The sequence below is a fragment of the Streptomyces sp. UG1 genome (genome assembly GCF_049974585.1).
In the GTDB taxonomy this organism is placed as follows: Bacteria; Actinomycetota; Actinomycetes; order Streptomycetales; family Streptomycetaceae; genus Streptomyces.
Genome location: NZ_JBNGGG010000031.1, coordinates 1 through 57,671, shown reverse-complemented (window position 1 = coordinate 57,671; position 57,671 = coordinate 1). Strand labels below are relative to the sequence as shown.

48 protein-coding genes, 1 tRNA gene and 2 pseudogenes (1 of these 51 running past the window's edge) are annotated in these 57,671 nt (G+C 69.3%); 23 read left to right on the top strand and 28 right to left on the bottom strand.

The annotated features are described in order from the left end of the window. Both cobF and ACP4J3_RS31215 read right to left on the bottom strand, forming a co-directional pair. A protein-coding gene (cobF, locus tag ACP4J3_RS31220) for a precorrin-6A synthase (deacetylating) (RefSeq protein ID WP_426539433.1) crosses the window boundary here: on the bottom strand, positions 1-60 show its 5' portion. It extends 714 nt beyond the left edge of the window; the window shows 60 of its 774 coding nt (coding positions 1-60); its start codon is at positions 58-60; its stop codon lies beyond the left edge, outside the window. A gap of 69 nt (positions 61-129) precedes the next feature. After that, positions 130-654: a DUF309 domain-containing protein gene (locus ACP4J3_RS31215; protein WP_426539432.1), complete on the bottom strand. Its 525-nt coding sequence runs from the start codon at positions 652-654 to the stop codon at positions 130-132. Between the two features lie 116 nt (positions 655-770). Here ACP4J3_RS31215 and ACP4J3_RS31210 point away from each other — a divergent pair. Then, positions 771-844: transfer RNA gene (locus ACP4J3_RS31210), tRNA-Pro, on the top strand. 167 nt (positions 845-1,011) lie between these two features. Further along, a complete protein-coding gene (locus tag ACP4J3_RS31205) occupies positions 1,012-1,737 on the top strand; it encodes a tyrosine-type recombinase/integrase (RefSeq protein WP_426539431.1) in 726 nt (241 codons plus the stop codon). Between the two features lie 227 nt (positions 1,738-1,964). Here the strand turns inward: ACP4J3_RS31205 and ACP4J3_RS31200 are convergent, their stop codons facing one another. The 6 genes from ACP4J3_RS31200 to ACP4J3_RS31175 form a co-directional block, all read right to left on the bottom strand. Then, positions 1,965-3,455: a family 43 glycosylhydrolase gene (locus ACP4J3_RS31200; protein ID WP_426539430.1), complete on the bottom strand. Its 1,491-nt coding sequence runs from the start codon at positions 3,453-3,455 to the stop codon at positions 1,965-1,967. Positions 3,456-3,525: 70 nt separating this feature from the next. Then, positions 3,526-4,269, bottom strand: a complete 744-nt coding sequence (locus ACP4J3_RS31195) for a cupin domain-containing protein (RefSeq protein ID WP_426539429.1) — start codon at positions 4,267-4,269, stop codon at positions 3,526-3,528. Next, a complete protein-coding gene (locus ACP4J3_RS31190) occupies positions 4,266-5,189 on the bottom strand; it encodes a PmoA family protein (protein WP_426539428.1) in 924 nt (307 codons plus the stop codon). Before ACP4J3_RS31190 ends, ACP4J3_RS31195 begins: the two co-directional genes overlap by 4 nt. Then, positions 5,182-6,309, bottom strand: a complete 1,128-nt coding sequence (locus tag ACP4J3_RS31185; protein ID WP_426539427.1) for a Gfo/Idh/MocA family protein — start codon at positions 6,307-6,309, stop codon at positions 5,182-5,184. The genes ACP4J3_RS31190 and ACP4J3_RS31185 overlap by 8 nt, the downstream gene beginning before the upstream one ends. A 271-nt stretch (positions 6,310-6,580) precedes the next feature. Beyond that, entirely contained in the window at positions 6,581-8,296 is a 1,716-nt protein-coding gene (locus ACP4J3_RS31180) for a substrate-binding domain-containing protein (RefSeq protein ID WP_426539426.1), read from the bottom strand. Between the two features lie 89 nt (positions 8,297-8,385). Continuing rightward, complete coding sequence (locus ACP4J3_RS31175; RefSeq protein ID WP_426539425.1) at positions 8,386-10,386, bottom strand: DUF4978 domain-containing protein; 2,001 nt, start codon at positions 10,384-10,386, stop codon at positions 8,386-8,388. Between the two features lie 467 nt (positions 10,387-10,853). Between ACP4J3_RS31175 and ACP4J3_RS31170 the strand changes: the two genes are divergently transcribed. From ACP4J3_RS31170 to ACP4J3_RS31135, 8 genes and pseudogenes are all read left to right on the top strand, one after another. Then, positions 10,854-12,653 (top strand): RICIN domain-containing protein, encoded by a 1,800-nt coding sequence (locus ACP4J3_RS31170; RefSeq protein WP_426539424.1) that lies wholly within the window; start codon positions 10,854-10,856, stop codon positions 12,651-12,653. A gap of 273 nt (positions 12,654-12,926) precedes the next feature. Continuing rightward, positions 12,927-13,955 (top strand): LacI family DNA-binding transcriptional regulator, encoded by a 1,029-nt coding sequence (locus tag ACP4J3_RS31165; protein WP_426539423.1) that lies wholly within the window; start codon positions 12,927-12,929, stop codon positions 13,953-13,955. A 550-nt stretch (positions 13,956-14,505) separates the two neighbouring features. Next, complete coding sequence (locus ACP4J3_RS31160) at positions 14,506-15,822, top strand: ABC transporter substrate-binding protein (protein ID WP_426539422.1); 1,317 nt, start codon at positions 14,506-14,508, stop codon at positions 15,820-15,822. A 70-nt stretch (positions 15,823-15,892) separates the two neighbouring features. Next, positions 15,893-17,953, top strand: coding sequence for a beta-galactosidase (locus ACP4J3_RS31155; RefSeq protein WP_426539421.1), 2,061 nt, complete (start codon positions 15,893-15,895; stop codon positions 17,951-17,953). 31 nt (positions 17,954-17,984) lie between these two features. Further along, positions 17,985-18,896 (top strand): carbohydrate ABC transporter permease, encoded by a 912-nt coding sequence (locus tag ACP4J3_RS31150; RefSeq protein WP_426539420.1) that lies wholly within the window; start codon positions 17,985-17,987, stop codon positions 18,894-18,896. Positions 18,897-18,978: 82 nt separating this feature from the next. Continuing rightward, entirely contained in the window at positions 18,979-19,806 is an 828-nt protein-coding gene (locus ACP4J3_RS31145) for a carbohydrate ABC transporter permease (RefSeq protein WP_426539419.1), read from the top strand. A gap of 285 nt (positions 19,807-20,091) precedes the next feature. After that, positions 20,092-20,277 (top strand): annotated as a pseudogene (locus ACP4J3_RS31140) (transposase family protein); the annotation flags it as partial. Between the two features lie 115 nt (positions 20,278-20,392). After that, positions 20,393-21,160: an ISAs1 family transposase gene (locus ACP4J3_RS31135; RefSeq protein ID WP_426539418.1), complete on the top strand. Its 768-nt coding sequence runs from the start codon at positions 20,393-20,395 to the stop codon at positions 21,158-21,160. Positions 21,161-21,172: 12 nt separating this feature from the next. On the opposite strand, the gene ACP4J3_RS31130 is transcribed toward ACP4J3_RS31135, so the two are convergent. Together ACP4J3_RS31130 and ACP4J3_RS31125 are read right to left on the bottom strand one after the other, a co-directional pair. After that, positions 21,173-22,414 carry an MFS transporter gene (locus ACP4J3_RS31130; RefSeq protein ID WP_426539541.1) on the bottom strand — a complete coding sequence of 414 codons (1,242 nt, stop codon included), beginning with the start codon at positions 22,412-22,414 and terminating at the stop codon, positions 21,173-21,175. A 436-nt stretch (positions 22,415-22,850) separates the two neighbouring features. Further along, positions 22,851-22,976 (bottom strand): hypothetical protein, encoded by a 126-nt coding sequence (locus ACP4J3_RS31125; RefSeq protein WP_426539417.1) that lies wholly within the window; start codon positions 22,974-22,976, stop codon positions 22,851-22,853. Between the two features lie 16 nt (positions 22,977-22,992). Here ACP4J3_RS31125 and ACP4J3_RS31120 point away from each other — a divergent pair, with 16 nt between their 5' ends. Continuing rightward, complete coding sequence (locus ACP4J3_RS31120) at positions 22,993-23,628, top strand: ISL3 family transposase (protein WP_426539540.1); 636 nt, start codon at positions 22,993-22,995, stop codon at positions 23,626-23,628. A gap of 171 nt (positions 23,629-23,799) precedes the next feature. Here the strand turns inward: ACP4J3_RS31120 and ACP4J3_RS31115 are convergent, their stop codons facing one another. The 9 genes from ACP4J3_RS31115 to ACP4J3_RS31075 all read right to left on the bottom strand — a co-directional run bounded on the left by ACP4J3_RS31115 (position 23,800) and on the right by ACP4J3_RS31075 (position 33,515). After that, a complete protein-coding gene (locus tag ACP4J3_RS31115; RefSeq protein WP_426539416.1) occupies positions 23,800-25,059 on the bottom strand; it encodes an FAD-dependent oxidoreductase in 1,260 nt (419 codons plus the stop codon). Between the two features lie 346 nt (positions 25,060-25,405). After that, on the bottom strand, positions 25,406-26,041 hold the full coding sequence (locus ACP4J3_RS31110) for a CoA transferase subunit B (protein ID WP_426539415.1): 636 nt from the start codon (positions 26,039-26,041) through the stop codon (positions 25,406-25,408). Continuing rightward, positions 26,041-26,823, bottom strand: a complete 783-nt coding sequence (locus tag ACP4J3_RS31105) for a CoA transferase subunit A (protein ID WP_426539413.1) — start codon at positions 26,821-26,823, stop codon at positions 26,041-26,043. The genes ACP4J3_RS31110 and ACP4J3_RS31105 overlap by 1 nt, the downstream gene beginning before the upstream one ends. A 399-nt stretch (positions 26,824-27,222) precedes the next feature. Beyond that, complete coding sequence (locus ACP4J3_RS31100) at positions 27,223-28,188, bottom strand: fumarylacetoacetate hydrolase family protein (RefSeq protein ID WP_426539412.1); 966 nt, start codon at positions 28,186-28,188, stop codon at positions 27,223-27,225. A 94-nt stretch (positions 28,189-28,282) separates the two neighbouring features. Beyond that, positions 28,283-29,221 carry a VOC family protein gene (locus tag ACP4J3_RS31095; protein WP_426539410.1) on the bottom strand — a complete coding sequence of 313 codons (939 nt, stop codon included), beginning with the start codon at positions 29,219-29,221 and terminating at the stop codon, positions 28,283-28,285. A 33-nt stretch (positions 29,222-29,254) separates the two neighbouring features. Further along, on the bottom strand, positions 29,255-30,292 hold the full coding sequence (locus ACP4J3_RS31090; protein ID WP_426539409.1) for an amidohydrolase family protein: 1,038 nt from the start codon (positions 30,290-30,292) through the stop codon (positions 29,255-29,257). Further along, a complete protein-coding gene (locus tag ACP4J3_RS31085) occupies positions 30,289-31,428 on the bottom strand; it encodes an FAD-dependent oxidoreductase (RefSeq protein ID WP_426539407.1) in 1,140 nt (379 codons plus the stop codon). The genes ACP4J3_RS31090 and ACP4J3_RS31085 overlap by 4 nt, the downstream gene beginning before the upstream one ends. A 114-nt stretch (positions 31,429-31,542) precedes the next feature. Beyond that, the gene (locus ACP4J3_RS31080) at positions 31,543-32,514 is read right to left on the bottom strand and encodes a cyclase family protein (protein ID WP_426539406.1); all 972 of its coding nucleotides are present in this window, start codon (positions 32,512-32,514) and stop codon (positions 31,543-31,545) included. Beyond that, the gene (locus ACP4J3_RS31075) at positions 32,511-33,515 is read right to left on the bottom strand and encodes a fumarylacetoacetate hydrolase family protein (protein WP_426539404.1); all 1,005 of its coding nucleotides are present in this window, start codon (positions 33,513-33,515) and stop codon (positions 32,511-32,513) included. Before ACP4J3_RS31075 ends, ACP4J3_RS31080 begins: the two co-directional genes overlap by 4 nt. 130 nt (positions 33,516-33,645) lie before the next feature. On the opposite strand from ACP4J3_RS31075, the gene ACP4J3_RS31070 reads away from it, so the two are divergent. After that, complete coding sequence (locus ACP4J3_RS31070) at positions 33,646-34,581, top strand: LysR family transcriptional regulator (RefSeq protein WP_426539403.1); 936 nt, start codon at positions 33,646-33,648, stop codon at positions 34,579-34,581. 232 nt (positions 34,582-34,813) lie between these two features. Here the strand turns inward: ACP4J3_RS31070 and ACP4J3_RS31065 are convergent, their stop codons facing one another. From ACP4J3_RS31065 to ACP4J3_RS31055, 3 genes and pseudogenes are all read right to left on the bottom strand, one after another. Next, positions 34,814-35,059 (bottom strand): substrate-binding domain-containing protein, encoded by a 246-nt coding sequence (locus ACP4J3_RS31065; protein ID WP_426539538.1) that lies wholly within the window; start codon positions 35,057-35,059, stop codon positions 34,814-34,816. Positions 35,060-35,225: 166 nt separating this feature from the next. Then, positions 35,226-35,563 (bottom strand): annotated as a pseudogene (locus tag ACP4J3_RS31060) (ISL3 family transposase); the annotation flags it as partial. Between the two features lie 255 nt (positions 35,564-35,818). Then, entirely contained in the window at positions 35,819-35,998 is a 180-nt protein-coding gene (locus tag ACP4J3_RS31055; RefSeq protein ID WP_426539402.1) for a QsdR family transcriptional regulator, read from the bottom strand. On the opposite strand from ACP4J3_RS31055, the gene ACP4J3_RS31050 reads away from it, so the two are divergent. Beyond that, positions 35,976-36,194 carry a hypothetical protein gene (locus ACP4J3_RS31050; RefSeq protein ID WP_426539401.1) on the top strand — a complete coding sequence of 73 codons (219 nt, stop codon included), beginning with the start codon at positions 35,976-35,978 and terminating at the stop codon, positions 36,192-36,194. The genes ACP4J3_RS31055 and ACP4J3_RS31050 overlap by 23 nt on opposite strands. A gap of 229 nt (positions 36,195-36,423) precedes the next feature. Here the strand turns inward: ACP4J3_RS31050 and amaB are convergent, their stop codons facing one another. The 3 genes from amaB to ACP4J3_RS31035 are packed head-to-tail and all read right to left on the bottom strand — an operon-like array spanning position 36,424 to position 40,580. Next, entirely contained in the window at positions 36,424-37,953 is a 1,530-nt protein-coding gene (gene amaB, locus ACP4J3_RS31045; RefSeq protein ID WP_426539400.1) for an L-piperidine-6-carboxylate dehydrogenase, read from the bottom strand. 35 nt (positions 37,954-37,988) lie between these two features. Beyond that, positions 37,989-39,386 (bottom strand): 2-oxoadipate dioxygenase/decarboxylase, encoded by a 1,398-nt coding sequence (hglS, locus tag ACP4J3_RS31040; RefSeq protein WP_426539399.1) that lies wholly within the window; start codon positions 39,384-39,386, stop codon positions 37,989-37,991. A 21-nt stretch (positions 39,387-39,407) separates the two neighbouring features. Then, positions 39,408-40,580, bottom strand: a complete 1,173-nt coding sequence (locus ACP4J3_RS31035) for an NAD(P)/FAD-dependent oxidoreductase (RefSeq protein WP_426539398.1) — start codon at positions 40,578-40,580, stop codon at positions 39,408-39,410. Positions 40,581-40,705: 125 nt separating this feature from the next. On the opposite strand from ACP4J3_RS31035, the gene ACP4J3_RS31030 reads away from it, so the two are divergent. Next, entirely contained in the window at positions 40,706-41,620 is a 915-nt protein-coding gene (locus ACP4J3_RS31030) for a LysR substrate-binding domain-containing protein (protein WP_426539397.1), read from the top strand. 48 nt (positions 41,621-41,668) lie between these two features. Here the strand turns inward: ACP4J3_RS31030 and ACP4J3_RS31025 are convergent, their stop codons facing one another. Next, complete coding sequence (locus ACP4J3_RS31025; protein ID WP_426539396.1) at positions 41,669-42,592, bottom strand: LysR family transcriptional regulator; 924 nt, start codon at positions 42,590-42,592, stop codon at positions 41,669-41,671. A 178-nt stretch (positions 42,593-42,770) separates the two neighbouring features. Between ACP4J3_RS31025 and ACP4J3_RS31020 the strand changes: the two genes are divergently transcribed. After that, complete coding sequence (locus ACP4J3_RS31020) at positions 42,771-45,716, top strand: FAD-binding and (Fe-S)-binding domain-containing protein (RefSeq protein WP_426539395.1); 2,946 nt, start codon at positions 42,771-42,773, stop codon at positions 45,714-45,716. Next, positions 45,713-46,858 (top strand): Glu/Leu/Phe/Val family dehydrogenase, encoded by a 1,146-nt coding sequence (locus ACP4J3_RS31015; RefSeq protein WP_426539394.1) that lies wholly within the window; start codon positions 45,713-45,715, stop codon positions 46,856-46,858. Before ACP4J3_RS31020 ends, ACP4J3_RS31015 begins: the two co-directional genes overlap by 4 nt. A 49-nt stretch (positions 46,859-46,907) precedes the next feature. Here the strand turns inward: ACP4J3_RS31015 and ACP4J3_RS31010 are convergent, their stop codons facing one another. After that, the gene (locus tag ACP4J3_RS31010; RefSeq protein ID WP_426539393.1) at positions 46,908-47,696 is read right to left on the bottom strand and encodes a helix-turn-helix domain-containing protein; all 789 of its coding nucleotides are present in this window, start codon (positions 47,694-47,696) and stop codon (positions 46,908-46,910) included. An 82-nt stretch (positions 47,697-47,778) separates the two neighbouring features. On the opposite strand from ACP4J3_RS31010, the gene ACP4J3_RS31005 reads away from it, so the two are divergent. The 3 genes from ACP4J3_RS31005 (at position 47,779) to ACP4J3_RS30995 (ending at position 50,613) form a co-directional block, all read left to right on the top strand. After that, positions 47,779-48,597, top strand: coding sequence for a phytanoyl-CoA dioxygenase family protein (locus ACP4J3_RS31005; RefSeq protein WP_426539391.1), 819 nt, complete (start codon positions 47,779-47,781; stop codon positions 48,595-48,597). Then, positions 48,594-48,869, top strand: coding sequence for a hypothetical protein (locus tag ACP4J3_RS31000; RefSeq protein ID WP_426539390.1), 276 nt, complete (start codon positions 48,594-48,596; stop codon positions 48,867-48,869). Before ACP4J3_RS31005 ends, ACP4J3_RS31000 begins: the two co-directional genes overlap by 4 nt. A gap of 172 nt (positions 48,870-49,041) precedes the next feature. After that, complete coding sequence (locus ACP4J3_RS30995; protein WP_426539537.1) at positions 49,042-50,613, top strand: RICIN domain-containing protein; 1,572 nt, start codon at positions 49,042-49,044, stop codon at positions 50,611-50,613. A gap of 196 nt (positions 50,614-50,809) precedes the next feature. Here ACP4J3_RS30995 and ACP4J3_RS30990 read toward each other — a convergent pair whose 3' ends face one another. Next, the gene (locus tag ACP4J3_RS30990; RefSeq protein WP_426539536.1) at positions 50,810-53,272 is read right to left on the bottom strand and encodes a SpoIIE family protein phosphatase; all 2,463 of its coding nucleotides are present in this window, start codon (positions 53,270-53,272) and stop codon (positions 50,810-50,812) included. A gap of 483 nt (positions 53,273-53,755) precedes the next feature. On the opposite strand from ACP4J3_RS30990, the gene ACP4J3_RS30985 reads away from it, so the two are divergent. From ACP4J3_RS30985 to ACP4J3_RS30970, 4 genes are all read left to right on the top strand, one after another. Then, positions 53,756-55,435 carry a twin-arginine translocation signal domain-containing protein gene (locus tag ACP4J3_RS30985; protein WP_426539389.1) on the top strand — a complete coding sequence of 560 codons (1,680 nt, stop codon included), beginning with the start codon at positions 53,756-53,758 and terminating at the stop codon, positions 55,433-55,435. Beyond that, positions 55,435-56,463: an ABC transporter permease gene (locus tag ACP4J3_RS30980; RefSeq protein WP_426539388.1), complete on the top strand. Its 1,029-nt coding sequence runs from the start codon at positions 55,435-55,437 to the stop codon at positions 56,461-56,463. The genes ACP4J3_RS30985 and ACP4J3_RS30980 overlap by 1 nt, the downstream gene beginning before the upstream one ends. Further along, positions 56,460-57,386 carry a carbohydrate ABC transporter permease gene (locus ACP4J3_RS30975; protein ID WP_426539387.1) on the top strand — a complete coding sequence of 309 codons (927 nt, stop codon included), beginning with the start codon at positions 56,460-56,462 and terminating at the stop codon, positions 57,384-57,386. Before ACP4J3_RS30980 ends, ACP4J3_RS30975 begins: the two co-directional genes overlap by 4 nt. A gap of 85 nt (positions 57,387-57,471) precedes the next feature. Further along, a partial coding sequence (locus ACP4J3_RS30970) for a hypothetical protein (RefSeq protein WP_426539385.1) occupies positions 57,472-57,671 on the top strand: 200 nt, incomplete at its 3' end.

Below are 57,671 nucleotides of genomic sequence, written 5' to 3'. Positions count from 1 at the left end.
CTGAAGCGTGAGCTGCTCGGGGTCGCCCGCCCCGATCCCGATGACATGAATCTTTCGCACGCCCCGAGTCTGCCCCACGCCACCGACAACGCGGCCACCGCGTCCCCGCAGGCCGCGCCCGGGACCCTGCTACGCCCGTCCCCGCAGCCTCGGTGCCCGCTCCCGCGCGTCCACGGCCGCCCCGCCACCGTCCTCCACGACCTCGGCCAGCTCCCGCGCCCACGCCACGAGCCCCGCGAGATCGATCCCGTACGGCCGCTCCCCGCCACCGCCGGCCGCCCACTCCTCCACGGCCCCGGCCCCCCGCCGCAGCAGCCTCGCCCCACCCGTCGCATTCCCCCGCGCCGCGTGCGTGAGCCCCACCGCGAGCTGCGCCAGCCCCCGCCACAGCGTTCGCTCCTGCTCCGGCCCCGACTTCCAGGCGTCCTCGAAGACCTCGTGCGCATGGAACGGCTTCCCCGCGTCCAGCAGTTCCTGCGCCTCGGCGACGGTCTCCTCCGGCGCGCGCACGACGCCCTCGGGCTGGCGGGCGACACCGTCCGCCCCGTACGGCAAGGGACGCCCGAGGCCGTCCCGGGGCCGTGCGCTGCGTGCCCGCCCCTCGCTGTCCCGGTCCCGCGCGACCGCCTGCTCTCCCGACGATGTGCTGCCCATACCCCCGATTGTCCATCGGCCCCGGCCCACGCCGGACGGCGCCCGCTTCGGCGCGGTCGGCCGCGTGAGGTAAAGTGCTGTTGGCGCGATCACGCGGATCTCCGCGGGACGCGCATCGGGACGTGGCGCAGCTTGGTAGCGCACTTGACTGGGGGTCAAGGGGTCGCAGGTTCAAATCCTGTCGTCCCGACGGTGCGAAGGGTCTTCGCAGGCGAGAGCCTGTGAGGGCCCTTCTTCTGTGTGGGCCGTTTCCGGCTTCGAGGTTGAGCATGCCGCTCATCGGCACCCTTACTCGGAGGACGGCGAAGATGCCGCTCTTGGACTTGAACAAGATCACTGCGGGGCTGGGACCGCTCGTTGCGGTCGGGGAACTACGCGGAGACCACGCGCTACAACTATCTGCTGGCGGCCGCGCAGCTGGCGCGGTATCTGGGGGAGTACTCGCCGGATCCGGACGCCGATGTGGCGGCCGAGGATCCGGTCGAGGTCGCGCGAGCGCATGTGGAGGCGTTCCAGGCGTGGATGATCGAGACGCGGTCGGCGTCGACGGCGCTGAACAAGCACAAGGGGCTGCAGCAGTTCTTCGAGTGGCTGACGCTGGACGAGGGGGAGATCGACCGGTCGCCGATGGAGCGGGTGCGCCAGCCGAAGCTGCCGCAGAAGCTGATCCCGGTCATGCGCGACGAGGAGACCTCGAAGGTGCTGGGCATCTGCAAGGGCCGGGAGTTTGCCCAGCTGCGCGATGAGGCGATCATCCGGCTGTACTGCAACACCGGGGCACGTCTGTCTGAGGTCGGCAACCTGCTGCTCGATGACATCGACCTGACCACCGAGTCAGTGCACTTTCACGGCAAGGGCAGCCGGGACCGGCGGGTGCGGTTCGGGCCGAAGACCGCGCGGGCAGTCAGTCGCTATCTGCGGGCCCGGGCCAAGCACAAGGCGGCCGATTTCTGCGGAGACCCTCCGCAAGCGCCTCTATATCGGGGCTGCGAGATCTCGGTCGCTGGTCGCCGTGCTGCGTACCACGAGCGTGCCGTCGACGCACAGAACGAGCACCCCAGCGCCCGCCGCGACGTCGACTGAACAGTCCATCGGACACTGGACCGGGACGGTCGGCTCCCCAGGAGTCGTTCTGGTGGAAGCCGTGCGAGGAGGCACCCGCCGTCGGCTGAACGCCATGCCCGCGGGGACTGCGCGACGTCCTCGACGCCATGGGTACCTGGGTCCTGTCGGTGTTCCGGATGCCAAGCCGGAAAGCGCCTCGTGAGGCAGAGCCTGGGGGATAGGAGTGAGTCCGTCACGGGACGGTGTCACACGAGCTGTTCGGCGTACCGGACCCGGCGGACAAGGACCTCCCGAGACTCGGTCCACAGGCCGACCAAGCGCCCGGTGAACCCGCCCGCCACTTCGGTGGAGAGATAGCGTCCGTCCAGGCGGGCGAGGACATCCGTGCCGGTTCTGTCACCGATGCCCAGTTCGATGTCGTCCGGTCCGTTCCAGGTCGGCGGCGTGGATCGGATGCGGAGGCTGACAGGGGAGTCGGGCAGCGGGCGGGAGCCGAGAGTCGTCTGGATCTGTCCGATCCGTGCGACGGCCGTGACTTCGCCGTCGGCGACCCGCAGCCCGTACCAATGAGCACCGTCGAGCCGTAGCGCGACGGTGAACGCACCCTTCCCCGGATCGACGAGGAAGTCGGCCTCCCAGTGGTCTCCGCCGACCCGGGTGAACAGGCCCGAAGGCTCGCCGGTCTCGCTCGGCGTGTGACGCACGACCACCCCTTCCGGCACGCTGCGGACGAACCGGTCGGGACGCTCCCCTGGCGAGACCCACCTGAGATGCGGTCCGGGCGCGGAGAAGTCGTCCTCGAAGTCCCGCTGCCCGGTGGGGACGCCTGCGCTCGCCGGCTTGAAGTGTGGCCAGTCCTCCACCCAGGAGACGTCGGCGAGGAACGTCTCACGCCCGTTGACGTGGAAGCGCGGACTGCGGCCGCGCGGCCGTGCACCGAGATACACCGCTGCCCACGTCCCGTCGGGGCGCTCCACCAGATCGGCATGACCGACGTTCTGGACGGGATGAGCCGTGCTGCGGTGGCTGAAGACCGGATTGTGCGGGGCTGCCTCGAACGGCCCGCGGGGACTGCGTGAGCGTGCGACCGACACCACGTGGCCCCGGTCGGTGCCGCCTTCGGCGATGACCAGGTACCACCGGTCGCCGCGCCGGTAAAGGTGCGGCCCCTCGGAATGGGCCAGGCCGGTGCCGTGCCAGATCCATCGCGGCTGCTCGAGGACCACGCCCTGCTCCAGATCGACCGCGACCTGCCTGATGCCGATCTCGGTCTCGGACCACGAGCAGTAGGTGACCAGGCACGTTCCCTCGTCGTCCCAGACCAGGTCCGGGTCGATGCCGTCGAGTTCGGTCAGGCACACCGGCGCCGACCACGGCCCGGTCGGGTCGGTCGCGTGGTAGACCTGATGACCACCGCGAGCATCGTCGATGTTCGTGGTGATCAGCCAGAACCGTCCCCCGTGATGGCGCAGCGTCGGAGCGTAGATGCCGCGACTCGACGGCGACCGGCCTGCGGGGAACTGATCGTCCTTCGTCAGGGCGTTGCCGATCTGACGCCAGGACACCAGGTCCCGGGAATGCCAGATCGGGACGCCGGGGCTGTACTCGAAGGACGAATTCGCCAGGAAGTAGTCCTCGCCTACTCGGCACACCGATGGATCGGGATACATCCCTGACAAGATCGGGGCGGTCGCCGCGTCGGCGCTCCTACCGCCTTCCGGCAGCATCGAACTCATGCGAAACACTTTCCTTGGTTCGAACCCGGGCTGATCAGCACCGGTTCGGACACGTTCGGGTGGTGGGGCGTCACTGAGGCTCGGCCGATGCGCCGGCCCGGCGGGCCGGGTCGTAGGCGCGCAGGAAACCGCACATGCCCAGGGTCTGCCGGGGCGGTTGGGCGATACGTGAGACGGTCGCCTTGTACAGGTGGTTGAAGTCGCCGTTGCGCAGCGAATCGATCTGCCGCAGTGCCGCCTGTGCGGCGGCCAGCGCACCGTCGTCGACTGTCTTCTCCCAGGCGTCCAGGCGTGGCTGGACGAGTCGCACGGCTGCCGCGCAGAAGTCCTCGTAGGCCGAGCGGTTGCCGCGCCGCCACTGGTGCGTCAGCTCCCTGAACCCCTCGATGGCCAGGTCCCTGCGTGCCTGGGCGCGCTCGGGGTCGGGGGTCCCGTCGGCGTCGAGGAGCGAGGCCGCGTCCGGATAGGTCTCGGGGGAGAGGTGCGCGGGCGGGAAGGTCATGACGGCGTCGCCCGCCTCAGGAAGGCCGCTGTTCTGCATGACGACGATCACGCGCAGGTCTTCGTCGTTGATGGCGCGGTGGATCGTGCCAGGGGTGAACCAGACGGTGTCTCCGGGGTGCAGCTCGGTCGTCGTGTGGCCCTTGTGGTTGAGGGTCTCCAGCCGGCCGTGGCCGCTGACGACGACGTAGCACTCCGAGCAGACGAGGTGCATATGGGGCGAGCCGCCGTGTTCGTCGTCCGCGGTGGGCCAGGGGTACACCTCCAGCTGGCTGAGCCCCACGGCTCCGGGGAAGTCGGGGAGGGCGGTCACGGCGTGAACCTCTGGGCGATCGGCTCGAGTTCACGGCGGTCCACCATGCGGTCCATGAACACGAAGCGGTGGCTCAGGGACAGGGTCTCACCGGGCTCGAGCTTGATCTCGGTGTCGAAGGCGGGCGACGGGTTGAGGCAGGCGAAGGCACTGCTGCGGGCGAACCACTTCAGCGGGACGGCGGCCGTGGTGGTGCCGGCGTAGGCGAGGACCGTGGCACCGCCGTCGATCTCGTCGTGTTCGCCGGTGATGGCCGCCCAGGCACCCTGGGTGCCCATGACGGCGTCGCCTTCATGACCCCCGTCGGCGATGACGTCCGCGCCGGTCCATGCCCGGGGCCCGCGCCAGAACAGTCCGGTGTATCCGGCGTTGGGGCGGCCGTGTGTGGTGGGGCTGCCCAGTTCCAGCGGCACGCGGTGAACGTTGGTCAGGTCGGTGGTGAAGTCCAGCGCCCAGACGCCGTCTTCGGTGTCGGCGCTGTGGAAGCGCAGGGTGCGGGTCTCGTCGATCCACACCTCGTCGCTGGAGGCCACCCAGTCCAGGACCTCGGAGACCGAAACCTCGCTGCCGCGGTCGTCCTGGCGGTCGAAGCCGCGGTGCACCTGCCGTCCGTGGTTCTCGCGCCAGACGTAGCCGTGGCCCGGCGCCCCCTCCTCGAAGGTGGGCCCACCCCAGAAGTTGTCGCCGGACAGATGCGACCAGGTCATCTGCAGGCCCTTGTGCCAGCGGTGGTCCCAGGGTCGGTAGACACCCACGGGCGCACCGGAGAGGGTCTTCAACGGGTAGAGATACGGCTTGGGGGATTCCTCGAGAGGACTGTCCGGCCGGTAGACGTACGTGGCGAGGTCCGTGCCCGCGGCCGACACCACGAACTCGGTCCCGGCCTCGTCGTGTTCGATCCGGAAGTGGGTGTCAGACACCGGTCTTCTCCTTGTCGGCGTTGTCCTGGGCGGCGCGGAGGCGGCCGCTCATGGAGTGGTAGAAGGGGTTTTCCGGCGTGATCATGTCCGGGGTGACGGGACGTCCGGTGGTCGCCGACTGGTACAGGGCGGCGATGAAGGCCAGGACGCGGCGGCCGTCGCCGCCACTGGCTTCGGGGCGTTGCCCGGCGCGCAGGGAGCGCAGCAGCAGGCGCAACTGCGCGGCGTGCGAACTGGCCTCGTCGTCGAGCGGTGCCCCGAGCTCGGCGGCCGTGGCCTCGGCCCGGTGAGGTGCGGGGGTCCACGTCCAGTGAGTGTTGTCGTAACCGTAGAGGTGGGACAGTTCGACCGTGGCCTCGGGGAAGTCGAAGCGCAGGTAGCTGGTCTCGCGGGGGGAGAGGAGGCTGTTGACCATGGAGACCATCGCGCCATTGGCGAAGCGGACCATTGCCATGGAGACGTCCTCGGTCTCCACCTCGCGGGCCAGCGTGCCCATGGCGGCGCGGACTTCGGTCCATTCGCCCATCAAGGACAGCATGAGGTCCATCTGGTGGATGCCGTGGCCCATGGTGGGCCCGCCGCCCTCGGTCTCCCACTTGCCGCGCCAGGGGACCTCGAAGTAGGCGTCGTCCCGGTACCACAGGGTGTGGCAGACGCCGACCAGAGGAGTGCCGAGGCTGCCAGTGCGGATGTGCTCCCGCAGGGCCCGGGCGGCGGACCCGAACCGGTGCTGGAAGACGTAGGAGACGTAGGGGCCGCCCTCGGGCTCGTGGGCGGCGACGGCGTCGTACTCGGCGACCGAGAGGGTGGGGGGTTTCTCGCACCACACCGACGCGCCGGCGTCCAGACAGGCGGTGATGGCCTCGCCGTGGGCGATCGGGGGCGTGCAGACGATGACCAGGTCCGGGTGCTGCTCCTGGAGCATCCGGTCGAGGCTGTCGTAGGCGGCTGGAATGCCCCAGCGGGCAGCGAACGCCTCGGCGCGCCGCAGGTCGACGTCGACCACGGCAATGACGGTCGCCTCGCCGTTCTGGGCCTGGACGGCGGGCATGTGGCAGCCGTCGGCGATGTTGCCGGCACCGACGATCGCCACCCTCGCGGGCTGGCTGTACTCAGTCATGTGGCTCTTTCGTGGAAGCTCGGATGGTGCCTGGGCGCGGCACCGGGGGTTCGTCAACCGCTGACGAAGAAGGTCGGTTCGACCTGCTCAGCCCAAGGCGTGCACGCGTGACCGTGCGGTCGAGGGGAACGGCTCTGTCCGACGAACTGGGCTCTCGCCGATACGAACAGGACGGCAGCCTGAACGTAGTGAACGGTCACCTTCGTGGTCAAGAGTTGCGTAGTGATCGTTCACATTTTGCCTGACGCCCTACCGGGAACGCCGACCGGACTCAGCGGTTGACCGGGCCGCTCGACCCTCGCGGCACGAGGTGGAACAGATCCGTCACCTCGGACTTCGGCTCGGGCTCGCCGCGCAGGAGAGCGAGCAGCGACAGCATCGACTGCCGGCCGACCTCTTCCTTGTTGATGTGCACCGTCGAGATGCTCGGCGAGAAGTACCGGGTGAACTCCTCGTCGTCCCAGCCGAATACGCTCATCTCCTCGGGCACCCGCACACCGCGGTCCTGGAAGCCGCGGAGTACGCCCAGGGCGACGTAGTCGTTGGCGGCCAGTACGGCCGTCACGCCGGAGTCGGCGGGCAGGTCCCGCGCGGCCTCGTAGCCGGAGCGCACGGACCAGTCCCCGTCGACGACGCCGTAGGACTCAAGGCCCAGTCGCTCGACGGCCTCCACGTAGACCGCCCGCCGGTTGCGTGCCGAGGCCCAGGCCTGCGAGCCGGCGACGTGGAGGAACCGGCGGTGTCCCTGGTCCGCGAGGTGACGCAGGATCTCCTCGGCGGGCCGTCCGTCGGCCAGCCGTCCCCGGGACTGGAGGTTGTCGTCGTACTCGCCCAGCACCACCACGGGCCACTGCCCGGCGCCCTGGCCGCCAGCCAGGTCCCCCAGCGGCACCAGCGACAGCACCCCGTCCGCCTGCCGGGCCTCCAGCAGGGACAGCACGCTGCGGGCGCGCCGGGACTCGCCGCCCTCCAGCCCGACGACGTCGGTCATGTACCCGGCCTCGTGCGCCGCGGACGAGGCGCCCCTCAGCAGGGGGATCGGAACGAAGCCGCTCAACTCGGGCAGCACGATGGTGATCCGGTGGGACCGCTGCGTGCGCATCGACCGCGCCATGAGGTTGGGCCGGTAGTCCAGCTCGGCGACGGCACGCTCGATCCTCGCTCGCGTCGCCGGCTTCATGCCGCTGTCGTTCTTCAGGAACCGGGACACGGTCTGGTGCGACACGCCGGCCCGTTTGGCGACCTCCCAGATGGTCGGCCGCTTCCTCTCCGGGGTGGAGGCCGCCCCCGGACCGGCGGCCTGCGCGGCGGGCCGACCGGCCTTCCGCGCCCGCAGAGGGCGCCCCGCCTGCTCGCGCAGGAACTCCAGCAGCTGCGCGCCGGACGCGTCCGCGGGCAGTCCGTAGGCACCGGCGAAGCCCGCGACCCGCGGCGCGAGGTCGTCGACGCGCACGAGGCCACGGGCGGCGGCATCGGCGACGAACGTGCCCGTACGGGCCGCGTCGGCACGGGCTTGAAGCAGGTCGACGACGGTACGCGGCACGGTGGTCACGGGCAGTCCGTCGACGACGGTGATGTCCTCGGCGTCCATGGCGGCGCGGTGCAGCACGACGGTCTCGTCACGAGTGGTACGGCGGGACGAGACCGTCAGCTCCACGGGGTCGGTGGGCAGGCCGCCCAGGCCGTGCATCGCGCACGCGGAGGTGTGGGAGACGACGCCCGACCCGGGGCCGTCCGTACGGCGGTCCCGCGCCGGGGTCCCGGGATCCAGCCGCAGCCACGCGACCTTGATCCTGAGGTGCTCCGGCGGGGGAGAGGCGGCCAGGCGGTACACCCCGTGGCCCACGCTCTCCAGCGCCCCGGACCGCTCCAGCCGCAGGAGCTGGACGCCCTGCACGCCGTCCAGCTTCGCCTGGGCGGTGGTCACCAGACCCCACTGGTCGGCGGCCCTGGCGTCCAGAGTCCGCAACACGTCGGCCTGCGTCATACAGCAATCATTACACGGGCACCCTGCGCCGTCCCCTCCCCGCGTGGACCGCCTTTCCGGCCTCGCGGAGGAAGGGACGGCGGGGGCGGCTACTTCGGCTGGAACTCCCAGACCGTGTTCGCGTCCTGCGTTCCGGTGTTCCACTTCGCCTCACCCGCGGAGTTCCCGTACAGGTAGGCCCTTCCCGTGTGGGTGTTCCTGACGCGGAGCCCGCCTGCCGCGACCCCTTCCAGGTTCCAGAGCGAGGCGTCCGCGACGGTGCCGGTGTTCCAGATGACGTCGTTGTTGCTCGCGCCGGCTTCCAGGTAGAAGCGTCCCGTCCGCACGTTCTTGATGGTCCACGATCCTGACGTGTCCCTGGCGACGACCCAGTCCTGGTCGTCGTAGATGGTCCCGGACGAGACGATGACCGCGCCGTTGGCATCGGTGTCGAGGTACTTGCCCGAGGACGTGTTCCTCAGCTTGTACCGCGCGCCGCTGACGAGGTAGGAGACCCGGACGCATTCCTCTGCCGCCAGGGTGATTTCGGTGTTCCCGGACACGGTGCTGTACGTCTTCGTGCCGGACTTCACCCAGTTGTCGTTCGCGTCGTACCTGCCGGACTCGACGGACCGCACGACGCCTATGGTTCCCGGCAGGGTGAACGTCGCCTGGGTCGTGGTGGTGAAAGCGAACTCGGCCGGACCGCGCCTGACGCCGAATGCCTGCGCACCGCTCGACGTCGTGAAGGTGATGTCGACGCCGCCCACGGGCTTGGTGGTGGTGGTGTCGGCGGTCGCTTTCCGGTTGAAGGTCTGCAGGTTGGTTCCGCCGCGTTCCACCGGAGTCCTGCTGGCGAGGTCCCGGTGGATCTTGTTCAGCGCGCGGTTGAGCCGGGCGACCCTGTCCGAGACGGCCTTGCGGGTGACGACCTTGGTGGTGGGGTTGAAGTTGTACAGGCCGTGGTCGCTGCTGCCCGTGCTGGAGTCCGGGTCCAGGGCGGCGTACAGATTGTGGGCGGTGTTGCCGGCGATGGCGTTGAACTTCTCGACGTCCGCCGCCGCGGATCCTCCGAAGTTCTCCGGGACCATGGGGAAGTTCTTCCCCTGGGCCCAGAGGCCGTCCCTCCCGTAGTTGTAGAGCGTGTCGAGGCCCTTGGTGTACAGGTCCCTTCCGAAGAAGTCGATGGTCGCCGTTCCCTGGCTCCTCAAGGCCTCGTTCTCGGCGACCGGCACCGTGTCCGCGCTGCCGGCGAGGTTCACCCGGGTGTACACCGAGTAGTCCGACTGCTTGATCACCTGACCCAGCTGGGTCAGGTAGTTCAGCAACACGTCCTTGCGGAACGTCGTCGCGTCGGTGTATCCGCCGCTGTTCCACAGGTTGGTGCTGAAGGTGCTGTGGCTCCGGTCGATGGCCTGGCCGCCTTGCTGCTTCGACACGTTCGGTTCGTTCAGCACCTGGATGCCGACGACGGTGTGCGCGGTGTCGGCGGACGCAAGGTGGCTCATGAGCCGGCCGAGTACCAACTTCTCCCTGGCGAGCAGGTTCGGATCGGTCTTGTCCAGGAGGGGGTTGCCGTTCAGGGTCAGCCTGGTGCCGTCGGACCTCACCACGAACTGGTAGTCGTTCATCACGTAGTCCGGCATCCGGTCCGCGATGGACTGACCGGTCGATTCGTGGCTGAACCACAGGAGTTCCAGCTTGAGGCCGTACTCCTTGCACCAGGCCAGGTACTTGTCGATGTCGGTCCAGTCGAAGGTGTCCTTCGAGGGCTCGATCTGCGACCACCAGATCGGGATGTTCACCACGGTGAACCCGTCGTCGCGGATCATCCCGAGCACCGGCTTCAGCTGGGCGTCCGTCCAGCCGAACCCGTACTTGTGCTTCTCGTACCGGAACTGGACCCCGCTGTGGTAGAAGGGCTTCCCGTCGACCATCAGGGTGATCTTGTCGTACGTGGACTTCGAGGTGTCGACGTGGGACACCACGCCGCCGGCCGCGGCAGCCCGCGGGAGGCCGCCGACGAGGTTCAGCGCCATGCCCCCGAGGGCTGCCGCCCCGCTCGTGGCGAGGAATCTGCGGCGCGACCAAGGGCCGGTGTTCGACTTCATTGCACTACCTCCGTGTCAGGTGAACTTCTGCCGGATAGTGAACGATCACGACTGAGGGTTCGACGGTGCCCGTCAGGAACCTTCGAGGCAGGGGGGTCGGGCGCAGCGTGATCGAGCCGACAGGCGATGGCGAGGCCCTGGCGATCAAATGGTGGCCGAAACCAACGATGGCGCACATAAGACTGGCTGAAACGCTTGTGTGTCAATGGTGTGAACGGGGAGAGTTGCTTCGCAGTTCAGGGCCGGTCGGCTCAGGTCGTGCCAGTGGGGCCCCCTTGTAGTGAACGATCACTCGCAGACATCTTGACCGCTCGGGTGAACGATCACTATGTTGCCCCTGCTGTTCTCGGACACCTCATCGCTCCCGGTACTTCGTGGCTTTTCTGTGCGCCCTCGGGCCGAGCCACGGCCGGGCCCCTTCCTCCCCGCCGGGCACCGGTCGGTATCACCAGATCAAGGGAGATCACGTGTATACGGTCATACGCAGAACGGGCCGTCGGCCCCGAAGATGGGCCGGCTCCCTGGCCGCCGGCATCCTGCTCCTCGCGGCCTTCCTCACAGCTCCGGCCGCCTCCGCCGCCGAAACTCCTGGCGCGACGTTCATCAACGAGACGTTCGACGCTCAGACGAACCCCGCGAACTTCGGTTTCCCGGTCGGGGCCGCCATCGGCAACGGCGTACTGGATGTCACGAAGGGCATGGGCAACTACACGACGTCCGTGCGGCCGTTCGCGTCGTCGATCACCCAGGAGAAGACGCTCGACCTGCGGTTCGACTGGAAGACGGCCATCACCAGCACCGGCATGAAGACCGGTCTGGAACTGCGCGACAACGCCGGACACCTCGTCTTCGGGCTGGCCGCGACCGCAGCGGAACTCCGCTACGCCGCGACCGGACCCGACTCGGACTCCACCTCCGCTCCGGACTCACTCAATCCCACGTGGACCAAGATCAGCTTCGATCGGACCAAGTGGTACACGGTCGATCTGCACATGGACTTCACCCTCCAGAAGGTCCAGTACACGATCACCAGCAAGGAGGCCGCGCCGATCGTGCTGGCCTCCGGCACGAAGACCATCACGGGGACCAACCTGGCGAAGTTCGTCGCCTGCAACTACTACGGCACCGGTGTGCAGTCCATCGACAACTTCCGCCTGACCCGCCCTGCCAACGCCGCTTACGGATCCCTCACTGGCTCGTCCGTCTACGCCTTCGGTGACAGCATCGTCTGGGGACACAAGTACTCCCGCAGCTTCATGAACTTCCTCGCCGAACGTGAAGGCATGACGCTGACGAAGTACGCGGTGAACGGTGCGACCGTGGGTCCGACCAGCAACCAGATCCTCACCCAGGTGCAGAACGCCAACGCGCAGGCGCCCGACTTCGTCGTCTTCGACGGCGGCACGAACGACGCCGGCGAGATCCACACCAACCACACCTACACGGTCGGCACCGTCAGCGCCTCCCAGGACCCCGCCACGTTCGACACCGGCACGTACGCCGGAACGCTCGAAACCACCATCCGCACGATGCGGCAGAAGTGGCCGTCCGCCCAGCTCGTGTACGTGGCCGCCCACAAAATGGGCTCGCGGGACTGGGACACCCAACTCGCCCTGCGCCAGGTGTACCTGCAAGCCGCACAGAAGTGGGGCATCGCGGTGGCCGACGTCTTCGCGGACGCGACCCTCGACACGCGCGCTGACGCCCAGCGGGTGGCGTACACGTTCGACAACCTCGTCAACACCTTCCCAGGCAGTGGCGGCAGCGGGACCCACCCGAACATCGCAGGCATGACCGACTTCTACGTGCCCGTCCTCACATCGACACTGTCCCAGCTGGCCGACACGACGACGCTCAAGGCGCGGCACTCCGGCAAGTGCGCCGAGGCGGTCGGCTCCTCGACCGCGGCCGGGGCCGCGATCGAACAGGTCGGCTGCTCGGACGGCGACGACCAGCGGTGGCAGCTGCGCGAAGTCGGCGGGGGCTACTACCAGATCCTCTCCCGGCACTCGGGACTGTGCCTGGACGTGGCCAGCTCCTCCACGGCGAACACGGCCGCGATCGTCCAGCAGACCTGCGACGGCCGCCCCAGCCAGCAGTGGCGGCTGAGCGACACCGGCACCGGCTACGTCGAGATCATCGCCCGTCACTCCGGCAAGTGCCTCGACGTGGACCGGGCTCTCACGGCGGACGGCGCCCGGCTGCTGCAGTACACCTGCTGGAACAGTGAGTCGCACAAGAACCAGCACTGGACTCTGCGGGTCTGACATGAGGAACGCGAGCCGCCGGGTGACGGCGGATTCGGCGGCCGGCCGGACGGCCCGGACAGGGACCGTGCGGCCGGCCGGGCCGGACGATCCGCGGGGCAGCCGGGCTCGACCGGCCGATGCGGTCGGCTCCGGCGAGACGGCAAGAGGAAGGGACCCGGCCTGCCATGGAGAACTCGGCAGTACAGTACCGATGGTCGTGCGGGGCGTGGAGATGCGGCGGGGGGCGGCACGGTGGACGCGGACACGGGACCGGAGAGAGCGGAGCGGGACGTGAAACGGCCGAAGCCGCCGTCCAGAAAGCGTCCCACCATCCTCGACGTCGCGGCGCACGCGGGGGTGTCGCATCAGACCGTCTCACGCTTCCTGCGGGGCAACGGTGGCATGAAGCCGCAGACGGTGGCCCGCATAGAACAGGCCGTGGCCGAGCTGGACTACCGGCCCAACCTGGTGGCGCGGTCGATGCGCACCCGCAAGTCGAACCGCGTCACCGTGGTCCTGCCGGCCATGACGACCTTCGTGCCCTCGCAGATCCTGCGGGGAGCCTCCGCCGAGGCACAGGCGGCCGGTTACCTGCTGGACATCGTCGGCCTGGAAGGCGACGAACGGGTCAGGGGCGACCGCGTCCGCGCCCTGCTCGACTCCGGTCAGGCCGAAGGCGTACTGACCTTCACCCCCATCGGCGACCTGGAGAAGCTGGGGCTGGACCATACTCCGACCGTCGTCATAGGTGAGTACGACGACCAGATGCGGTCCCATGGGATCACGGCTGACGGCGAGCCGGCCGCCATGATCATCGATCACCTCGTCTCCCTGGGCCATCGGCGTTTCGTCCATGTCGCCGGCAGCACGGACTGGATGTCGGCACGCAAGCGCCGCGAGGTCTATCTGCGGACAGTCGCCGAACGGGGCCTGGAGAACTACGCCGTCATCGACGGTGACTGGTCCGTGCGGTCCGGATACGACGCGGCCCAGGGCCTGTCGGCGGACTCCGGTGTCACCGCGGTCCTCGCCGCCAACGACGACGTCGCCATGGGCGTCATCCGTGGCTTCCAGGACCGCGGGTGGCGCGTCCCGGAGGACGTGAGCGTCTTCGGCTGGGACAACCAGGAGTTCACCGCGTACTTCAACCCGTCCATCTCCACCGTGGATCTCGACCGCGAGGCCCTGGGCCGGCGGGCCATGCGGGCCCTGCTCGCCCGCATCCGCGAGGAGACCGAGCCGGAGCTGAATCTGGACCTCGACTGCCGCCTCGTGCTGCGCGAGTCGTCCGGACCGGCGAGGACGAACCACACCATGTAGCCCGTCGGCCCCACCAACCGGCCGTCGTGCAACGGGCGTCCGGGCGGACATACGCGCCCGAACCCCCGTCCGCACCGTGCGGAACACGCTGACCCGGCATGTTCGCGCGCGGTGGCGTTCCGCTTCCGTACCGGTCCGGAACCGGTGAAGTCGCACTAAGTACCCAAGCGTTATGTAGAGACCTCTTGACCGAGATGTGGCCGGTTACTACGCTCGCCGCGTGAACGTTCACTATTGCTGACGCGCACAGCCCTCAACTCGGCGCGACGCTCGCGGTCAACCCCGCGGATCAGCTCGGCACACCGAACCAAGGCTCCAGCGTACGTTCACAAAACCCCTGTCAGAGCCGCTGCGGCCCACCCGGGATCCCGACGAGCCTGGCCTGCGGCAGGCAGCCGGATCGCAAGTAACTTTCGCGGCCCGCAAAGCAGCCGAGTTGTGCAGTTGGCCGCCACGCGGCGAGACAGCCGGCGTCCTACGCCGGCTTCCTGAGACGACGTTTCCCCCGTCTGGGCACACCGCCCAGTGATGGCAGCAGAGGAGCCCCACCATGAACCACTCGTCCCGTCCGAGCAGACGCTCCCGACTCCGTGCGGTCGGGCTGACCTGTTCGGTCTTCGCCCTCGTCCTGTCCGCGGGCTGCGCCGCGGACTCCTCCGGCAACGACGGCGGCAAGACCGTCATCCGGTTCAACTGGTGGGGGTCGGACGTCCGGCACGAGCAGACCAAGCAGATGATCGCGTTGTTCGAGAAGGAGCACCCGAACATCAGCGTCCAGGTCGAGTACTCCAACTGGGACGACTACTGGAAGAAGCTGTCGACCAGCGCCGCGGCCGGTGACATGCCCGACGTCCTGCAGATCACGGACCCGTTCATGTACTCGTACGTCGACAACGGGCAGCTCATGGACCTGAAGAAGGTCAAGGACGTGCTGAACACCGACAAGCTGCCCCCGAACTCGATGTCGATGACGACCGTGAAGGGCGGCCTCTACGGCGTCCCGGCCGGCGACAGCGCGTTCGGCGTCGCCGTGGATCCGGCGGCGTTCAAGAAGGCCGGTGTGCCCATTCCGGACGACACCAAGTGGTCGTGGGACGACTACGTGAAGACCGCCACCGCCATCGCCGAGTCGAAGTCGAAGCTGGTCGGCAGTGTGATGCCTCTCTACCCCAACATGGTGCTCCCTTGGCTGCGGCAGCACGGTGAGGACTACTGGACCGAGGACGGCAGCGAAATAGGTTTCACCGAGAAGACCATGGCCGACTACTGGGAGTGGGTCGTCAAGCTGCGTGACAGCGGTGGCACGACCAGCCCCGAGGCAGCGGTCGAGGCCCTGGCCTCAGGAGCCGGTATCGAGCAGAACCTGGTCGCCCAGCACAAGGCGGCCATGACCGAGATGTCCGTCACCCAGCTCGGCGCGCTGGAGACCGCCAGTGAGCGCGAGACCAAGCTGCTGCTCTTCCCCGGCGAGGACGGTGCCGCCCAGGTCGGCGCCTACACCAAGCCCGGCGTCTTCTACGGGGCCTCGGCGCGGACGGAACACCCCAAGGAGGCCGCGCAGCTGCTCGACTTCCTGGTCAACTCCCCCGAGGCGGGCAAGATCGGGAAGTTCGACCGCGGTGTTCCCGTCAACCCCGACGTGCTCAAGGCGATCACCCCCGAGTTGTCCCCCGCGGAGAAGCGGATCGCCGGCTACCTGCGCCGTGCCAACGCCCTGAAGCCGACCGCGGTGCACCTCCCCAACGCGGAGGCCGGTCCCGCTGTCCCGGAGATCTTCCAGCGCCTCAACGAGGACGTGCTGTTCGACCGTCTGTCGCCGAAGGCGGCGGCCAAGAAGTTCATCTCCGAGATCAAGTCCCAGCTCTGAGCTGCCACATGTAGGAACGCTTCCGGAAGGAATCCCCGCTGTGCCCGATCCGCGCACGAACGATCCGCGCATGAACACCTTTCGCAGTCGACTGCCGGGAGTCGTCTACGGCGGGGACTACAACCCGGAGCAGTGGCCGCGGGAGGTGTGGCAGGAGGACGTCCGGCTCATGCGAGCCGCGGGCGTGCGGCTCGTGAGCCTGGGCGTCTTCTCCTGGGCCATGCTGGAGCCGGCCGACGGCGAGTTCGACTTCTCATGGCTCGACGAAATCATGGACCTGCTGTGGGCGAACGGCATCCATGTCAACCTCGCGACGCCGAACGCCGCGCCGCCTCCGTGGCTCGCCACGGATTTCCCCGAGATCCTGTCGGTGGACCGGCAGGGAGTGCGGCACGGCATCGGCAGTCGAGGACACTTCTGCCCCTCCTCCCCGGTCTACCGGGACCGCAGCCGGCGCATCGCCACCAAGCTGGCCGAGCGGTACGGGAGCCATCCGGCACTGGCCATGTGGCACATCGGCAACGAGTACCACTCCGACTGCTTCTGTGACCTGTGCGACGACCGCTTCCGTGGGTGGCTGCGGCAGCGGTACGGCACGCTGGACGAACTCAACCACCGGTGGGGCACCGAGTTCTGGAGCCAGCGCTACAGCGACTGGTCCCAGGTGCACCTGCCCCGACCCGTGCGCGGCTGGGTCAATCCCACCCGTGAACTGGACTTCTCCCGCTTCACCTCCGGCCTCCTGCTGGAACTGGTCACGCAGGAGCGCGACCTGCTCCACCAGATCACCCCCGATGTGCCGGCGACCACCAACTTCTTCGGGTGCCGGCTGACCGACAGCCACCGGTGGGCGAAGGAACTCGACGTCGTCGCCTTCGACTGCTACCCCGACCCCGGCAAGCCGCACTCGATGTCCGTCGCCGCCTTCCAGTACGACCTGATGCGCACTCTGCGCGACGGGCAGCCCTGGATGCTGATGGAACAGGCGGCCGGCGCGGTCAGCCAGTGGAAGACCAACCAGGTCAAACAGCCGGGCCGGATGCGCCTGGGCTCCTACCAGGCCGTCGCGCACGGCTCCGACGCGGTGATGTTCTTCCAGTGGCGGGCCTCACGCCAGGGGCAGGAGAAGTTCCACTCGGCGATGCTCCCGCACGGCGGTGAGAAGACCCGGACCTGGCAGGAGGTCAAAGCCCTCGGCAACGAACTGCGGGCCATCGACGAGATCGCCACAGCGCGCACCAGCGCCCAGGTCGCGATCGTCTGGGACTGGCAGAACTGGTGGGCCGTGGAAGGCTGCGCCCACCCGGACAACGCCTTCGACTACCGGGAGACCGTTGCCCGGCACTACCGGGCCCTGTGGAACAGCCAGGTCGCCGTCGACGTCGTCACCCTCGACGACGACCTCTCGCCCTACCGCGTCCTGGTCATCCCCAACCAGTACCTGATGACACGTCAACACAGTGCGGCTGTACACAGGTTCGTGGAGGACGGCGGCCAGCTCGTCGTCTCGTACTTCTCCGGGATCGTCGACGAGGACGACCGGATCGTCGAAGGCGGATATCCGGGGGCCCTGCGCGAGGTCATCGGCGCGCACGTGCAGGAGTTCTCTCCGCTGCCCGCCGAGGCCGCGGTGCCGGTCCAGGCGGCAGCCGAACAGACCGCCCTCACCGGTTTCCTCGCGACCGCTTCCCTGTGGCAGGACGACCTCGAAACGGAGACCGCCCGACCGCTCGCCGTCTACCGCAAGGGGCATCTCGCCGGCAAAGCCGCGGTGGTCGAGCACGAACTGGGCCAGGGCCGCGCCGTGTACGTCGGCACACGTCTGGACGACGACGCCCTCGAGGCCCTGGTGCGGCACGTCCTGGATCGTGCCGGGGTGCGACCGGTGCACGCCGCACCACGAGGCGTCGAGGTCACCGAGCGACGGACGGACACGAATGTGTACCTGTTCCTGCTGAACCACCGGCAGGACAAGGCGACCGTCACCCTCGACCGCTCCGGCACCGACCTGATCACCGGCCGCCGCCTGGAGGCCGGGCAGACGCTCGTCCTCGACGCGGCGGACGTCGCCGTCGTGCGCTGTCCGCTGTCCGCATCGCAGCACGCCGAGCCGTCGTCGAACGACTCCTGAACCCCGCACCCGATCCAAGAACCCGAGGACGATGACTGTGCTCCGCAGCCCCCTCAGCCAGGCGGCCAGAAAAGAAGAACGGACCGCATGGGTCTTCCTTCTGCCGTGGTTCGTCGGCATGGCCGGCGTCACGCTCGGCCCGATGATCGCCTCGCTGTACTTCTCGATGACGGACTACAACCTGCTGAGCTCTCCCGAGTGGGTGGGCTTCGAGAACTACAGCAAGATGCTCGACGACCCCCGATTGCGCACATCCCTGAGCGTGACCTTCGCCTACGTCGCCCTGAGCGTGCCGTTGCTGCTGGCGGTCGCCCTCGCCCTGGCGATGATCCTCAACCGGGGCATCAGGGGACTGGCGTTCTACCGGTCCGTCTACTATCTGCCGTCGCTCCTCGGTGCCTCGGTCGCGGTGGGCATCCTGTGGCGACAGGTCTTCGGCACCGACGGCCTGGTGAACAAGTTCCTCGGACTGTTCGGCATCCACGGGCCCGGCTGGATCTCCAACCCGGACACCGCGCTGTACAGCCTCGTCGTCCTGCACGTGTGGACCTTCGGCTCTTCGATGGTGATCTTCCTGGCCGGTCTGCGGCAGATCCCCGAGCAGTACTACGAGGCAGCCGCCCTCGACGGCGCCGGCCGCTGGAACCAGTTCCGGCACGTCACCGTGCCACTGCTCACCCCGATCATCTTCTTCAACCTCGTTCTGCAGGTCATCAGCTCCTTCCAGTCCTTCACCCAGGCATTCGTCGTCAGCGGGGGGACGGGAGGTCCCTCGGACTCGACTCTCTTCTACTCGCTGTACCTGTACGAGGAGGGCTTCGGCCGACTCCACATGGGATACGCCTCGGCCATGGCGTGGCTGCTCGTGGTGATCGTCGGTGCCCTGACCGCAATCAATTTCTACTTCAGCAAGAGATGGGTGTTCTACGGTGACGGTAAGTGAGATGACACTCCTGAAGGCCGAAGACACTCCTTCGCCTGCTCCAACTCCTGCGCCTGCTCCCGCCACGCAGCGCCGTAGGCGGGTGGCTCGGATACGCGCGCTCTTCAAGCACGTCGTGCTGATCGCCTTCGGCCTCGTGATGGTCTACCCGCTGTTGTGGATGATCGCCAGCTCGATCAAACCGGACGCTCTCATCTTCCGTGAGCCCTCCCTGCTGCCTACGGAGACCGACTTCGGCCACTACTCCGACGGCTGGAACGCGCTGTCGCACCCGTTCGGGGTGTACCTGCTGAACTCGGCGATCGTCGTCCTGGGGGCACTGCTGGGCAACCTGGTCAGCTGCTCCATGGCGGCCTACGCCTTCGCGCGGCTGAAGTTCCGCGGGCGGGCGTTCTTCTTCGGCATGATGATGCTGACCCTGATGGTGCCGATCTACGTCCTCATCATTCCGCAGTACGTGATGTTCTCGGAGATCGGATGGGTGAACACGTTTCTCCCGCTGATCGTTCCGAAGTTCCTGGCCACGGACGCTTTCTTCATCTTCTTGATGGTCCAGTTCTTCCGGGGGCTGCCCACCGAGCTGGACGAGGCGGCCAAGATCGATGGAGCCGGGTACTGGCGTATCTACTTCCGCATCCTGCTGCCGATCTCGTTGCCGGCCCTGGCCACCACCGCCATCTTCACCTTCATCTGGACGTGGAACGACTTCATGAGCCAGTTGATCTACCTGACCAGACCCGAACTGCAGACGGCGCCCGTGGCCCTGCGCAACTACGTCGACGCCACCAGCGGGGCTTCATGGGGATCGCTGTTCGCGATGTCCGTCATCACGCTGATCCCGGTCTTCATCGTCTTCCTCGTCGGCCAGCGCTACCTCGTCAAGGGAATCGCGACCACGGGAATGAAGTAGCTCTGTGTCGGCGACGGTTCGAAAGTGGTTCTGGATCACTTTCAGTGCCGGGGCCACGGCGGGTCACCACAAGCGCGATCATGAACGGTCGTGGGTGATGTGTTCCTCCAGGACCTGTGGTTCCACCAGGTCGAAGGTGTAGTGATCGAAAACGCAGTGGTCGACGGCGAGTTGGTCAGGGCTGATGCGTTCTCAACTGGCGGGATGGGGTGATTCGTCGTCCTTGGGGCCTGCCTGCCCATCGAGCCGTGCGAGTTGGCTTCGCTGTCCGAGGCGCTGGCCGCCGTGCCCGATCCCCGCCGTGTGCGCGGGCGCCGCTCCCGCCTCGGCGTGCTGCTGGCCCTGTGCCTGACGGCGGTGCTCGGCGGAGCCCGCTCCCTCGCCCAGATCGCCCGGGACGCAGCGGACGCCGATCCGGAGGTCCGTACCGGACTTGGCCTCGCCCGCGGCACGCCCAACGCTTCCACGCTCGGGCGACTGCTGGCCCGCATCGACGGCGACGGGCTGGACGATGCCGTCGGAACGTGGCTCGCCCGCCACGCAGTCGATCCCGTCGAGGAGCAGGAAGCCCTGGTCGGGGCCGGCGGTGGACGGCAAGGCGGTGCGCGGCTCGCGCACCGACAGCAAAAGGGCGGTCCACCTGCCGGCCGCCGCCTTGCATGGCAGTCAGACCGTCATCGCCCAGCGCCAGGTGGCGGCCAAAAGCAACGAGATCCCGGCGTTCACCCCGCTGCTGGCCCGCTTCGACCTGCGCGGCATAGTCGTCACCGCCGACGCGATGCACACCCAGCGCAAGACCGCGACGAAGATCGTAGCCGCGGGCGGGCACTACCTCCTGGTCGTCAAGGGCAACCAGAAGAAGCTGCACCGACAACTGCGCCGCCTGCCCTGGCAGCAGATGCCGCTGCTGGACCGCATCTGCGCCACCGGCCACGGACGACGCGAGGTACGACGGCTGAAAGTGTGCACCGTCCAAGCCGGACCACTCTTCCCCCACGCCGTCCAAGCCATCGAGATCAAGCGGCGCCGCGTCAACACCAAGACCGGCAAGGTCCAGACGAAGACGGTCTACGCCGTCACCAGCCTCACCCCCGACCAGACCGGCCCCGCACAGTTGGCCAAACTCGTTCAAGGCCACTGGTCCGTGGAAACCCTGCACTACGTACGAGACATGACCTACACCGAGGACGCCTCCAAGATCCGCACCGGCAGCGCGCCCCGAGCCATGGCTACCCTGCGCAACCTCGCCATCGGCCTCATGCGCCAGGCCGGCTGGACCAACATCGCTGCCGCAGCCGACCACTACCGCTCACGCCCCGACTACGCCACTGCGCTCCTCAAGATCACCTGCTGATAGCCATCAGCCCTACCCCGTTCCCCTATCGGATTCCAAGTGATGGCCGGTCAGCGGGAGGGCGGCGCCAGCCGAATCGGCCTCCGCCGGCGACTGCCTGGAGGCCGTAGTACCCGTAGTGAGCGCGTGACGGCTGGACCAGGTCAGGGCGGCCGTTGCGGTCAGGGCGAGGAGGGGGACGGTGAAACCGGCTCGTGCGCCGCCTGGACCGTCGACGAGCCGGCCGACCACGGCGGCAGAGACGGCGACGCCCGCCGCGCTCGCGGAGTGCGTCCAGGTGAAGGCCTGGGTCAGAACCGACCGGTCCATGACCGACTCAATAAGCGTCGAGGAGAGGATGATGCACGGAGCGATGCCCGCACCGGGGAGCAGGAGGGCAAGGCCGAGCTGCCAGGGGGTGCTGGCCAGGAGCGGCAGCAGCGATGCGCAGGCCAGAAAGGTCAGGATCACGGGAAGCTGGGCTGCGGGCGGGGTGTGCCGGCGGTATCGCCCGTAGGCCACACCGGCCAGCAGGCTTGCCGCGCTCATCAGTCCGTACAGGAACCCCGCTGCCGAGGCCGTGTGGTGAGCGTCGGCGAAGGCGCTCACCGAGACCTGCATCGAGCCGAAGAAGACGCCCAGGGCCACATTGACCGCAACCAGTGTGGCGAAGTTCCAGGTCAGTAGAGCCCTCGGGCCCCGGGCGTCCGTACGATCCGCGGCGGGCGTTGCGGCGGGCGCCGGGGCCGTACGACGCAGCGCCGCGAAGACCAGTCCGGCGACGACGACGAGCGCCCCCGCCAGCACCGTTCCCGCGGCCGGGTGCAACTGGGTTGCTGTCAGTACCGCGAGGGCGGGACCGAGGAGGAAGGCGACATCGTTGCTGATCGTTTCCAGTGCGAAGGCCGGGGTGAGTTCGGCCTTGCCGTGCAGCAAGGCCGACCAGCGGGCCGCGGAGAGCGAACCGAATTGCGGGAGGGACGCCCCGGCGGCCAGGCCGGCCGCCATCAGCGCCACCGCGGGCGCCCCCGTCAGGGCCAGCGCGACCAGGGCGGCGATCGCTCCGGCGTGGGCGCACAGGAGGGGGACAAGGACACGCGGCTGTCCGAAACGGTCCATGAGACGGGCCAGCTGCGGGCCCACCAGGGTCTCCGCCACGGCGAACGAGCCAGTGACCAGGCCAGCCACCCCGAAGGACCCGGTCTCGGCATGGACCAGCCAGACGATACCGAGGCCGGCCATGGCCACCCCGACCCGGGCAGGGGCTGCGGCCAGGAAGAAGGCCGCCGCGCCGGGAGTCTGCAGGGCAGAACGGTAGGAGGCGGTTCCCGTCCGAGCCGGTACGGTTCTGCGAAACGCCCGTGCGGTACGACGAAACCAGTGCCGCGGTGTCACAGTGAACCTTCCGCTGCACGGTGGGACGGTCCGGGACACGACGCCCATCGCGGGCACCGCCCCAGCCGCCAGGAGTCGTCCATGATGACGCAGACGGGACGGAATCGAAGTCCGTGTCGGCGTCGGCTCCAGCGCCGGCAGAAACGTTGAGTGTTGAGATCGAAGAGCGGATCGGGCAGAAAGATTAGTGGCGACGGGGGGCGGAGAGAAGGCCGCCTGGAGAAGTAGGTCGGCTCGTCCGGCGCAGCGGTCTCCGGCTCGACAGGCTACCGCGCAGCAGTCGCGGACGGTTGGCCCTCCGGTTCCGTCCAGGGCGTCAGGACGCTCTCTCGTGCAATGCCCATCGCAGCGCGTCGTCGACGGCTTGGGCGAGAAGGGACAGCCCGGCCTGCCAGCCGAGCAGTTCGCGTGCCCGCTCCCATCTCGCCAGCTGAGAACGCATCAGCCCTGGCGAGTTGGTGGTCGTGCGGGCCCGCGCATCGGCGGAGCGGGCCCCACGTCCCGCCTGCGGGACGGTGTCGGGCCGGGTGCACAGCCGATACGTGCGCCGCTTTTCCGATACTGCGGTCGCCGGGCGTCCCGTGTCGATCGAGTTACAGGTCCGGCGGTTCCGCTGCCGTGACCGCGACTGCCGGCAGGCCATGTTCGTCGAGCAGGTCGACGGACTCACTTTCCGGCATGGGAGGCGAAGCTCCGGGCTGCAGACGGTGCTGCAACAGGTGAGGGGCGATGCTGGCTGGCCGGGCCGGCGCCCGCTTGGCGAACGCGTTCGCGGTCCGGCGAGCCGGTCGACGCTCCTGCCGCTGATACGTCGTCTGCCGGAGCCCGAAGTGCACACGCCACGGGTACTCGGGGTGGACGAGTTCGCTCTGCGCAAGGGACAGAACTACGGCACGATCCTGGTGGACATCGACACGCACCGTCCCATCGATCTGCTGCCCGACCGGACCACGGCGACGGTTGCCGCCTGGCTCGCCGGCCACCCCGGCGTCGAGGTGATCTGCCGTGACCGGTTCACCACATACGCCGAGGCCGGACGACTCGGCGCCCCGGACGCGACTCACGTCGCGGACCGGGCGCGGGTTGTGTCGTAGCCGTGGTGGTAATCCCATTCCCGGGACGATTCCTCGGCGGCGAACCTGAGTCCGCGCTCGGCCACCTACGAGCGGATCCTTCCTGATGAACGCTAGTGCAGGGGCGTGCGCCGGGCGGCTTGCTGTTCTGGGACCGCGCCCGCCCCGCCGGGCGCGGTCCCAGCCACGAGGTCACGGAGTGGTGCCGTGCGCCTCGCCGAGGCCGAGGAGTGCGGTGAAGCGGGCTTCGACCCGGTCGATCTCACCGAGCTGACTGAGGATCGAACTGGGGGTGGAGTCACCGACCGCCTTCTGCATCAGTGGGGTGCGGTCCAGGATCGCGTCCCGGATCGGTTGCAGAGCGCGCGGCGCGTGATGGAAGACCTGCCCGAGGACATAGGCCTGCTGGGACTGCCGGGCGGTGTGCGGCTTGCGGGGGGCTTCGAAGGCGTCGAGTGCCTGGCGGACAGCGGCGTAGTCGCTCAGGTCCACCCCGGCCAGGTGGCGGCCGATGAAGTAGCCGTCCTCGGTGGCCATACCGGCGCCGTACCCCGCGTACGGGGAGGTGGGGTGCGCGGCGTCGCCGACGAGAGTGGCGCGGCCCTTGGACCACTGCTTCAGCGGCTTGCGGTCGCGGATCACCCAGTGCTGAACGTGCGCGGGGTCGGTCGCGGCGATCAGTTGGGGGAGCGGACGGGCGAAGGCCTGGCCGAGGCTGGCCGCGGTCGAGTGCAGGTCCCCGGTGAATTCCCGGCTTGCGTCGAACGCTTCGAGCATCCACCACTGGTGGCCGTCACGTCCCTTGTCGCGGATGGCGGTCCAGCTGCCCTGCACCGTGCGGGTGTGGGAGAGGACGCACATCCCGGGCTCGGTCTCGACGCTCTCGTCGAAGGTGTAGCCGCCGAAGATGTGCAGGTTGTGCTCGCGCTTGGGGCTGTCGCCCCACAGAGTGCGGCGGACCAGGGAATCGATGCCGTCCGCGCCGATCACGAGGTCCGCCTCGTGGACTCGACCGTCCGCGAGGTGCAGTCGAACACCGCTGTCGTCCTGCTCGACGCGCTCCACCGTGTGGTTGACCTGCAGGACCCCCTTGGGCAGCGCGTCGAGCAGCCGCTCGTACAGCTCGGGGCGCAGCAGGCCGATGAAGCCGCTGCCGTAGTCGCGGACAACCTGCTCCGGAAGGGCCGCGCGGACCCGGCGGCGGCCGCGGGCGTTGCGGAACTCGGCCGTACAGGGCGCGCCCAGGTCCTCGGTGTTCACGCCGAGCAGCCCGAGTGCCTTGATGGGTGGCGGCCACAGGTTGAGGATGTTGCCGGCGGGTCTGGCGTGCGGGTAGCGCTCGAACAGCACGACCTCGTGGCCGGCCTGATGGACGGAGAGTGCGGCGGCCATGCCACCGGGCCCTGCGCCGATGACGGCGACGCGGCCGCGTTTGGCGGGAAGCTTCTTCATGGTGGGCTCCTCGGTCTTGGTCGTCGTTGACCTGGTAGAGGGTGAGGGCGGGCTTCTCCCGTACCAGGCTCGGTGCCCGGCCAGGGAGCCCGCGGTGTGCGCGTAGCCCGTGCTCGTCGAGCGGGTCCTGGCTTTCCCAGCCTCGGTTTGCGGCTTCGGTAACTTGCGGGTCGCTCTGATCAGTTCGTTCCATCGACGAGCCGGCCGATTCCGGTCGATGCCCTTGGCATCGGTGAAGTCGGCGAACTGCCCTGGTGGGTGCGGTTCCGGGCGTGCCGGGGTCTGGAGGGTGGATGTGCCGGACCTCGTCCTGGGCATATGTGGACGAGGTGGCGGTCGTCGCGCCTCAGGCGGCGATGTGCAGTTTCGCGGCGGTGGCGGCGGTGATGTCGTCGGGGGTGACGCCGGGCGCGGTTTCGACCAGGACCAAGCCATTGTCGGTGACGTCGATGACGCCCAGGTCGGTGATGACGCGGTGGACGCAGGCCTGGCCCGTGAGGGGCAGGGTGCACTCGTCGAGGATCTTGGGGCTGCCGTCCTTGGCGGTGTGATCCATGAGGACGATGACGCGGCGGGCGCCGTGGACGAGGTCCATGGCACCGCCCATGCCCTTGATCATCTTTCCGGGGATCATCCAGTTGGCGAGGTCGCCGGTCGCGGAGACCTGCATGGCACCGAGCACGGCGGTGTCGATGTGGCCGCCGCGGATCATTCCGAAGGACAGGGCGGAGTCGAAGAAGGCTGCTCCCGGGAGTACGGTGACGGTTTCCTTGCCGGCGTTGATGAGGTCGGGGTCGACGTCGCGTTCACTGGGGTAGGGCCCGGTGCCGAGGATGCCGTTCTCGGAGTGGAGGACGACGTGGACTCCCGGCGGGAGGTGGCCCGGGACGAGGGTGGGCAGGCCGATGCCGAGGTTGACGTAGGAGCCGTCGGTGAGTTCGGCGGCGGCGCGGGCGGCCATCTGGTCGCGGGTCCAGGGCATCAGCTGTGCACCGTCTCTCGTGCCTGGGGCGCGGAAATCGTGCGCCGTTCGATCGGTTTGTCGGCGGCTTGCGCGGGCGTGAGGGCGAGGACCCGCTGGACGAAGACGCCGGGCAGATGGATCGCCTCGGGGGGCAGCTCGCCGGGTTCTACGAGCTTCTCGACCTCGGCGATCGTGATGCGGCCGGCCATGGCGGCCAGCGGGTTGAAGTTGGCGGCGGCCTTGTTGAAGACCAGGTTGCCGTGAGTATCGCCGCGCCAGGCGCGGACGAGCGCGTAGTCGGTGGTGATGCCGTGTTCGAGGACATGCGCGCGGCCGCCGAAGGAGCGCTTCTCCTTTGCGGGGGAGGCGAGGGCGATGCTGCCGTCCGCCGCGTAACGCCAGGGCAGGCCGCCGTCTGCGACCTGTGTGCCCACGCCTGCCGGTGTGTAGAAGGCCGGGATGCCGGCCCCGCCGGCCCGTAGCCGCTCGGCCAGGGTGCCTTGCGGTACGAGTTCGACCTCCAGCTCGCCGCTGAGGTACTGGCGGGCGAACTCCTTGTTCTCGCCGACGTAACTGCCGGTCACGCGGCTGATGCGGCCGTCGGCGAGCAGGAGGCCGAGTCCCTGGCCGTCTACGCCGCAGTTGTTGGAGACGACCTTCAGGCCGGTGGCGCCTTGGGCGTGCAGGGCGTCGATGAGGGCGGCCGGTATGCCGGACAGGCCGAAGCCGCCAACGGCGAGCGAGGCCCCGTCGGAGATGTCGGCCACCGCCTCGGCGGCGCTCGCGCTGACCTTGTTCACGTGCGGGTCCTTTCAGCCGGAGTTCGGCCGGGGTCAAACGGGGGAGCCGGGCAGCACCGTCGACCAGTCGCCGACGGCGACGAGACTGGCGCCGGTGAGGTACGAGGCCTCGCCGGAGGCGAGGAGGGCGGCGGCGTCGAGCAGCTCGTCAGGGGGTCGGCCCGGCGGAGTGGGATGTGGCAGCCGATGGCGTGGAGCAGGGTGGTCGTCGGCGAGCAGGCCGCCGCGCCTGGCCCTCGGCGCCGATCATTCAGGGGATGACTCAGTTGGCCGGGTGCCTGTGTCGCATCGGTGGCGGTCACGGTCACTCCCGCCCGGGCCGGAGCCTCCCCCGTGCCCTGCCGCGCGCGGTCCCGGTGACGACGACCTTGTCGGCCGGCCTGCTCTCCGCCGCGCGGTTCACGGGCGCGCTCGCGGGCGCGTACGGGCGCGAGGGACGGCCACCGGTGCGGCACCGGGTACCACGGTGTTGGAGACGGTGCCGATGCCCTCGACGGTGAGGGTGACGGTGTCGCCGGGCTTCAGCGGCGGCGGGTCCTGGCGGCCGCGTACGCCCCAAAGTTCGGCGAGGCAGCCGCCGTTGCCGCAGGTGCCGGAGCCGAGTACGTCGCCGGGGCGTACCCAGGTGCCGCGGGAGGCGTAGGCGATCATCTCCTCGAAGGTCCAGCTCATGTTGGACAGCAGGTCCTTGCCGACGACCTCGCCGTTGATCTCGGCGGTCAGCGCCAGGCGCAGGAACCCGTCGCTGTCGCGGTAGGGCTCCAGCTCGTCCGCGGTGACGAGGTACGGACCGAGGGTGGTGGCGGTGTCCTTGCCCTTGCAGGGGCCGAGGCTGACCTGCATCTCGCGGGACTGGAGGTCGCGTGCGGACCAGTCGTTGTAGATGGTGTAGCCGATGATGTGGTCGCGGGCCTGCTCGGGGGTGAGGTCCCGGCCTTCGCGGCCGATGACCGCGGCGACTTCGAGTTCGAAGTCCATTGCCTGGCTGCCGGGCGGCACGGGGACGTCCTCGTGAGCGCCGATGACCGCGTAGGGGTTGGTGAAGTAGAAGGTGGGCGCGTCGTACCAGGCGTCCGGGGCGCCCGGGACTCCGTCGATGTTTCGCCGTACGCCCTCGACGTGCTCCTCGAACGTGATGAAGTCGCGTACGGACGGCGGTTGGAGCGGCGGCAGCAGTCGCACCTGGGAGACGTGCGGGCCACGCGGCACGTCCAGGCTGGCGTTGCCTGCCTCGCGCAGTGCCTCGGGACCGGCCTGGATCAGGTCGAGCAGCGTTCCCGTGCCGGGGCAGGGGTAGAGGGCGCCGTCGTCCTCGACGGTGGCGAGACGGCTGCGGCCGTGCTGTTCGTACGTGGCGAAGCGCATGGCATTCCTAGGGAGCTGGGTGGGTTGATACAGGCCGGGGGCTCGGCGGCCTGGCGCGGCGGGGGAGTGCGCCGGGCCCCCGGGGTCATGGGGGTCAGACCGGCGGAGCGACGAAGACGCCGCGGTCGACGTCGTTGAGCATTTCCTTGGCGACCATCTCGTTCATCGGGTTGGACGTGCCCCACTGGTCGACGTTCTCGGGCTTGGTCAGGTCGTAGATGTGGGGGTGCCAGGTGTCCTCGTCCAGCTTTTCGAGCTCGGTGGTGTACTCCACGGTGTTGCCGTGCGGGTCGAGGAAGTACGTGAAGGTGTTGTCGCCCGCCATGTGCCGCCCCGGGCCCCAGATCTTGCGGGCGCCGGAGCGCATCACGCGGCCGGAGCCGCGCATGTACTCGTCGATGCCGCGCATCTCGAAGGAGAGGTGTTGCAGGGAGGTGTGCGGGCCGCTGGCGATGGCCATGGAGTGGTGCTGGTTGCTGATCCGCATGAAGTGCATGACCTCGCCCATGTGCGGCATGGTCATCGTGTCGGACAGCCGGAAGTCGAGGTGCTGCTCGTACCAGGCGCGGGTGGCGTTGATGTCAGGGGAGTTCAGGACGACGTGCGAGAGACGGACCGGGACGGACTCCTTCTCCTCGATACGACGGTGCCGGCGCGCCTCGACGTCGGCCGAGACCTCGATGGTGCGTCCGTCGATGTCGAAGAAGCGGAAGCCGTAGCCGCCGCCGGGGGTGTCGATCTTGCCCGGCTGGGAGATCAACTGCACTCCACCCGCGAGGAGTTGCTCGGCAAGCGTGTCCACGTCGGCGGGGTTCGCGGCGCCGTAGGAGATGAGGTCGAGGCGCTTCTCCTCGGCCTTGCGGAGCCGGACGATGTACTGCTCGGGGGAGCCCTCGGCGGCCAGGAAGGAGATGCCGGAGTCCTCGGCGACCTTGGTCAGGCCCCAGACGCCGGCGTAGAAGTCGAGCTGCTTGTCGTAGTCCGGCACGGCCAGGTCGACGTGCCGCAGGTGGGTGAGCAGACGTGTGCTCATGGTGGGGGTTCTCCTCTGTGCGGTTCAGACGGTTCAGACGGTTCTGACAAGGCGGAGCAGCGCTGCCGCGTTGCCGCCGCGTACGGCGTGGAAGTGGGGGGCGGGCAGGTCGGTGACGTCGCGCAGCGCGCCGAGCGGGTCGTCGGTGCCCATGTCGAAGGGGAAGTCGGAGCCGAGCAGGACTCGGTCGGGGCCGGCCACCCGGATCAGCTCGCGCAGGACGTCCGGGTCGTGGACGAGGGAGTCGAAGTACAGCTGCTTGAGGTAGCTGCTGGGCGGGTGCGCGCAGCAGCGGGTGTCGGTGCGGGCGAGCCAGGCGTGGTCGGAGCGGCCGATGTGGGTGGGCAGATAGCCGCCGCCGTGGGCGGCGATGATGCGCAGCCCCAGGTGCCGGTCCAGGACTCCGGAGAAGATCAGATGGGACAGGGCGACGGCGTTCTCGGTCGGTTGGCCGACGGTGTTGGACAGGTACCACCGGTTGAGGCGCTCGTCGAGCGTGCAGCCGAAGGGGTGCAGGAAGAGGATCGCGCCGGTTTCCTCGGCCCGTGTCCACAGCGGTTCGTATGCGGGGTCGGACAGTTCGCGTCCCGGCGCGTGGCTCGAGATCTCGACACCGCGCAGGCCCAGGCCGAGGGCGTGTTCGAGGGCTTCGACGGCGAGGGCCGGGTGCTGGAGCGGGACGAGGCCGAGGCCGTGCAGCCGTTGCGGGGCCTGGGCGACGTGCGCGGCGGTGCCCTCGTTGGCCAGCTCCCACACCGTACGGGCCAGGTCCTCGTCGGCCCAGTAGTGGTAATGCGAGGGAGAGGGCGAGACCAGCTGGACGTCGACCCCGGAGGCGTCCATCGCGGCGAGCCGGGCCTTGACGTCGGTCAGCCTCGGGAAGCGGTCCCGGAACATCGGGCCGCTGACGGCCATGGCCTCGGGGCCGTTGCGGCGGGCGTCGAGATCGCGGGCCGCCGCCAGCCCGGGGTGTCCGGCGACGGCGTCCTCGACCTGAGGGAGCAGGACGTGCGCGTGGACGTCGATCGTGGGTGCGCTGTTCTGGGAACTCACGGGGTTCACGGAGTTCACGGGGTCTCCTGCAGGGCGGACATCGTGCGGCTCATCAGCCCGGGTGCGTCGGCGTCACGGGCGCCGTCCATCTGCCACTGACCGAGTTGCACGGATGCTTCGACCACCATGCGGACACGGTCGATCCGGCGTTCGTAGAAGCCGGTCAGCAGGGCGTCGAGGGAACTCCAGTCCTGCTCCTCGCTCAGCATCTCGGCCAGTACCAAGGCGTCCTCCAGCGACATGGCCGCGCCCTGGGCGATCGTGGGGGGACAGACGTGGGCCGCGTCACCGATCACGACGACCCGGCCGCGGTGCCAGGAACCCTCGACGAGCAGCCGGTCGAACCAGGTGTAGTTGACCTCGGCGGGGTCGGTGATGCTCGCGGCGATCTCCGGCCACGCACCCCCGTAGGGCGCGGCCAGCCGCCGCATCTCGTCCGCGTACGAGGCCGGGTCGATGCAGGCGCGGTCGCGGATGGCCTCGACGAGGTAGGCGTAGATGGTGTTCTTGCTGGTGGGGCAGTAGCCGGCGATGTAGCACGGTCCGCCGTAGGACAGGTTCATGCGCTCCACGCCCTCGGGGCGGGGCACGGGGACGCGCCAGATGGCCATGCCGGTCGGTTCGGGTGTGTCGCTGATGCCGATCATCGCGCGCGTGCGGGAGCCGATGCCGTCGGCGGCGATGACCAGGTCGTAGCGGCCCTCGGTGCCGTCGCTGAACCGGGCGGTGACGCCGGAGGCGTCCTGGACCAGTTCCTCGGCGGTGGTGCCCAGGCGTACCGTCGCGCCGCTCTCGCGAACGGCCTCACACAGGATCTCCTGGAGCCGGGGCCGCTGCATGCCGAAGATCGGGGGCAGGTCGTCCCCACCGGTGCGGACGTCCTGCTGGACATGGAACACGGTCCCGTCGGGCGCGGCCAGGCCGACGGCGTCGACGGCGCAGCCGCTCTCCCGGACCTTGTCCCATACGCCTACTTCGCGCAGCACGCGCAGCGCGTTGCCCTGGAGGGTGATGCCGGAGCCGAGCACGTTCCAGTCGGGTTTGGCCTCGATCAGTTCCACGGCGATGCCCGCCCGCCGCAGCAGCACGGTCACGGTGTTGCCGGACGCGCCGCCGCCTATGACGAGGACGGTGCGGGGACGGGGGTCGTTCATGGGTTCTCCCTGAGATGGTGCCGCGCGACTTCGAGCGGCAGAGGGGGTCTTGCAGGCCGGGCGGGCGAGGGTGGCGTAGCCGTCCGGGCGTGGCTCGTCCGGCCGTCCAGGGCGTTACTTGACGGCGATGGGATTCACCGGTGAGCCGACGGAACCGGTGATGGGCAGTGGCGCGGCGGTGAGCCAGAACTCGTACCGGCCGTCGGCGGCGCAATGTGTGGCGAGGGCGTCGAGGTCCCACATCTCACCGATGAGCAGACCGATATGAGGGATGGCGACCTGGTGCAGCGGCTGGAAGGCGTGGTCGAACTCGTTGGGCCGCACCTCGAAGCCCCAGGTGTCGGTGGCGATCCCGGCGATCTCGCTGCGGTGCAGCCAGCCGGCCGTGCTGAAGCTCAGCCCCGGCGCCGGCCCGCCCGCGTAGTCGCCCCAGCCTTCGTGACGGGCGCGGGCCAGCCGCCCGGTGCGCACGAGGACCAGGTCGCCACGACCGACGCTCACACCATGCGCCTCGGCGGTCGCGGTCAGGTGCTCCTCGGTGATGGCGAAGCCGTCGGGCAGTTCGCCGTCCTGGCCGATGACCAGGCCCACGTCGAGGAGGACGCCCCGCCCGGCGACGTGCGGAGCCATGTGCTCGATGCCGGTGACCAGATCGCCTTCGGAGGTGACGACCTTCTCCGCCGGGCGGCCGTTCCACGCCGTGCCGTGGTCGAAGATGTGCCCTAGCCCGTCCCACTGGGTGGAGCACTGCAAGGGCATGGCGATCACGTCGTCGGCGCCACCGAAACCGTGCGGAAAGCCCTGGCCGCCCAGAGCGGCGTCGGTGCCGGTGGCGAGCATCGTGTGCACCGGGTTCGTACGCCGCCGCCAGCCTTTCTGCGGGCCGTCCATGTCGAAGGCCTGTGACAAGGAGAAGCTGACGCCGTCGCGGATCAGGGCCGCACCCTCGCGGCGCTTGGCCTCGTCGAGGAAGTTGAGCGTGCCGAGCACGTCGTCCTCGCCCCAGCGGCCCCAGTTCGAGTACGCCTTCGCCGCCTCGGCAATCTCCGCCTCGGGATCGGTGTGGTCGATATGGGCGGGGCTCATTGCTCTTTCTCCGCGACACAGCGGGTGCGCTGGGCGCCGAGCCCGGTGACCGAGCCGTCCATCACGTCGCCGTCGCGCAGCAGCCGGCCCCAGTGGATGCCGTTGCCGGCCGGGCTGCCGGTCAGAACCAGGTCGCCGGGGAGCAGTCGGGCGGTCTGGGAGATGTACGAGACCAGCCGTGCGAGGCCGAAGATCATGTCCTTGGTGGACTCGTCCTGCATGGTCTCGCCGTTGAGTTTCAGGGTGACCTGCAGGTCGGACGGGTCGGCGATGGAGCCGGCCGGGACGATCCACGGGCCGAGCGGGGTGAAGCCGGGGACGTTCTTGCTGCGCAGCCAGTCGGTGCCGATCGGGGGCATGTCCCGGCGGAAGACGGTCGCGCGGTCGGTCAGGTCGTTGGCGATGGTGTAGCCCGCGACGTACTCCAGCGCCTCTTCCACGGTGACCCGGTAGGCGGGGCGGGAGATCACCGCGGCCACCTCCAGTTCCCAGTCGGGCTTCTGGGCCCAGGCGGGCAGCACCACGTCGTCGTAGGGACCGCTGATCGTGGTCGGTAGGCCGATGAAGACGTACGGGAGGTCCTCGGCGGCCCGCTTGTCCATGACCGCCGCGGTCTCAGCGCGGGCTTCTTCGACGGTGCGCGGGTCGTCCGGGGCGCGGTGTGCGACCGCCAGGTCGATCACGTGCTGCCGGTAGTTGGCGCCGGACTGGAAGATCTGCCGGGGCTCGACGGGCGCGTGCACCGTCATCTCCGCCAGCGGCCGCCAGTCGCGTGTCGGGTCCCCGGCGAGGGTGTACAGCCGCGGCAGCTCCTCGTCCCAGCGCTCCAGGAGCGCGAGCGTGGTCAACGCGGGTTCGTCCAGTGCCGTGCGCAGGTCGAGCGCTCGGCCGTCCGGCGTCACGAGGCTCGGGAACCTCGTCTCGCCCGGTGCCGAAAGGGTGCCGATGGCGAACGGTCCGGAGAAGGGGGTGAATGGTGCCGACGTGGCTGCGGATGTCACGGAGATTTCCTCCCGATTGCGGTGCCACTAATCTGGCCCAGTAGATTGCAATCAGGGAAATCGATTTCCTGTATATGAGAATCCAGCCGGCGAATACCGATGGTGCCCGGCTCCGGAATTGGGATGCTTCGTGAACTTGGCCAGCCTGGACCTCAACCTCGTCGTCGCCCTGCGCGCCCTCCTGCAGGAGCGCAACGTCACCAGGGCCGGCCAGTGCATCGGGCTCAGTCAACCCGCGATGAGCGCGGCCCTGGCCCGGCTGCGCCGCCACTTCGACGACGACCTACTCGCCCGGGTGGGCGGAGGGTACGAACTGACCGCCCTCGGGCAGGCCCTCCTCGACCGGACCACCACCGCATGCGACCTGCTGGAGCGCGTCTTCGCCAGTCAGGCGGAATTCAACCCCTCCCGCGAGGAACATGAGTTCACGCTGATCGCCTCGGACTATGCGGTTGCCGTCTTCGGCACCGAACTCGCCCGCACCGTCCAAGCCGAGGCACCAGGCATCCGGCTCAGGTTCAAACAGGTGCCGAACGAAATCATCGACAGCACCGGGTCGCTGCTCAGCACCGTCGACGGGCTACTGCTCCCCCACGGCATCATTCGCGGCTTCCCCACGGTCGAGCTCTACCAGGACAGCTGGGTCTTCCTCGTCGCCGACGACAACCCCGAGGTCGGCGAGCAGCTCACCCTCGACGACCTGGCCCGACTGCCATGGGTGACGTACCAACGAGCCTACGACGCCCCCGCCGCCCGCCAGATCGCCACGCTCGGCATCGAGCCGCGCGTGGCTGTCTCCGTCGACAGTTTCCAGCTGATGCCACTCCTGGTCGCGGGCACCCGCCGGGTAGCTCTCCTTCAGCGGCGTCTCGCCGACGAGCTGGACGGACTCGCACACGTCCGCATCATGGAACCGCCCTATGACGCCGTGCCGGTCCAGCAGGCCTTGTGGTGGCATCCGGTCCACATGCACGACGCGGCGCACATGTGGCTGCGGGAGACGATGGCCCGGGCCGCCGAGATGATGGAGGCGGGTCGGCCTACGATCTCCGGCCCGCCGAAATGAGGGTGTGGCTATGCCCCGCATGGGCAAAAGACACCGCCGAGCCACGGCCGACGCCGAATGGCGGCCGCCGCGTGGAGCCGGTTTGAGTAGTTGCTGCTGCTCTGGCTGGAAAGGTTCGCCGGCCGGTTCCGTACCAGCGGTGACGATCGCTGCTTGAGCTGCGTGTATCGGGTCGCGCCCCGGGATGGGTGTGCAGGTAGTCCCGGAAGATCCGCTCGTTCCGACTCCGCAGTCAGGGAGGAGGGCCGCTGCTGCCCCGTACAACCAGTTCGGGCTCCCGCGCGACCAAGGTTCCTGTTCTCGGCTCGCCCTCGATCTGGGCGACAAGGAGTTCCAGCGCGCGACGCCCGGCCTCGCCGAAGTCCTGCCGCACCGTGGTCGACGGAGGCCATACGTATTCGGCCTCGGGGATGTTGCCGTAGCCGACCAGGCTGACGTCGTCCGGCACGTCGCGGCCCGCCTCGCGGAGGGCACGCAGTACCCCGAGGGCCGTCTGGTCGTTGGCGGCGAAGAAACGGCGGTGACATCGGCCATTGCGGCCAGTCGCCGCCCCTGTTCATAGCCCGACCGTGCACACCAATCGCCCCGTAACGGGTCTGTCGAACGAACGGCTCTGGCCCGTCGGTGGTGACATCGGGTGGCTGTCAGGGCAGGAGGATGCGGTGGCGGAGAAGGTCGAATCCGGCGCGTCCGTGCATTTGTCTCATGATCCTCTGATGCGGGTGTTGACGCCTTCGGTGCGGCCGTTGTTGTCGAGCCAGGTGAGGTCGGCGTTCACGGCGGGCCGGTCAATTTTGAGGCCGTTGGTGAAGCTGCGCAGGTGGGGCAGGTCGACGGCACGGGCGGCCGTGATCCACTCGGTGCGTCTCACGTCGTTGTCCTCGCCCGGTTTCAGCAGGGCGGCGAAGCCGCCTATGAGATTGGCGAGTGCGGTCATCGCCGGGCAGGCCGCGGCGATCTGCTCCAGCAGGGTCGTTTCCTTCGGGCGCAACACCGTGCTGACAAGGGAGTTGACATCCATCACAAGATCATGGCCAAGGGCGGCTACCTGGTGTCACCACCGATACGGGCCAGAGCCGAAAGTCTTACAGCCCTCATGGACACGGACAACGGGAGGAGAGGACGGTCCATGGCTTCATGGTCCTGCCACCGAGCCACAGGTGGCGGGCACTTCCGGTCCGTCCCTATCCGGCCTGGCCTTGACAGCGCACACGTGGTCGAGCGTCAGGTCGGCCGGTCAGCGCAGGAGTCTGCGGATGATGGTGGTGGCGGCGCTGATGTCGGTGGGCTGCCCGGTGAGGAGCTCGCGGTAATAGAAGGACTCGGCGACCCGGACGACGGCGTGGGCGAGGGTCGGGGCGTCGATGTCGTCGGGTTCGCCGATCTCGGACTGGATGAGCCGGCTGACGGTCTCCATCGCTGTGCTCGCGGTCCCGGCCGCGCTCGCCACCGTGCGCCCGGCCGGCCTCGATGTGGTGAGTGTCGCGGCGATCGCGCTGTGGGCGGTGTTCTGGGTCTTCGAATCGGTGGCGGACCTGCAAATCGGTGGCGGACCTGCAGAAGGCACGTTTCGCCGACCGCACCCGACGAGACCACTCGGCCGAGTACGCTGAACACTGACCGCGAAGAACGACTCGTCGCACGCCGCTCATCGACCGCCCAACTTGGGGTCAAGGGGCGCAGGTTCAAATCCTGTCGTCCTGACTTGCGAAGTAGCAGGTCAGAGGTCGTTTCGGAGCTGCCCGAGGCGGCCTCTTGATCGTTTCTTGGGCGCCGCTGAGGACGGGATACCGGGATCGCGTCCCACCCCCAGCGGAGCGTTCACCTGTCGTGACGGTCTGCTCAGAGGAAGCTGACGCCCTGGGCGAGGGCGAGTTCGCTGGAGTAGTTGATGGTGTTGGTGGCCGATCGCATGTAGGCCTTCCAGGCGTCGGAGCCCGACTCGCGACCGCCGCCGGTGTCCTTCTCACCGCCGAAGGCGCCCCCGATTTCGGCTCCGGAGGTGCCGATGTTGACGTTGGCGATGCCGCAGTCGGAGCCGGCGGCGGACAGGAAGATCTCGGCTTCCTGCTGGTCTCGGGTGAAGATGCTGGACGACAGCCCCTGGGGGACGTCGTTGTGCAGGGCGATCGCCTCGTCGAGGGTGTCGTAGGTGAGGACGTACAGGATGGGGGCGAAGGTCTCTTCCCGTACGACGTCGCTCTGTTCGTCGACGCGGACGAGGACCGGCTCGGTGTAGGCGGCCGCGGCTGCGGCCTCGGCCAGGCGCCGGTTGCCGCCGGCCAGGATCTTGCCGCCCTGGGCCTGGACGCGGGTGAGGGCGTTGGTCATGGCGTCGAGGGCCGTGGTGGAGATGAGCGGGCCCACCAGGGTCGCGTCGTCGAACGGGTTGCCGATGGGGAGCCTCTGGTAGGCGGCGGTCAGCCGTTCGATGAGGGTGTCGGCGATGTCGCGGTGGACGATGAGGCGGCGCAGGGTGGTGCAGCGCTGGCCGGCGGTCCCGGCCGCGGCGAAGACGATGCCCTGGATGGCGAGGTCCAGGTCGGCGGACGGAGCGACGATCGCGGCGTTGTTGCCGCCGAGTTCCAGCAGGCTGCGGCCGAAGCGGGCCGCGACGCGGGGGCCGACCTCACGGCCCATGCGGGTGGAGCCGGTGGCGCTGACGAGGGCGACGCGGGGGTCGTCGACGAGCTTCCCGCCCACCGCGCGGTCGCCGAGCAGAAGGCGGTGCACGTCGCGGGGCGCGCCGACCTCGGCGGCGGCCCGGGCCAGCAGATGGTCGCAGGCCAGGGAGATCAGCGGGGTGAGCTCGGAGGGCTTCCAGATCACGGTGTCGCCGCAGACGAGCGCGACGGCGGTGTTCCACGACCACACGGCGGCGGGGAAGTTGAAGGCGGAGATGACGCCGACCACGCCGAGGGGGTGCCAGGTCTCGGCCAGGCGGTGGCCGGGGCGTTCGGAGGCGATCGTGCGGCCGTACAGCTGGCGGGACAGGCCGACCGCGAAGTCGCAGATGTCGATCATCTCCTGGATCTCGCCCAGCGCTTCGGAGCGGATCTTGCCCGCCTCGATGGTGACGAGGTCGGCCAGGTCGCTTTTGTGCTCGCGCAGCAACTCGCCCAGGCGGCGCACGAGTTCACCGCGGCGCGGGGCCGGTGTGGTGCGCCAGGCCAGGAAGGCCGTACGGGTGGCTTCGAGGGCCTCTTCCGTGCCGGCTTCCGTGGCGGCCGTCAGGCCGAAGAGGTTCTCGCCGGTGATGGGGGTGCGGGCCTGGAAGTCGCTGCCCTCGGGGACTGCGACTCCGATGTGCTCCAGGGCCGTGCGGGCGCGGTTGCGCAGGTCGTCCGTGGTGGGCAGTGCGGTGCTGGTCATGTGTGGTCCTTGAAGGGGGGAGGCGTCGGGAGAGGTCAGCCAAGGGTGCCGGTCAGGTCGAGTTCGCGGGCGACTTCGGCGAGGGAACTGTTCTGCTGCTGTGCGTAGAGCGCGTAAGGGTCCAGGACTTCGCGGTCGATGGCGCCGGAGAGCCAGGCGGCGTCGTAGGCGGTGCCTTCGTGGTCGTTGTTGCGCGTGCCCTCGCCGCTCAGATTGGACTGGAAGATGCCGGCGGCGGAGCGGGGCAGGAAATCCTCGTAGACGATGGGATCCGCGCACACCCAGCCCCGCCGCACCAGTTCGCCGATCGTGGTGGGCGGTCGGCTGCCGTCGCGCGGTCGGTCGGCTGCGAGCCGGTAGGTGAAGTAGGCCAGCCCCTCGGCGGCGAGCTCCCGTTCGGTGCCGGGCATGTGGCGCTCCCAGACGGTGCGCGCGATGTCGCCGCGGGCTTCGGCGGGGCTCCGGGAGGCCTGCTCGTCGATGTGGCCGAGGAGTTCGTCGTAGCGGGCGCGGCCTTCGCGGGTGAGGGCGATGCCGCGGGCTTCGACCTCACCGAAGCGGACCCGTAGGGCGCCGCTGATGACACTGCCGTCCGGGGTGCGCATCGCGCGGGGTTCGGCCAGGGCCCGGAAGGAGGTCTGGCGCAGCAGGACGTCGGGGCCCTTCCAGGCCGGCGGGCCCTGGATGGTGTCGATCATCTCGATGCCGCGTTCCGTCATACGGCGGTACAGCTCGTCGATGTCGAGGACGCGCGGGGTGAGATGGTTGATGTGGGTGCTGCGTACGCCGCCGATGTCCGCGGCGACGGCGGAGACGCGCTCCAGGGTCTCGTACCACGCCCTGTCGACCGGCTCGCTCGACAACTCGAAGGCCGCCACGGCGAGTTGCAGGAATCGCTCGGCGTCGTCCTCGGGCAGTTGCTTCTCGGCCTCGGCCCGGTCGGCCAGGGGCAGCAGCTCCGGGGGGAAGAGTGTGCGCTCGGCGAGGAAGGCTTCCAGACGTGCGCGCAGGTCGGCGTCGAAGAAGCGGGGGTCGGCCGGGGTGAGCATGGAGGTGAACACCCGGAAGGGGTTGCGGGCCAGTTCCTCGCTGTCCACCGGCCGGAACGCGGTGGAGATGACGGGGACGGCGCTGGCGGCGGCCTCACGCAGGTCGTAGAAGCCGACCGGGCGCATGCCCAGGGCGCCGAAGACACGGGCGACCTGCGCCAGTTCGCGGGGTGTGCCGACGCGGATGGCTCCGTGCCGCTCGGCGGTCACCCGGCCGATGGACCCCAGGCGTTCGGCGTCGGCTCCCCGCGCCCGCAGGACGTCCTCGTTGACCTCGCGCGAGACGTCCACGAGCGTGGTGTAGGCGGGAACCTCCTGCCCGTACATCCGCGACAGCCGCGCCGCGAACGCGGCCCGCAACCGCCACTGACTGATCGCTGACATGGTCCGGCCTTTCGATCGGGTTCACACCACGTGGGCTTCGGGGCGGATCTCGGCGCCGAGGTGGAACCGGTCGGCGCTGAGCGGGGAGATGTCGGTGAACGGCTCGCGCTCCAGGTACAGATCGCGTACGACTTCGCCGACCGCGGGCGCCTGGAGGAAGCCATGACCGGAGAACCCGGCGGCGTACAGGAAGCCGGGCAGCTCGCCGCAGCGGCCGATCAGCGCGTTGTGGTCCGGTGTGACCTCGTACAGGCCGGCCCAGCCGCCCACGGTCCTCATGCCGGCCAGCGCGGGAGCGCGGTGGCGGGTGACCGTGCGGAACAGCTCCAGCCACTCCGGGGTCCAGGTGGTGTCGAAACCGTCCTCCTGTCCGGGGTCGGCCAGCCCGAACAGCAGGCCGTCGTCGCTGTTGTGGAAGTACGCGCTCGAGGAGAAGTCGATGGTGAACGGGATGCGCGGCGCGGGCGGCGCGAGCGGCTCGGTGAACGCCAGCTGCCGCCGGACGGGCCGGACGGGGAGGCTGAGGCCGACCATGTCGCCGATGTGCGCCGACCAGGCCCCGGCCGTGCAGATGACGGTGGCGCAGGCGATGCGGCCGTGGCTGGTGTGCACGCCGGTCACGCGGTCCCCGGCCGTGTCGATGCCGGAGACGGTGGTGTGCGTGGCGATGGTGACGCCGGCCCGGGCCGCGGCCCGGGCGTACCCCTGTACGGCCAGTCCGGGGCGGCAGTGCCCGTCGGCCGGGGAGTACACGGCGGCGACCAGGCCGTCGGTGCTGATGTAGGGACACAGGCGCTGGGCCTCGGCGGGGCTGATCATGCGGCTCGGCACGTCGAGGCTGTTCTGGAGCCTGACACCGGCCTCGAAGTCGCTCGCCTGCTGTGCGCTGTCGAGCAGGAAGAGGTAGCCGACGGTGTCGAGCTTGATGTCGGCGCCGGGACGGTGCGGGAACTCCTGGTAGGCACGCAGGCTGCGGCTGCCCAGTTCGATGTTGAGCGGATCGGAGAACTGGGCGCGCACGCCGCCGATCGGCTTGCCCGAACTGCCGCAGCCGAGCTCGCCACGCTCGACGACGACGATGTTTGCCACCCCGGCCTCGGCGAGGTGGAACGCGGTGCTCACACCCATCACGCCGCCACCGATGATCACTACATCGGCGGAGGTCGGAACAGTGCGGAAGACGGAGGAGGACAACGGGCCACTCCCTGGCAGGCTGTCAGTACGGGGTGTTGCTGATCAGCTATCTGTGCGCCATCGTGCAGCAATCCAACGTTGACGTCTATCAACAGTTAATGCTCGGGATCTTTTAGGATTCCTATATGGACTGGACGAGTGCGCAGCTGCGGTCACTGGTGGAACTGACCAGGCGCGGCACCATTACCGCAGTCGCCCAGGCCCTGGGATACACGCCCGGCGGGGTCTCGCAGCAGATCACCGCCCTGGAGAAGGCCACCGGTATGCAGCTGCTGCGGCGGGTCGGACGCCGGGTGGAACTCACCGACGCCGGGGCGACGCTGGCCGTGCACGCCGAGCGCATCCTCACCACGGAGGCCGAGGCCGTCGAAGCGCTGGAGCGCACCCGCAACGAGATTTCCGGGACGCTGCGGGTCGGGCTCTTCGCCACGGCCGCCGCCGAGATCCTGCCTCTGGCGCTGCGGCGGATTCGCCGGACGCATCCAGGCGTGACCGTGCGCAGCCGGGACATGGACGTGGACGAGGTGTACGACGCGGTCGCCGGCGGGAGCGTGGACCTGGCGCTGGGGCTCGACTACCCGGACGTGCCGATTCCGCGCGATCCGTCCCTGCGCGTGCGGGAGCTGTCCAGGGAACGCTTCTCGCTCGCGGTTCCCGCCGGGGCGATGCCGGGGCGCCGGAGGGTGTCCCTCGCTGATGCCGGGGAGCGGGGGTGGATCCTGCCGTCGATCGGCAGCTACTACGGCCGGGCTGTGCTCACCGCCTGTCGCAGAGCCGGTTTCGAACCGCAGGTTCTGCACGAGGTGACGGACACCGCCGCCACCCTCGCCCTGGTCGAGGCCGGTGTCGGGGTCAGTGTGGTGACGGATCTGATGCTCCGGCTGCGTCCGTCCCGCCTCGATGTCCTGGATCTGCACGAGACGATGGAGCGGCACATCGTGGTGGTCTTCCGCTCCTTCGCCGAGCACCGGCCGACAGTGGCCGCCCTGGTCGACGTCCTGCGAGCCTCCGCGGGCCGGCTGCCGCCCAGCCCTGGGTGAGGGGGAAATGTTCAGCGATCATGCCCCCGATCACACTGCCCGCAGCAGCTATCCCGGGTGTTCGTCCCGCGTCGGGTGCACGTAAGGCTCTCCGGCCGGTACCGCACCGCGCAAGGAGCGGATCACCGTGCCGAGCAGTGGGTTGCTGTTCTCGCTGCGGTGCAGGGCCATCACCCGGCGGAAGGCCGAGCGCTGCGTGAGCCGGGTCGCCTCCACCGCATCGCTGGGGGCGTGGCCGAGTCCCGGCACGATCGCCACGCCGAGACCGGCGGACACCAACTCCCGGACGACGTCGTAGTTGTTGCTGCGAAAGGCGACCGCGGCCTCGAAACCGGCCGCCGCGCACAGCCGGGTGAGCGAGAGCGCACCGGCCGTTCCCTCCCGGCTGGTGATCCAGCGGGCCTGTGACAGCCCGGCCAGGCGGGCGCTCAGGCCGCTGCCGCGGGCCCTGAGCAGGACGAGGTCCTCGCGCACCAGATGATGGTGGGCCAGAGCGTCCGGCCACTGCTGGGGGCTGAGCCCGTACTCGTACACCAGCGCCACATCGAGATGGCCGTCGTTCAAAGCGGCGACGAGTTCCTCCGGTTCGCCCTCCTCGAGCTGGATCTGCGCCCGCGGGTGGGTCGCGGTCAGTGCCGACAGCGCCGCGGGCACGAGTCGGACGCCGGCGGTGGGGAAGCTGCCCAGTCTCAGCCGCCCGGTGGCACCGGTGGCGAGCTGGTGCACCTGGTGGCCGAGGTCGTCCAGGGCGGCCAGCACCGGGACGCTGAGGTCGACCAGCCGCTGGGCCGCCGCGGTCGCCCGGATGCCGTGCGCCTCCCTCTCGAACAGCACCAGCCCCGTCTCCTTCTCCAGGGCCGAGATCTGCTGGGAGATCGCGGAGGCGGTGTAGCCGAGATCCCGGGCCGCGACGACGAACGAGCCGGTGCGCACGACGGCCCGCAACGTGAGCAGATGCTGCGGCTTGAACAACGGACACCTCCTGCTGCACTCCCGGCCGCTGGGCTCCGGGGCAGGCAAGCATAAGCATTGCTTGCCCTGGAGGGATATTTCCTTCGTGCTGCTGGGTCTTGTGGGACAGGCCGCTGGACGCAGATCGTGGCGGGGACGAGGTCGAACGTGACCGCCTGAGCAAGGAGGAGCCACCGCAGTGACGGCGACAGCGCAGGGTCCCGAACGTCTCGAGGCGGCCGCCGTGACCGATGCGCTCGCCCGAGGCGACTGCGGCGAGGTGCACGGTGACGCCGCGCGCCGGGCCCAGTACTCGGCCGACGCCTCCAACTACCGTCGGATCCCCCTGGCCGTGGTCTTCCCCCGCGAGCGCCGGCACGTGCTCAACACGATCGCCGTGTGCCGCCGCCTGGGCGTGCCGATCACCTCGCGCGGCGCGGGCACCAGCACCTCGGGCCAGGCTGTCGGCTCCGGCGTGGTCCTGGACTTCTCCCGCTACTTCAACCGCCTGCTCGCGCTGGATCCCCTCGCGCGCACGGCGACGGTGCAGCCCGGCATCGTCCTGGACGACCTGCAACGGGCCGCCGGCGAACACGGCCTGCTCTTCGGCGCGGACCCCTCCACCCACAGTCGTTGCACGCTCGGCGGCATGATCGGCAACAACGCGTGCGGCTCGCACTCCGTCGCCTGGGGGCGCACCGCCGAGAACGTGCTGGAACTCGAAGTGGTCACCTACCGCGGGACCGTACTGCGCCTCGGTGAGATGACCCGGGCCGAGATCGACGAAGCCGTCGCCGTCGGCGACGACCGCGCCGAACTCATCGCAGCACTGCACCGTCTGGCCGAACGCAACCTGGCAACCCTTCGTACCCGACTGGGGCGGTTCCCCCGGCAGGTCTCGGGCTACGCGCTCGAACACCTGCTGCCGGAGCGGCGCTTCGACCTCGCCCGGGCCCTGGTCGGCAGCGAAGGCACGCTGGCCGTCATCCTCTCCGCCACCGTCCGCCTCGTGGCTCCCCCGGCCTCCCGGGCCCTGGTCGTGCTCGGCTACCGGGACGCCTGCGCCGCGGCCGACGCGGTACCCGCCCTCCTCAAGCACGATCTGCTGGCGCTGGAAGGACTCGACCAGGCCCTGACCGACATCGTCACCAGGCCGGAAACCCGTCAGGCGATCGACACCCTGCCCCGCGCACAGGCATGGCTGTTCGCCGAAATCGGCGGGCAGGAGGACGAACTCTCCCGACTGGCCGAGGAACTCACCGCGGCAGCCGGCCGGACTGCGGGGTTCACCGGCCATGAGATCGTCACCGACCGTGGACGGGCCCGGCAACTGTGGCGGATCCGGGAAGACGGAGCCGGCCTGGCCACCCGCCTGCCCGACGGCTCCGAGGCCTGGCCCGGCTGGGAGGACGCGGCCGTCCCGCCCGACCAACTCGGGTCCTACCTGCGCCAGTTCAACGAACTGCTCACCCGTCACCGGCTTCAGGGCGCCGTCTACGGGCACTTCGGCGAAGGCTGCCTGCACGTGCGCATCAACTTCGACTTCACCACCGAACACGGCACCGCCGTCTTCCGCGCCTTCGTCACCGAGGCCGCCCAGCTCGTCGCCGACCACGGCGGCTCCCTCTCGGGAGAACACGGCGACGGCCAGGCGCGCTCCGAACTGCTGCCGCTGATGTACGGCCCGGCTGTCATCGCCCTGTTCGAGCAGTTCAAGGGCGTCTGGGATCCCGACAACGGACTGAACCCCGGAATGATCGTCAACCCGCTGCCCGTTGACGGCAACCTGCGAGTCAGCCCGCACCGCACCCCGCTGCCGCCGGCTCCGGTGCCCCCTCTGACCACGGTCTTCCCCTTCCACGCCGACGACGGCGACTTCGCCAAGGCCACCCGACGGTGCGTCGGCGTCGGCAAATGCCGCACAGCCGCCCCCCGCGGCGACGTGATGTGCCCCAGTTACCGCGTCACGCTCGACGAGAAGGACTCCACCCGCGGCCGTGCCCGCCTGTTGTACGAAATGACCCAGGGCGAGGTCATCACCGACGGCTGGCGGTCCACCGAGGTGCGCGACGCGCTCGACCTGTGCCTGTCGTGCAAGGGCTGCAGTACCGACTGCCCGGTCGGCGTCGACATGGCCACCTACAAGTCCGAGTTCCTGCACCATCACTACGAGGGACGTCTGCGGCCGGCGTCGCACTACAGCATGGGCTGGCTGCCCCTGCTGTCCCGGCTCGCCGCCCGGATGCCCCGGCTGGTCAACGCACTCACGGCGTCCCGCCTCGCACCGGTCGTCAAGCGGCTGGGCGGCATCGCCGCCGAGCGCGACGTTCCCCGCTTCGCCGACCAGACCTTCCTGGCGTGGTTCCGCGCGCGCACTGCCGAAGGCGACGGACACCGGGGCCCGGTCATGCTGTGGGTGGACTCCTTCAACGACCACTTCACACCCGACGTCCTCAAGGCAGGCGTGGCGGTCCTGGAACACGCCGGATACCGGGTCCAAGTGCCGGATGGCACCCAGTGCTGCGGCCTCACCTGGATCACCACCGGCCAGCTCGGCATGGCCCGGCGCATCGCCCGCCGCACCGCCACCGCGCTCGCACCGGCCACCCGCGCCGGCACCCCCGTGGTCGGCCTGGAGCCGAGCTGCACCGCCGCGCTGAGGACCGATCTGCCCGAACTGCTCGACGGCGACAGCGACGCACGGGCCCTCGCCCGGTCCACCCTCACCCTCGCCGAACTCCTCCTCCACCGCACCCCGGGCTGGCAGCCGCCGTGCATCGCGGCCCGCTCCCTCAGTCAGACCCACTGCCACCAGCACGCGACCAGCGGCTTCACCGCCGACAGCGCACTGCTGGAGGCCATGGGCGTCGACAACAGCGTGCTGAACTCCGGCTGCTGCGGCCTGGCGGGAAACTTCGGCTTCGAACGCGGCCACTACGACGTGTCCGTCGCGGCCGGCGAACAGGTCCTGCTGCCCGCGGTGCGCGCCGCCGCACCGGACACCGTCGTCCTCGCGGACGGCTTCAGCTGCCGCACCCAGATCGCCCAGCGAACCGACCGCAGCGGCACCCATCTCGCCGAGCTCATCGCCCGTGCCCTGCCCCGGCATCTCTCATCCTCAGCAGACAAGGAACCCGCACTGTGACTGACGCCCTCTGTCTCGTCGACGACTGGGGTCCCGAGAAGATCGTCGTCGTCTCCCACCGGCGCACCGGCATGAAGGGCGTCCTGGTCATCGACAACACCGCGCGCGGCGTCGGCAAGGGCGGCACCCGTATGAGCCCCACCGTCTCCGTCGGCGAAGTCGCCCGCCTGGCCCGCGTCATGACGTGGAAGTGGGCCGGTGTCGACCTGTTCTACGGCGGCGCGAAAGCCGGCATCGTCGCGGACCCGGCCTCGCCCGACAAGGAGGCGATCCTGCGCGCCTTCGCCCGCGCCCTGTCCAACGAGGTGCCCCGCGCCTACGTCATGGGCCTCGACATGGGCCTGACCGAGAACGACGCGGCCATCATCCAGGACGAACTCGGCGACCGCGGCGCAGCCGTCGGCACCCCGGACCACCTCGGCGGAGTCGCCTACGACCAGCTCGGGGTCACCGGATACGGAGTCGCCGAGGCCGCCGACGCAGCCGCCCGGCATCTCCGCCTGCCGCTGAGCGGCTCCCGCGTCGCGATCCAGGGTTTCGGAGCCGTCGGCCGCGCCGCCGCCGTACGGTTCGCCGAACTCGGCGCCACCATCGTCGCCGTATCGACCGCCCGGGGAGCTCTCCACGACCCCACCGGACTCGACGTGCCCGCTCTGCAGGCCGCGAGGGAAGAGCACGGCGACGGCTTCGTCACCCGCCACCACCAGGGCGCCGCCCTGCCGCCCGGCCAGGAACTCACCGTCGACTGCGAGATCCTCGTGCCGGCCGCTGTGCAGGACGTCATCGACGAGGTGACCGCCCACCGGATCAAGGCCAAGCTCGTGGTGGAGGGCGCCAACCTGCCCACCTCACCGCGGGCGCAGTCCATTCTCGCGGACCGCGGCATCCGCGTCCTGCCCGACTTCGTCGCCAACGCCGGCGGCGTCGTCGCCGCCGCCTTCGCCATGGACGCCCGCTACTCCGGATTCCGACCCGAAACACCCGCCATCTTCGAAACGATCTCCAAGCGGCTTCGCTCCAACGCCGTCACCGTCCTCGAGGAAGCCCAGTGCCGCGCCACCACCCCCCACATCGCGGGCCGCGGCCTCGCCGAGGAACGAGTCCGCGCCGCCATGCGCAGCAGGGGAAGCTTCCGACCCTGATCAGAGCTCTATCTCACCCCGCGTCGCCGCCGCCCGCGCTGTCCCAGGCTCAGGGTTCGACAGGGCCGTCCGGCCCTGCAGCGGCAGCCGCACGTACCTCACGCGGGCTCGCGCCGAGTTCACGGCGGCAGGCCTTGTTGAAGGCCTGGAGGTCGGCGATGCCCACGGCCGCGGCGATGGCGGTGATGGACAGGGTGGAGGACAACAGCAGGTGGCGGGCGCGCTGAAGGCGTCGGTGCCGGATGTACGCCACGACCGTGAGGCCGGTTTCGGCGCGGAACACGCGCGTCAGGTGGGTGTGGGAGATCCCGACGGCGCGAGCGACGTCCGGTACGGACAGCGGGCCGGCCAGGTGTTCCTCGACGTAGGCCTGTGCGGCTGCCACGAAGGGGTGGCGGGGCCCGGCTCCGTCGCCCCGCGGCAACTCGGCGATGCGCCACAGAGCGGTCCAGACCTCGGCCGTGGCCCGCGGGGGAGAAGTCGGCATGGCCGTCACGGCGTGTCGGAGCAGATCGGCCAGGCGTGTGCTCTCGGCCGCGGCGTCCTGCATCACCGGGACCTCCCGCGCGGTTCCGCCGTCGTGCAGCCGCAGATGGACGTAGAAGTGCTCCGACCTGCCCCGGTAGTGAAAGTGCACCTCCGTGTTCGGCGGCACCAGGCTGACATGGCCGGGGCGAATGGGGTGGACCGACTGCCCGAGGGACAGAGCACCCTCGTAGTGGTAGAGGTGCAGCTGCCACAGGTCGGGCAGCCGGAAGACGTCGTGGGCGGTGGAGACTCCGTGCACCCCGATGCCTGCATCGACCACGGTGGGCGCCTCGTCGAGCCGAAGTGTCACGTGCTTCACGAGGATGGAAAATTACCAGCACTGGACGATTTCAGCCCACGACCCAGCCGTACGGGCCACGTACGTTCATCGCATGTCAACCAGCAAGCGACTCCTGACATCGGTTCAGGTGGCGCGCTTCGTCGCGCAGGGACTCCTGCGCCTGGACGGGGTGGTGCCACAGGAGATCAATGAACGGGCCATCGCCGCCCTGACCGAGGGCCTGCCGGAAGTGTCCTACGGCACTCCGCTGAGCGAGGCGTTCGCGCAGGGCACCTTCGTCCACGAGCTGCTCGCCCTGCCCGTCGTCGCGGGCGCTGTCGAGAGCCTGGTCGGCCCCGAGCCGACCGTCGATCACCATGCGGTTCATGTGCGCGAGCCGCACGAGGGACAGGCGCAGAACCTCCACGGAGACGCGATCATCGACGTGCGGCCGGACGCGTTCGACATCCAGCTCATGTACTACCCGCACGAGGTGACCGCCGAGATGGGCGGCACCCTCAGTGTGCCCGGGAGCCATCTGCGCAGGATCAACGAGACGGACGTCGGCCGCGTGCAGAACCTCAGGGGGCAGACCCGTCTGACCTGCCCGGCGGGCACGGTCGTTCTCGTGCACCACGGCATCTGGCACGGTGGTCGCCGCAACGACAGCGCGGGCCGTCGCTACATGTACAAACTCCGCCTCAACCCGACCGTGCCGCAGGTGCGCTTGTGGGACGTCTCCGACCTGCACGACCCTGCGGTGACCACCGAACTCAACACGTACTTCCCCTGGTACGAGTGGGCCACTGGCCGGCTGGAGATCTACAACCGGGTCCTGCTGTGGCGGGCCCTGACCGGTGACGACTCGTTCGACGTCGAGTACTGGGTCACGCGTGTCAGCAACCGGCCGACCTTGAGGAGCCACGCATGAGGCAGCAGGTTCTGGTCCTCTATCTCGCGACGTCGGCGCTGGACTCGGACGTCGTGGGCTGGTCCCGGTACGACGGGACGGGCCGGACCCGTCCGACGACCGGGGACAGCGACGAGCCGCCCTATCCCACGGGGCTTGCCGCGCTGTGCGACGGGTGGCGCCTGTTCCAGGCATCCCAACTGCTGCCCCCGCAGCCCGGTCACGAGTACGACGTCTCCTTCCTGAAGCACGAGTTCTTCTTCGAGAAGGTGGCGGACGGCTCTCGTCCTTGAGGCGTCCGCCCACGGCGTGTCGGGTCGGAAGTCCCTCTTGTCAAGCGCTTCGACAAAAAATCCCTGAGATGGAAAGTTTTGCAGCGCGGTTACGTTCGAAGCGCTTCGACAATATGGTGTGCGCCGGAAGAGCGGGCTGACGCGCTCAGCGAGGGAGACGCGGATGAAGGGCATGTATACGGCACTCAGGGTTCCGTGGCGGAGATGCGGGACGCGTACGGGCGCACTCGCCGCGGTGACCGCCCTGATGGTCGCGCTCCTGACCGGGTTGGGTGCGGCCGGGACGGCGCAGGCGGCCACCGTGGATACGGGCGCGTGGTATGTGCTGGTCAACCGGGGCAGCGGCAAAGTGCTCGACGTGGCGGGGGCGAGCACGGCCGACGGGGCGAGACTGACCCAGTGGACCCGTACCGACGGGGCCAATCAGCGGTTCCAGTTCGTTGACTCGGGCGGTGGCTACTACCGGTTGAAGGCTCAGCATTCGGGCAAGGTGCTGGACGTCTCCGGCTTCTCCACCGCGGACCATGCGGACATCGTGCAGTGGGGTGATGCGGACGGCGTCAATCAGCAGTTCCGGCCGGCCGACTCCTCGGACGGTTACGTCCGTCTGATCAATCGCAACAGTGGCAAGGCCGTGGAGGTGCAGAACGCCTCCGCCGCGGACGGTGCCAAGGTCGTGCAGTTCACCGACTGGGGCGGGGCCAACCAGCAGTGGCAACTGGTCCGCGTCGACACGGCGCCGGCGGGAGTGCTGGGGCAGGTGCACACGGCGGGGCGGGTCAAGGACGCCGGAAGCACGGTGCAGTACAGCTGGCCCGGCGTGTACTTCGAGGGCCGGGTCAGCGGCACCGGCGTGGGCATCGTGCTCAACGACCCGGCCGCCGACTACGACGTCCAGATCGACGGATCCACCGTCGCCACGCTCGTCACGCCCGGCAACACCACGCACTGGATCAACGGGCTGTCCAACAGCACCCACACCGTCCGGCTCGTCAAGCGCAACGACACCCCGGGGGACACCAGCACGTTCGGAGGCTTCGTCGCCGCGCCCGGCGGTGCCGTACTGGGCAAACCGGCCGCCCGCAAGCGCCAGATCGAGTTCGTCGGCGACTCACTCACGGTGGGCTACGGCAACCTCTCGACCTCCCGCACCTGCACCTGGGACGAGGTCAGGCGGAACACCAACTCCGACGTGAGCTACGGCGCCCTCACCGCCCGGCGGCTGAACGCCGACTACCAGATCAACGGCTACTCGGGCCTCGGCATGGTCCGCAACTACAACGGAGGCCGGACGGACGTCACGTACCGGAGCTTCTACGACCGTGCCCTGCTGAACGTGTCCGGCGACGTCTGGCAGAACCCGGGCACCTGGCGCCCCCAGGTCGTGGTGGTCAACCTCGGCACCAACGACTTCTCGACCGCCATCAACCCCGGTGAGCCGTGGACGCCCGACAGCCTCGCTGCCGGCTACCGCACCGCCTACGGCGACTTCATCCAGAAGCTGCGGACGCGTTACGGGGCCGACACGACCATCGTGGCGGTGGGCGCCGGCCAGTACGCCGGCCATGTCCAGCAGGTGGTCAAGACGCGCAACGACGCCGGCGACAACCGGGTCCGCTACTGGTTCCTCGACGACTCGGGCCTGGACTTCCTCGGCTGCGACTGGCACTACTCGGCCCGCGACGACCGACTCATCGCCGACCGGCTCACCTCGTTCATCGCCGGTCTGCCGACTGGCTGGTGACGGCACCGCCCGGCCGGGATCGCGTCGGCCGGAGGCCGGGCGGGGCCTGTCTGCGCGCAGGCGGGCCCCTGCTCGTGCCCATTGAGCAGCGGGACGATGGCGACACGGCTGCCAGGGGCAACGGTCCGGGGCGCCGCGTCCATGCAACGGCCAAGCCTCGTCGGCCGGATGGGGGGACGGTCCGCGGGCTTGGGTCTCAGTGCGGCTCAGACTGAGGGGGCCCTGGGAGGGCCTGTGCGCACCAGATCGTCTTGCCGTTGGTGGTGTGCCGGGTGCCCCACCCCTGGGTGAGCTGGGCGACGAGCAACAGGCCCCGGCCGCCCTCGTCGAAGGCGCGGGCCCGGCGCAGGTGCGGAGCGGTGTTGCTGGCGTCGGAGACCTCGCAGATCAGGGACGTGTCGCGAATCAGCCGCAGCCTGATCGGCGGTTCGCCGTATCTGATGGCGTTGGTCACCAGCTCGCTGACGACCAGTTCGGTGACGAAGGCCGCCTCCTCCAGGCCCCAGGCGTCCACCTGGTCGACGGCGAACTTCCTGGCGCGCGGCACCTGCGCGTGGTCGGGCTCGACGTCCCAGTCGGCGACGTGGCGGCGAGCCAGCGCGTGCGTGCGAGCGAGCAGCAGGGCCGCGTCGTCGGTGCGGCGCTCGGGGAGCATCGCGTCGATCACCGTGTCGCACAGGGCCTCCAGTGAGGTGGCCGAGTGGTTCAGGACCCGCTGCAGTTCGGCGACCCCCTCGTCGACGTCACGCTCGCGGCTTGCCAGCAGTCCGTCGGTGTAGAGGGCGAGCAGGCTGCCCTCCGGCAGCTCGAGCTCGGTGGCTTCGAACGGCAGCCCGCCGATGCCGAGCGGCGGTCCAGGCTGGACGGCCACCGGGATGCTGGTGCCGTCCGGGGAGATGACCAGCGGCAGGGGATGGCCGGCGCTCGCCAGTGTGAAGCGTCGGGAGACAGGGTCGTAGACGGTGTAGAGGCAGGTGGCCCCGGACTCGCCGGTCGGCTGAAGTGGGTCGGTGGGCTGCAGGTCGCCGGCGAGGTGGAGGACCAGGTCGTCCAGGTGGGTCAGCAGCTCGTCCGGCGGCAGGTCGACGTCGGCGAGGGTACGGACGGCCGTGCGCAGCCGGCCCATGCCGGCCGAGGCGTGCAGGCCGTGGCCGACGACATCGCCGACGACCAGGGCGACCCGGGCGCCGGACAGCGGAATGACGTCGAACCAGTCACCGCCCACTTCCGCACCGGTCCCGCCGGGCAGATAGCGGGATGCCACCTCGACCGCCTCCTGGTTCGGCAGCCCCTGCGGCAGCAGGCTGCGTTGCAGGGTCAGCGCGGTCGTGCGCTCGCGTGAGTACCGGCGGGCGTTGTCGATGGCGACGGCCGCCTTGGCGGTCAGCTCTTCGGCGAGGATCAGGTCGTCGGCGGTGAAGGCCTCGGGCCGGTCGAGGCGGGAGAAGGCGACGACGCCGAGCAGCGCGCCGCGCGCCCGGAGCGGCACGGTGATCCGGCCGGTCAGCCCCTCCGCGGCGATGGACTCGTCGATCACCGGGTTGCCCGGCGGCCAGTGGGCCGGGTCGGCGGCGAGCCCGGGCCCGAAGGCCCACTCGCCGCCCTGGCCGGGCTCGGCGGCGAGCTCGACCGTGGACCTGCCGGTGGCCATGCAGCGGGCGGCGACGGAACCGGGGGTGTGCGTGACCGGTGTCGTGTGCCCGGGAGCCCGGTCGGTGTCCTCCTTCGCGCTGTGCCGGGCGGCGCGGCTGAGCCTGATCGTCTCGCCGGGGGTGAACGCGGACACGGAGGGCGGTTCCTCCCCGCGCAGCACCTCGTCGAAGAGATCCACGCTGACGAGGTCGACGAACCCCGGCACCGGGGTCCGGGCCAGTTCCTCGGCGGTGCCGATCACGTCGAGGGTCCGGCCGATGCCGCCGCCGGCCCTGTTGAGGATGAGCAGGCGTTGCCGAGCCCAGTACTCGGCGCTCATGTCGAATCCCCAGTTGGCGACCGCGCGGACCCTGCCTTCGGCGTCCAGGACGGGCCAGATGCTGGTGGCCCAGGCGTTGGCGTAGTCGCTGCCGCGCGGGCGGAAGACGGTGATCAGACGGGTGGGCTCGCCTGTCCTCGCCACTTCGGCGAGCGCGTCGGTGTAGGGCTTGTCGTCCCTTTCGGGGAACAACGAGCGGTCGAATTCGGGAAGCACCTCGCGGTACTTCTTACCGAGCACTTGCTCCTCGGAGTGCGCGATCACCCGGCCCGAAGAGGCGTTGATCCACAGGAACCGCAGCTCAGGGTCGTACACGCCCAGAGCGAAGGGAGACTGCTCGAAGGCCCGGTCGGCGATCACCGGGCGGCGTCCCCAACGCTGGACGGTCACCACGTGACCCAGCGCCCGCCCGTCGGGGCCGTGCAGCGGGTGTGCCGCCACCACGGCGTCCACCGTGGAGCCGTCCCGGTGGCGCAGGGACATGAACCCCGTGGCGTCGGGGCCGGCGCCGTAGCCCTCGGGGAAGCCGGGTGGCGGGGGATCGACCAACAGGTCGGTCACGGGGCGCCCGACGGTGTCCTCCGCCGTCCAGCCCAGCAGCAGCCGCCCGCCCTCGCTCCAGCCGCTCACGAGGCCGTCCGGGTCGACCACGACCGCGGCAGTGGGGGCATCCCGCTTGTCGGCCATCTCCACGCGCCACGCCTCCGTCCGGACAGCCGTGCCCGTCAGGGCTCGTCTCCAGCGGCTGCTTCCAGCCTAGGTCGGCCCCCGCTCCACGGCGCTCCGGCTGATGCGTTCGGGGTGCCAGATGCGGATCGCGAGAAGGCGGCCTGGTCGTAGGAACATGGGATCCAATGGACGCACTGCCGCAATCGTTTCGAAGCGCTTCGATATTGCGTCAGGCACCAGAGGATGCCCCAGACACCAGCATCGTTGGGCCAAGCAGGGTACATAGAGAGCCATTTCAGCATCACAGAGGTCAGAGGAATCTTGGAAGCGACCCTTGTGCGCCCCTCGGGGTTCACTTAACCTCACTGCCACATCGAAGCGCTTCGACTGAGATAAGCATCCAGTAATGGGATGTCTGTTCCAGCTCGGCCAGTTCCAGTCACGACACCGCAGCCGACGGCCCCCGCCGGGTGTCCAGATGCGCCATGAAGGGTTGACGCAATGACGCCGAACGCCGCCTCCACCTCCTCAGGACCCAGCCGGAGAAGCTTCCTCGCCGCCACGGCGGCCGCCACCGCGGCCGTGGCCGGCGGGATGCCGCTGCTCGCCGCGTGCGGCGGGTCGGACAGCGCGACGCGCGAGGGCACCACCTCGGGCAAGGCCGCCGACAAGCTGCTCCCGACGTACGTCGCCAGCAAGGTGGCCCAGCCGGACCTTCCGCCGAGGAACGGCTCGGCGGCCGGCTACACCGGCAAGATCGATCTCGCCGCCCTCGCCACCTCGGTCCCGGACAAGCTCGGCACCGGCGCTCCCTTCAAGGTCATGTCCCCGTTCTGGGGCACCCCGCCGAAGCCCGGAAACGTCTACTACACGGCGCTCGACGCCGCGGCGGGAACCAAGATCACCTGGCGGAACCAGGACGGCTTCACCTACGGCGAGAAGCTCGGTGCGGTCCTCGCCTCCAGCTCCATACCCGACGTGGTGGTCGTGCCGAGCTGGGAGCTGGGCGGCAAGATCCCGAACGCGGTCAACGCGAAGTTCATGGACCTCGGTCCCTACCTGGCGGGCGACAAGGTCAAGAAGTACCCGAACCTGGCCGCGATCCCCTCCGACGCCTGGCGCATGTCCGTCTTCGGCGGCGCGCTGCGCGGCATCCCGGTGCCCACCGCCGCCACGTCCTTCATCGCGCCCTACTACCGCAAGGACATCTTCGACGAGAAGGGCTACTCCGTCCCCAAGTCGCCCGAGGAGTTCCTCAGTTGGGCCAAGGACGTCACCAGCGCCAAGGCCAAGGTGTACGCCTGCGGGGACATGACCTGGTCGGCGTGGGGCATCTTCGGCGTCCGCCCCGCCGGGACGCTCGGCTGGAACATCGGGGACGACGGCAAGCTGACCTACCGCATTGAGGAGCCCGCGTTCCTCGAGGCCCTGGAATGGGTCCGCAAGCTGTTCGACGCCGGCGTGGTTCATCCCGACGACAAGGCGCGCTCCGGCGACCCGAGCCAGCGGTTCACCGCCGGACAGATCCTGGTCTTCAACAGCGACATGTCCGCCTGGTACGGCAAGACCGCAGAACAGGCCCAGTCCAACCCGGACTTCGAGGTCGACGCCATGGACTACTTCGGTGCCGACGGCGGTAACCCGACGCTGTGGGCGACCCAGCCCGCCGGCATCTGGTCGATGATCCGCAAGGGCGCCTCGAAGGAGACCGTGGAGAACGCGCTGGCCGCCGCCAACTTCGCGGCCGCGCCCTACGGCACCAAGGAGCGGATGCTCGTCGAATACGGCGTCGAGGGCACCCACTACACGGTCAAGGACGGCGTCCCGGTCAAGAACGACCGGGGCAACTCCGAGGTGGTCAACGCCTGGCCGATGCTGGCCGCCCCGGCTCCCTACTTCGCCCACCCCGACCTCCCCGACATCGCCCGCAAGCAGGTCGAGTGGCAGCAGCGGATGGGTGCCTTCATGAAAAAGACGTCCACATACGGCATGAATATCGTCGAGCCCAGCCGCTACGCCAATCTCCGGAGCCAGTTCGAGCAGCTGGAACTCGACTACGTGCGGGGCCACAAGGAACTGTCCGACGTGCAGCAGGCCATCTCCACGTGGAAGTCCTCCGGCGGTGACAAGCTGCGCGACTGGTACAAGGAGCTCCTCGACAAGAACGGCAGCGGCAACTGATGTCCCTCACGGCCAGGAGCAGGCCCCACGGGCGACGCCCTCCCGCGGCGGTGGCGAAGGACCGGGTGCCACGCGAGGCGAGCAAGGCGGGCCGGGCGGGCAAGGTCCCCTGGCGGATCCGGCTGCGCCGCGACCGCACGCTCATCCTGATGACGCTGCCCGTCATCGCCCTGCTCCTGCTCTTCAACTACGTCCCGCTGCTCGGCAACGTCGTCGCCTTCCAGGAGTACGACCCGTACGTCGCCGGCAATGGCATCACGGCGATCTTCCACAGCCCCTGGGTGGGCGTGGAGCAGTTCTCGCGGATGCTCGACGACCCGCTGTTCTGGAGCGCCACGAAGAACACCGTCGTCCTGTTCGTGCTCCAACTGGTGTTCTTCTTCCCGGTCCCCATCGCCCTCGCGCTGGTCATCAACAGCGTGATCCGGCCCCGGGTGCGGGCCGTGGCGCAGGCGATCATGTATCTGCCGCACTTCTTCTCGTGGGTCCTCGTGGTCACCGTCTTCCAGCAGATCCTCGGCGGCGCGGGCATCATCGCCCAGACCCTGGAGAAGCACGGGTGGAGCGGTTTCGACCTGATGACCGACGCGGACCTGTTCAAGTTCCTGGTCGTCGGGCAGGCCGTGTGGAAGGACGCCGGCTGGGGAATCATCGTCTTCCTCGCCGCCCTGTCCGCCGTCAGCACCGACCTGTACGAGGCCGCCGCCATGGACGGCGCGGGACGCTGGCGCCGCATGTGGCATGTCACGCTGCCCGCGCTGCGCCCGGTGATCGCGCTGCTGCTGGTGCTGCGGGTGGGCGACGCACTGAGCGTGGGCTTCGAGCAGTTCCTGCTCCAGCGGTACGCGGTCGGCGCCGGGGCCAGCGAGGTCCTCGACACCTACGTGTGGAACATGGGTATCCAGAACGGCGCCTTCAGCTACGCGGCCGCGGTGGGCCTGGTCAAGGGAGTCATCGGCGTGTGTCTCGTCCTGGGCGCGAACAAGGTCGCGCACCTGCTCGGCGAGCAGGGGGTGTACAAGAAATGAGCCTCAACACGACGCTCATCCGCAGCCTGAAGGCTCCCGCCCGCCCTGTGTGGGAGGAGCCGCCGAGCAAGGCCGGGCTCACCGCCAAGGGCGGCTTCCTCTTGCTCTGCTGCCTGGGGGTGCTGGGTCCGCTGTGGATCGTGATCGTCACCAGCCTCTCTCCCAAACCCGTGATCGACCGGGTCGGCGGCCTCGTCGTGATCCCCCAGGGCATCACCTTCGTCAACTACACCGAACTGCTCAGCGGCGGCCAGGTCAGCAGGGCGATCATGGTCTCGGTCGGCGTCACCCTCGTCGGCACCCTGTTCTCGATGACGGTGTCGGTGCTTGCGGCCTACGGTCTGTCCCGGCCGGGCAGTGTGGGTCACCGGTTCTTCCTGATGACCATGATGGCGACCATGTTCTTCGGGGCCGGGCTCATTCCGACGTACCTTCTGGTGCAGACGCTGGGCCTGACCGACACCTACCTGTCGCTGATCCTGCCGAGTGCGGTCAGCGTCTTCAACATCCTCGTCCTGCGGGCCTTCTTCATGGGGATCTCGCCCGAACTCACCGAGTCCGCGCGCATCGACGGGGCCGGTGACCTGCGCATCCTGCTGACCATCGTCATGCCGCTGTCCCGGGCGGTCCTGGCCGTCATCTCCCTGTTCTACGCGGTCGGCTACTGGAGCGCCTGGTTCAACGCCTCCATCTACCTCACCGACCAGCGGATGATGCCGCTGCAGAACGTGCTCATCCAGCTGGTCCAGAAGAACACCGAGGCCCCGACCGGCCTCCAGCAGGCGGTCCGCACCGGTCAACTCTCCTCCCTGGGGCTGCAGATGGCCGTCATGGTCCTGGCGCTGATCCCCGTCGCGGTCGCCTCCCCCTTCGTCCAGCGGCACTTCAAGAAGGGCATGCTCACCGGAGCCATCAAGGGCTGACGCCCGAGCAGATCGATGCAGCCCCGCGACCCTGGGCATGTGCCCAACCCCCTCCTTCACACTCCTTCACACGACGAGGTAAGTCATGCCTACTCCCCATCCCAGTCGGCGCGCCGTTCTCGCCGGTACCACGGCCGCCGCCGCGCTCAGTGCCGTCCCGTTCGTCCCCGCACGCGCGCAGGCCGCCGAGAGCAAGTCCGGCACGTCGGCCACCCCGGCCTACCGCTGGCGCACCGCCGTCATGGGCGGTACCGGTTTCGTCACCGGCATTCTGTTCCACCCCTC

Bases quoted from the DNA above. Each gene is read 5' to 3' on its own strand.
- ACP4J3_RS31215 (WP_426539432.1), bottom strand. From the start codon at position 654: ATGGGCAGCACATCGTCGGGAGAGCAGGCGGTCGCGCGGGACCGGGAC.
- ACP4J3_RS31200 (WP_426539430.1), bottom strand. From the start codon at position 3,455: ATGAGTTCGATGCTGCCGGAAGGCGGTAGGAGCGCCGACGCGGCGACC.
- ACP4J3_RS31185 (WP_426539427.1), bottom strand. From the start codon at position 6,309: ATGACTGAGTACAGCCAGCCCGCGAGGGTGGCGATCGTCGGTGCCGGC.
- ACP4J3_RS31180 (WP_426539426.1), bottom strand. From the start codon at position 8,296: ATGACGCAGGCCGACGTGTTGCGGACTCTGGACGCCAGGGCCGCCGAC.
- ACP4J3_RS31175 (WP_426539425.1), bottom strand. From the start codon at position 10,386: ATGAAGTCGAACACCGGCCCTTGGTCGCGCCGCAGATTCCTCGCCACG.
- ACP4J3_RS31160 (WP_426539422.1), top strand. From the start codon at position 14,506: ATGAACCACTCGTCCCGTCCGAGCAGACGCTCCCGACTCCGTGCGGTC.
- ACP4J3_RS31155 (WP_426539421.1), top strand. From the start codon at position 15,893: ATGAACACCTTTCGCAGTCGACTGCCGGGAGTCGTCTACGGCGGGGAC.
- ACP4J3_RS31150 (WP_426539420.1), top strand. From the start codon at position 17,985: ATGACTGTGCTCCGCAGCCCCCTCAGCCAGGCGGCCAGAAAAGAAGAA.
- ACP4J3_RS31125 (WP_426539417.1), bottom strand. From the start codon at position 22,976: ATGCGTTCTCAGCTGGCGAGATGGGAGCGGGCACGCGAACTGCTCGGC.
- ACP4J3_RS31115 (WP_426539416.1), bottom strand. From the start codon at position 25,059: ATGAAGAAGCTTCCCGCCAAACGCGGCCGCGTCGCCGTCATCGGCGCA.
- ACP4J3_RS31110 (WP_426539415.1), bottom strand. From the start codon at position 26,041: ATGCCCTGGACCCGCGACCAGATGGCCGCCCGCGCCGCCGCCGAACTC.
- ACP4J3_RS31100 (WP_426539412.1), bottom strand. From the start codon at position 28,188: ATGCGCTTCGCCACGTACGAACAGCACGGCCGCAGCCGTCTCGCCACC.
- ACP4J3_RS31095 (WP_426539410.1), bottom strand. From the start codon at position 29,221: ATGAGCACACGTCTGCTCACCCACCTGCGGCACGTCGACCTGGCCGTG.
- ACP4J3_RS31085 (WP_426539407.1), bottom strand. From the start codon at position 31,428: ATGAACGACCCCCGTCCCCGCACCGTCCTCGTCATAGGCGGCGGCGCG.
- ACP4J3_RS31080 (WP_426539406.1), bottom strand. From the start codon at position 32,514: ATGAGCCCCGCCCATATCGACCACACCGATCCCGAGGCGGAGATTGCC.
- ACP4J3_RS31050 (WP_426539401.1), top strand. From the start codon at position 35,976: ATGAGCCGGCTGACGGTCTCCATCGCTGTGCTCGCGGTCCCGGCCGCG.
- ACP4J3_RS31055 (WP_426539402.1), bottom strand. From the start codon at position 35,998: ATGGAGACCGTCAGCCGGCTCATCCAGTCCGAGATCGGCGAACCCGAC.
- amaB (WP_426539400.1), bottom strand. From the start codon at position 37,953: ATGACCAGCACCGCACTGCCCACCACGGACGACCTGCGCAACCGCGCC.
- hglS (WP_426539399.1), bottom strand. From the start codon at position 39,386: ATGTCAGCGATCAGTCAGTGGCGGTTGCGGGCCGCGTTCGCGGCGCGG.
- ACP4J3_RS31030 (WP_426539397.1), top strand. From the start codon at position 40,706: ATGGACTGGACGAGTGCGCAGCTGCGGTCACTGGTGGAACTGACCAGG.
- ACP4J3_RS31005 (WP_426539391.1), top strand. From the start codon at position 47,779: ATGTCAACCAGCAAGCGACTCCTGACATCGGTTCAGGTGGCGCGCTTC.
- ACP4J3_RS31000 (WP_426539390.1), top strand. From the start codon at position 48,594: ATGAGGCAGCAGGTTCTGGTCCTCTATCTCGCGACGTCGGCGCTGGAC.
- ACP4J3_RS30995 (WP_426539537.1), top strand. From the start codon at position 49,042: ATGTATACGGCACTCAGGGTTCCGTGGCGGAGATGCGGGACGCGTACG.
- ACP4J3_RS30990 (WP_426539536.1), bottom strand. From the start codon at position 53,272: ATGGCCGACAAGCGGGATGCCCCCACTGCCGCGGTCGTGGTCGACCCG.
- ACP4J3_RS30985 (WP_426539389.1), top strand. From the start codon at position 53,756: ATGACGCCGAACGCCGCCTCCACCTCCTCAGGACCCAGCCGGAGAAGC.
- ACP4J3_RS30980 (WP_426539388.1), top strand. From the start codon at position 55,435: ATGTCCCTCACGGCCAGGAGCAGGCCCCACGGGCGACGCCCTCCCGCG.
- ACP4J3_RS30975 (WP_426539387.1), top strand. From the start codon at position 56,460: ATGAGCCTCAACACGACGCTCATCCGCAGCCTGAAGGCTCCCGCCCGC.